Source organism: Kribbella capetownensis (genome assembly GCF_004331485.1).
Lineage (GTDB): Bacteria > Actinomycetota > Actinomycetes > Propionibacteriales > Kribbellaceae > Kribbella > Kribbella capetownensis.
Genome location: NZ_SJKD01000002.1, coordinates 447277 through 504193 on the forward strand (window position 1 = coordinate 447277; position 56917 = coordinate 504193).

56 protein-coding genes (2 of these 56 running past the window's edge) are annotated in these 56917 nt (G+C 68.0%); 34 read left to right on the plus strand and 22 right to left on the minus strand.

From position 1 onward, the window contains the following. The 4 genes from E0H75_RS12420 to E0H75_RS12435 form a co-directional block, all read right to left on the minus strand. Positions 1-204: the beginning of an MFS transporter gene (locus E0H75_RS12420; protein WP_131513647.1), read on the minus strand. 1026 nt of this gene lie to the left of the window's left edge; 204 of the gene's 1230 nt are visible here — the first part of the coding sequence; it begins with the start codon at positions 202-204; its stop codon lies beyond the left edge, outside the window. Then, complete coding sequence (locus tag E0H75_RS12425) at positions 201-1463, minus strand: ATP-grasp domain-containing protein (protein ID WP_131513648.1); 1263 nt, start codon at positions 1461-1463, stop codon at positions 201-203. The genes E0H75_RS12420 and E0H75_RS12425 overlap by 4 nt, the downstream gene beginning before the upstream one ends. A 187-nt stretch (positions 1464-1650) precedes the next feature. Next, the gene (locus tag E0H75_RS12430) at positions 1651-2190 is read right to left on the minus strand and encodes a DinB family protein (RefSeq protein WP_131513649.1); all 540 of its coding nucleotides are present in this window, start codon (positions 2188-2190) and stop codon (positions 1651-1653) included. Between the two features lie 21 nt (positions 2191-2211). Then, positions 2212-2487, minus strand: a complete 276-nt coding sequence (locus E0H75_RS12435; protein ID WP_337589506.1) for an aromatic-ring hydroxylase C-terminal domain-containing protein — start codon at positions 2485-2487, stop codon at positions 2212-2214. 112 nt (positions 2488-2599) lie between these two features. Between E0H75_RS12435 and E0H75_RS12440 the strand changes: the two genes are divergently transcribed. From E0H75_RS12440 to E0H75_RS12455, 4 genes are all read left to right on the plus strand, one after another. Then, positions 2600-2806 (plus strand): TetR/AcrR family transcriptional regulator C-terminal domain-containing protein, encoded by a 207-nt coding sequence (locus tag E0H75_RS12440; protein WP_131513651.1) that lies wholly within the window; start codon positions 2600-2602, stop codon positions 2804-2806. 67 nt (positions 2807-2873) lie between these two features. Continuing rightward, positions 2874-3149 carry a hypothetical protein gene (locus E0H75_RS12445; protein WP_131350022.1) on the plus strand — a complete coding sequence of 92 codons (276 nt, stop codon included), beginning with the start codon at positions 2874-2876 and terminating at the stop codon, positions 3147-3149. 37 nt (positions 3150-3186) lie between these two features. After that, entirely contained in the window at positions 3187-4560 is a 1374-nt protein-coding gene (locus E0H75_RS12450; protein ID WP_131513652.1) for a DUF4331 domain-containing protein, read from the plus strand. 5 nt (positions 4561-4565) lie between these two features. Beyond that, positions 4566-4961 (plus strand): hypothetical protein, encoded by a 396-nt coding sequence (locus E0H75_RS12455; RefSeq protein ID WP_131513653.1) that lies wholly within the window; start codon positions 4566-4568, stop codon positions 4959-4961. Positions 4962-5383: 422 nt separating this feature from the next. On the opposite strand, the gene E0H75_RS12465 is transcribed toward E0H75_RS12455, so the two are convergent. Further along, entirely contained in the window at positions 5384-5716 is a 333-nt protein-coding gene (locus E0H75_RS12465) for a YqfO family protein (RefSeq protein ID WP_131513654.1), read from the minus strand. A gap of 190 nt (positions 5717-5906) precedes the next feature. Between E0H75_RS12465 and E0H75_RS12470 the strand changes: the two genes are divergently transcribed. Beyond that, positions 5907-7433 carry a SulP family inorganic anion transporter gene (locus E0H75_RS12470; RefSeq protein ID WP_131513655.1) on the plus strand — a complete coding sequence of 509 codons (1527 nt, stop codon included), beginning with the start codon at positions 5907-5909 and terminating at the stop codon, positions 7431-7433. Here E0H75_RS12470 and E0H75_RS12475 read toward each other — a convergent pair. Next, complete coding sequence (locus tag E0H75_RS12475; RefSeq protein ID WP_131513656.1) at positions 7404-8228, minus strand: phosphotransferase family protein; 825 nt, start codon at positions 8226-8228, stop codon at positions 7404-7406. The two genes, E0H75_RS12470 and E0H75_RS12475, sit on opposite strands and share 30 nt — an antisense overlap. A gap of 231 nt (positions 8229-8459) precedes the next feature. On the opposite strand from E0H75_RS12475, the gene E0H75_RS12480 reads away from it, so the two are divergent. Then, positions 8460-9215, plus strand: coding sequence for an inositol monophosphatase family protein (locus tag E0H75_RS12480; RefSeq protein WP_165553666.1), 756 nt, complete (start codon positions 8460-8462; stop codon positions 9213-9215). Beyond that, positions 9212-9511 carry a hypothetical protein gene (locus tag E0H75_RS12485; RefSeq protein ID WP_131513658.1) on the plus strand — a complete coding sequence of 100 codons (300 nt, stop codon included), beginning with the start codon at positions 9212-9214 and terminating at the stop codon, positions 9509-9511. Before E0H75_RS12480 ends, E0H75_RS12485 begins: the two co-directional genes overlap by 4 nt. Positions 9512-9520: 9 nt before the next feature. On the opposite strand, the gene E0H75_RS12490 is transcribed toward E0H75_RS12485, so the two are convergent. The 3 genes from E0H75_RS12490 to E0H75_RS12500 all read right to left on the minus strand — a co-directional run bounded on the left by E0H75_RS12490 (position 9521) and on the right by E0H75_RS12500 (position 12995). Continuing rightward, entirely contained in the window at positions 9521-10534 is a 1014-nt protein-coding gene (locus E0H75_RS12490) for a questin oxidase family protein (RefSeq protein ID WP_131513659.1), read from the minus strand. A gap of 82 nt (positions 10535-10616) precedes the next feature. Next, the gene (locus tag E0H75_RS12495; protein ID WP_131513660.1) at positions 10617-10949 is read right to left on the minus strand and encodes a glyoxalase superfamily protein; all 333 of its coding nucleotides are present in this window, start codon (positions 10947-10949) and stop codon (positions 10617-10619) included. Between the two features lie 27 nt (positions 10950-10976). After that, positions 10977-12995 (minus strand): MDR family MFS transporter, encoded by a 2019-nt coding sequence (locus E0H75_RS12500; RefSeq protein WP_131513661.1) that lies wholly within the window; start codon positions 12993-12995, stop codon positions 10977-10979. Positions 12996-13078: 83 nt separating this feature from the next. On the opposite strand from E0H75_RS12500, the gene hemW reads away from it, so the two are divergent. The 4 genes from hemW (at position 13079) to E0H75_RS12520 (ending at position 19593) form a co-directional block, all read left to right on the plus strand. After that, positions 13079-14284: a radical SAM family heme chaperone HemW gene (hemW, locus tag E0H75_RS12505; RefSeq protein ID WP_131513662.1), complete on the plus strand. Its 1206-nt coding sequence runs from the start codon at positions 13079-13081 to the stop codon at positions 14282-14284. 207 nt (positions 14285-14491) lie between these two features. Further along, positions 14492-15820, plus strand: a complete 1329-nt coding sequence (locus E0H75_RS12510; RefSeq protein WP_131513663.1) for an extracellular solute-binding protein — start codon at positions 14492-14494, stop codon at positions 15818-15820. A gap of 80 nt (positions 15821-15900) precedes the next feature. Further along, positions 15901-16908 carry a LacI family DNA-binding transcriptional regulator gene (locus E0H75_RS12515; protein ID WP_131513664.1) on the plus strand — a complete coding sequence of 336 codons (1008 nt, stop codon included), beginning with the start codon at positions 15901-15903 and terminating at the stop codon, positions 16906-16908. A gap of 102 nt (positions 16909-17010) precedes the next feature. Continuing rightward, positions 17011-19593: a DUF3376 domain-containing protein gene (locus E0H75_RS12520; RefSeq protein WP_131513665.1), complete on the plus strand. Its 2583-nt coding sequence runs from the start codon at positions 17011-17013 to the stop codon at positions 19591-19593. Here the strand turns inward: E0H75_RS12520 and E0H75_RS12525 are convergent. The 3 genes from E0H75_RS12525 to E0H75_RS12535 form a co-directional block, all read right to left on the minus strand. After that, positions 19568-20392: a DUF3097 domain-containing protein gene (locus E0H75_RS12525; protein WP_131513666.1), complete on the minus strand. Its 825-nt coding sequence runs from the start codon at positions 20390-20392 to the stop codon at positions 19568-19570. The genes E0H75_RS12520 and E0H75_RS12525 overlap by 26 nt on opposite strands. A 198-nt stretch (positions 20393-20590) precedes the next feature. After that, positions 20591-22132, minus strand: coding sequence for an NCS1 family nucleobase:cation symporter-1 (locus tag E0H75_RS12530; protein WP_131513667.1), 1542 nt, complete (start codon positions 22130-22132; stop codon positions 20591-20593). A gap of 116 nt (positions 22133-22248) precedes the next feature. After that, a complete protein-coding gene (locus tag E0H75_RS12535) occupies positions 22249-23019 on the minus strand; it encodes an MBL fold metallo-hydrolase (protein WP_131513668.1) in 771 nt (256 codons plus the stop codon). A gap of 154 nt (positions 23020-23173) precedes the next feature. On the opposite strand from E0H75_RS12535, the gene E0H75_RS12540 reads away from it, so the two are divergent. From E0H75_RS12540 to E0H75_RS12560, 5 genes are all read left to right on the plus strand, one after another. After that, positions 23174-23815: a ThuA domain-containing protein gene (locus E0H75_RS12540; protein WP_238162981.1), complete on the plus strand. Its 642-nt coding sequence runs from the start codon at positions 23174-23176 to the stop codon at positions 23813-23815. Next, positions 23800-24915 carry a Gfo/Idh/MocA family protein gene (locus E0H75_RS12545; RefSeq protein ID WP_131513669.1) on the plus strand — a complete coding sequence of 372 codons (1116 nt, stop codon included), beginning with the start codon at positions 23800-23802 and terminating at the stop codon, positions 24913-24915. Before E0H75_RS12540 ends, E0H75_RS12545 begins: the two co-directional genes overlap by 16 nt. Before the next feature lie 121 nt (positions 24916-25036). Beyond that, positions 25037-26059 carry a heat-inducible transcriptional repressor HrcA gene (gene hrcA, locus E0H75_RS12550; protein ID WP_131350056.1) on the plus strand — a complete coding sequence of 341 codons (1023 nt, stop codon included), beginning with the start codon at positions 25037-25039 and terminating at the stop codon, positions 26057-26059. A gap of 29 nt (positions 26060-26088) precedes the next feature. Then, the gene (gene dnaJ / locus E0H75_RS12555) at positions 26089-27231 is read left to right on the plus strand and encodes a molecular chaperone DnaJ (RefSeq protein ID WP_131513670.1); all 1143 of its coding nucleotides are present in this window, start codon (positions 26089-26091) and stop codon (positions 27229-27231) included. Positions 27232-27305: 74 nt separating this feature from the next. Continuing rightward, positions 27306-28022, plus strand: a complete 717-nt coding sequence (locus tag E0H75_RS12560; protein ID WP_131513671.1) for a 16S rRNA (uracil(1498)-N(3))-methyltransferase — start codon at positions 27306-27308, stop codon at positions 28020-28022. On the opposite strand, the gene E0H75_RS12565 is transcribed toward E0H75_RS12560, so the two are convergent. After that, the gene (locus tag E0H75_RS12565; RefSeq protein WP_131513672.1) at positions 28019-29161 is read right to left on the minus strand and encodes a Gmad2 immunoglobulin-like domain-containing protein; all 1143 of its coding nucleotides are present in this window, start codon (positions 29159-29161) and stop codon (positions 28019-28021) included. The two genes, E0H75_RS12560 and E0H75_RS12565, sit on opposite strands and share 4 nt — an antisense overlap. After that, positions 29158-29667, minus strand: coding sequence for a SigE family RNA polymerase sigma factor (locus E0H75_RS12570; protein ID WP_238162982.1), 510 nt, complete (start codon positions 29665-29667; stop codon positions 29158-29160). The genes E0H75_RS12565 and E0H75_RS12570 overlap by 4 nt, the downstream gene beginning before the upstream one ends. Before the next feature lie 324 nt (positions 29668-29991). On the opposite strand from E0H75_RS12570, the gene E0H75_RS12575 reads away from it, so the two are divergent. The 7 genes from E0H75_RS12575 to E0H75_RS12605 all read left to right on the plus strand — a co-directional run bounded on the left by E0H75_RS12575 (position 29992) and on the right by E0H75_RS12605 (position 35174). Beyond that, complete coding sequence (locus E0H75_RS12575) at positions 29992-30918, plus strand: PhoH family protein (protein WP_238163019.1); 927 nt, start codon at positions 29992-29994, stop codon at positions 30916-30918. Then, complete coding sequence (gene ybeY / locus E0H75_RS12580; RefSeq protein ID WP_131513673.1) at positions 30915-31400, plus strand: rRNA maturation RNase YbeY; 486 nt, start codon at positions 30915-30917, stop codon at positions 31398-31400. Before E0H75_RS12575 ends, ybeY begins: the two co-directional genes overlap by 4 nt. Positions 31401-31407: 7 nt before the next feature. Beyond that, complete coding sequence (locus E0H75_RS12585; protein WP_131513674.1) at positions 31408-32712, plus strand: hemolysin family protein; 1305 nt, start codon at positions 31408-31410, stop codon at positions 32710-32712. Positions 32713-32742: 30 nt separating this feature from the next. After that, positions 32743-33078, plus strand: a complete 336-nt coding sequence (locus E0H75_RS12590) for a cytidine/deoxycytidylate deaminase family protein (RefSeq protein WP_131350068.1) — start codon at positions 32743-32745, stop codon at positions 33076-33078. Then, entirely contained in the window at positions 33062-33991 is a 930-nt protein-coding gene (era, locus tag E0H75_RS12595) for a GTPase Era (protein WP_131513675.1), read from the plus strand. The genes E0H75_RS12590 and era overlap by 17 nt, the downstream gene beginning before the upstream one ends. A gap of 25 nt (positions 33992-34016) precedes the next feature. After that, complete coding sequence (locus tag E0H75_RS12600; RefSeq protein WP_131513676.1) at positions 34017-34682, plus strand: GNAT family N-acetyltransferase; 666 nt, start codon at positions 34017-34019, stop codon at positions 34680-34682. Between the two features lie 168 nt (positions 34683-34850). Next, positions 34851-35174, plus strand: a complete 324-nt coding sequence (locus E0H75_RS12605; protein ID WP_202872971.1) for a hypothetical protein — start codon at positions 34851-34853, stop codon at positions 35172-35174. Between the two features lies 1 nt (position 35175). Here the strand turns inward: E0H75_RS12605 and E0H75_RS12610 are convergent, their stop codons facing one another. From E0H75_RS12610 to E0H75_RS12620, 3 genes are all read right to left on the minus strand, one after another. Next, entirely contained in the window at positions 35176-36165 is a 990-nt protein-coding gene (locus tag E0H75_RS12610; protein ID WP_238162983.1) for a GNAT family N-acetyltransferase, read from the minus strand. Between the two features lie 66 nt (positions 36166-36231). Next, positions 36232-36648: a PPOX class F420-dependent oxidoreductase gene (locus E0H75_RS12615; protein WP_131513678.1), complete on the minus strand. Its 417-nt coding sequence runs from the start codon at positions 36646-36648 to the stop codon at positions 36232-36234. A gap of 54 nt (positions 36649-36702) precedes the next feature. Further along, positions 36703-37533, minus strand: coding sequence for an EamA family transporter (locus E0H75_RS12620; protein WP_131513679.1), 831 nt, complete (start codon positions 37531-37533; stop codon positions 36703-36705). A 112-nt stretch (positions 37534-37645) separates the two neighbouring features. Between E0H75_RS12620 and E0H75_RS12625 the strand changes: the two genes are divergently transcribed. Both E0H75_RS12625 and E0H75_RS12630 read left to right on the plus strand, forming a co-directional pair. Beyond that, positions 37646-38956 (plus strand): DUF1800 domain-containing protein, encoded by a 1311-nt coding sequence (locus tag E0H75_RS12625; RefSeq protein WP_131513680.1) that lies wholly within the window; start codon positions 37646-37648, stop codon positions 38954-38956. Positions 38957-38973: 17 nt separating this feature from the next. Next, the gene (locus E0H75_RS12630) at positions 38974-40224 is read left to right on the plus strand and encodes a DUF1501 domain-containing protein (protein WP_131513681.1); all 1251 of its coding nucleotides are present in this window, start codon (positions 38974-38976) and stop codon (positions 40222-40224) included. On the opposite strand, the gene E0H75_RS12635 is transcribed toward E0H75_RS12630, so the two are convergent. Continuing rightward, the gene (locus tag E0H75_RS12635; RefSeq protein WP_165553668.1) at positions 40210-41502 is read right to left on the minus strand and encodes a sensor histidine kinase; all 1293 of its coding nucleotides are present in this window, start codon (positions 41500-41502) and stop codon (positions 40210-40212) included. The two genes, E0H75_RS12630 and E0H75_RS12635, sit on opposite strands and share 15 nt — an antisense overlap. After that, entirely contained in the window at positions 41499-42167 is a 669-nt protein-coding gene (locus E0H75_RS12640; RefSeq protein ID WP_131513682.1) for a response regulator transcription factor, read from the minus strand. Before E0H75_RS12640 ends, E0H75_RS12635 begins: the two co-directional genes overlap by 4 nt. A 342-nt stretch (positions 42168-42509) precedes the next feature. Here E0H75_RS12640 and leuA point away from each other — a divergent pair, with 342 nt between their 5' ends. The 9 genes from leuA to E0H75_RS12685 all read left to right on the plus strand — a co-directional run bounded on the left by leuA (position 42510) and on the right by E0H75_RS12685 (position 52662). Continuing rightward, a complete protein-coding gene (leuA, locus tag E0H75_RS12645) occupies positions 42510-44183 on the plus strand; it encodes a 2-isopropylmalate synthase (protein ID WP_202872972.1) in 1674 nt (557 codons plus the stop codon). A 441-nt stretch (positions 44184-44624) separates the two neighbouring features. Next, a complete protein-coding gene (locus E0H75_RS12650) occupies positions 44625-45587 on the plus strand; it encodes an ABC transporter permease (protein ID WP_238162984.1) in 963 nt (320 codons plus the stop codon). A 4-nt stretch (positions 45588-45591) separates the two neighbouring features. Continuing rightward, complete coding sequence (locus tag E0H75_RS12655; RefSeq protein WP_131513685.1) at positions 45592-46497, plus strand: ABC transporter permease; 906 nt, start codon at positions 45592-45594, stop codon at positions 46495-46497. A gap of 14 nt (positions 46498-46511) precedes the next feature. Next, positions 46512-47591 (plus strand): ABC transporter ATP-binding protein, encoded by a 1080-nt coding sequence (locus tag E0H75_RS12660; protein ID WP_131513686.1) that lies wholly within the window; start codon positions 46512-46514, stop codon positions 47589-47591. Beyond that, positions 47588-48646 carry an ABC transporter ATP-binding protein gene (locus E0H75_RS12665; protein ID WP_131513687.1) on the plus strand — a complete coding sequence of 353 codons (1059 nt, stop codon included), beginning with the start codon at positions 47588-47590 and terminating at the stop codon, positions 48644-48646. Before E0H75_RS12660 ends, E0H75_RS12665 begins: the two co-directional genes overlap by 4 nt. Then, entirely contained in the window at positions 48646-48849 is a 204-nt protein-coding gene (locus tag E0H75_RS12670; RefSeq protein WP_131513688.1) for a hypothetical protein, read from the plus strand. The genes E0H75_RS12665 and E0H75_RS12670 overlap by 1 nt, the downstream gene beginning before the upstream one ends. 64 nt (positions 48850-48913) lie before the next feature. Then, positions 48914-50770, plus strand: coding sequence for an ABC transporter substrate-binding protein (locus E0H75_RS12675; protein ID WP_131513689.1), 1857 nt, complete (start codon positions 48914-48916; stop codon positions 50768-50770). Between the two features lie 59 nt (positions 50771-50829). Further along, positions 50830-52287 carry a GNAT family N-acetyltransferase gene (locus E0H75_RS12680; RefSeq protein WP_131513690.1) on the plus strand — a complete coding sequence of 486 codons (1458 nt, stop codon included), beginning with the start codon at positions 50830-50832 and terminating at the stop codon, positions 52285-52287. 120 nt (positions 52288-52407) lie between these two features. Beyond that, a complete protein-coding gene (locus E0H75_RS12685) occupies positions 52408-52662 on the plus strand; it encodes an SAV_915 family protein (protein ID WP_131513691.1) in 255 nt (84 codons plus the stop codon). On the opposite strand, the gene E0H75_RS12690 is transcribed toward E0H75_RS12685, so the two are convergent. From E0H75_RS12690 to E0H75_RS12700, 3 genes are all read right to left on the minus strand, one after another. Then, positions 52621-53283 carry an ABC transporter ATP-binding protein gene (locus tag E0H75_RS12690; protein WP_131513692.1) on the minus strand — a complete coding sequence of 221 codons (663 nt, stop codon included), beginning with the start codon at positions 53281-53283 and terminating at the stop codon, positions 52621-52623. The two genes, E0H75_RS12685 and E0H75_RS12690, sit on opposite strands and share 42 nt — an antisense overlap. Next, on the minus strand, positions 53280-54116 hold the full coding sequence (locus tag E0H75_RS12695) for an ABC transporter ATP-binding protein (protein ID WP_131513693.1): 837 nt from the start codon (positions 54114-54116) through the stop codon (positions 53280-53282). Before E0H75_RS12695 ends, E0H75_RS12690 begins: the two co-directional genes overlap by 4 nt. A gap of 76 nt (positions 54117-54192) precedes the next feature. Beyond that, positions 54193-56917, minus strand: partial view of an FtsX-like permease family protein gene (locus E0H75_RS12700; RefSeq protein WP_131513694.1) — the 3' portion only. The gene runs 374 nt beyond the window's last position; the window shows 2725 of its 3099 coding nt (coding positions 375-3099); its start codon lies beyond the right edge, outside the window — the gene reads right to left on this strand; it ends in the stop codon at positions 54193-54195.

The following is a 56917-nucleotide window of genomic DNA, read 5'->3' on the forward strand; positions in this document are numbered from 1 at the left end:
GGTCACACCGAGCACGAGCCCCGCGGCACCGGCGGAATAGCCGCGCTGGGTCAGGTAGAGCACGATGAACACCGGCAGGAAGTTGCCGACCTGGTTGACCAGGATGCCGAGACTGATGATCCACACCCGGCTGGGCAGGCCGCGCACCGCGTCGCGGAATCGCGCCTCGTCGACGCCCGGCGGGTCCGACGGCGCGGTGTTCACGGCATGGGCTCCGTGCGTACGTGGATCGCCGCGGCCAGTCGCTTGCCGTTGGCAATCGCTTCGGCGGCGGTGGCACCGCGGGCGATGACGTGACCGACCTTGTCCTCGTTCCAGGTCAGCGGTGGTACCTCGTCGCCCGGCTTGACGTCCAACTGCAGGTCGACGTACGCCGGGTCCGCGCGGACGGCGTCGACGCCGGTCACTTCGACCACCCGTCCGGGCTCCGGCGTGATGAACCGTACGGCGGCTCCGCCCTGAGGCTCGGGCGACGCGGTCAGCGGTTCCACCAGGCCGAAGCCGGCGCCCAGCGCGTAGTGCTCCATGTCGACGCCGTACGCGATCTCGGCCAGTTCGTTGATCCGGTCACCGCCGATGCGGTTGTGCGATTCGATGATCCGCGGGCCGCGCGAGGTCAACTTGACCTCGGTGTGCCCGGGACCGTTGCGTAGGCCGACCGCGTCGAGGAAGTCCGTCACCAACCGCCTGACCTCGCCGAGCGTCTCGGCTGAGAGGCCGCTGGGCTGCGAATGCCCGATCTCGACGAAGCCGGCACCGCCGACCTCCTTGTCGGTCACCGCGACGATCACATGCCGGCCGTCGAACGACAGCGTCTCCACGCTGATCTCCGGGCCGTCCAGAAACTCCTCCATCAGGAACTCGTGGAAGGAATCGGCAAAGGCGAGGTCGCCAAGGGTCCACTGCACGTCGTCGAGGGATCGGTACCGCTCGGCAACGACGTCCACATCGGCCTGGTCGCGGATCCGGAACACCCCGAGGCTGCCGGATTCGCGGACCGGCTTGACGATGATCGGGAGCCCGTGCGCCTTCACGAACTCCCGGATGTCCTGCCCGGACCGGCCGACCGCGGAGGCCACCGGGCTGATGTCCCTCGCGGCCAGGTGCCGGCGCATCCGCCATTTGTCCAGCAGCAACTCCACGGTTTCGACGGACTCGCCGCGGAGGCCGAGCGCCTCGTTGATCCGCGCCGTCGGCAGCAGTCCCAGCTCGCTCAGCGACACAGCCGCCTGGAACGGGTACGCCGCGTGCAGTGCTCGGACGAGCGGCAGGAGTCGGTCGATGTCGCCGTAGTCGAGCAGCAACGCCTGATCGACGTACGGCCAATGACCGCGGTCGTACTCGTCCGGGTACTGGACGTGAACCACATCCAGGCCGAGCTCCCGGGCCTTGCGCACATGCTTCAGCTTGCCGCCGACAACCAGAACGCGAGGCCGCCCGCTGGACACAACTTCGTCGATCACCGTGGCTCCCTGTCAGAGAGGATCCGTGCGACCAAACCCTGCCCGTCTGAGGTAGCCCCCGCATATCAGCACTCCTCCCTATCCCCAATCCCCAAGCAGCCCCTAAGGATCGGCCCCACAGCGCGGGATCGTCTAAGGCACCAGCTCCGCCAAACCCACCGGCTCGGCTGTGGGCGAGGGCTAGGAATTACTCGCCGACGAGGCCGTCTATGGACTCTCGGAGGAGGTCGGCGTGGCCGTTGTGGCGGGCGTACTCCTCGATCATGTGCATTGCGATCCAGCGCGCGTTGGGCCTGGTGCCGTTTCTGCGGGGACGATCTGCCGGGCGGTCCAGGCCGCCGTCTGCCAAGGCTTCGGCGAGTAGATCGCGCGAGCGGGCCACCGCGTTCTGCCAGAGCGCATACAGCTCGTCGGGGGAGTCGTCGGCGGCCGAGTTCCACTCCCAGTCGGGGTCGGCGTCGAAGTGGTCGTCGTTCCAGATGGGCTGGCGCTCGTTGCCCCGCAGGCAGTAGGAGAACCAGTGGTCCTCGTAGAAAGCCACGTGCTTGAGCATCCCGCCCAGCGTCATCGTCGACACGCCCACGGTCACCCGTAGCCCGGCCGCGTCCAGACCGGAGCACTTCCAGGCGAACGTCGCCCGCTGGTACTCCAGGAAGCCCACGATCGTCTCGGGCTCACCACCCGCAAAGGGAGGCAGCGGGCGTCCATGCTCGTCCAGGCCGGTCATGCCCGGCAGCCTATGCCCGCGTCAGGTCGTCAGGCAGGCCGGACCGAACCAGGTGCTGAGAGCATCGGTCAGCCCGTCGTCGGGGCCATTGGTGGCCCAAGCGGCATGGCCGTCCGGTCGGATGAGCACTGCAGCCGGCACGCTGATCTCGCCGATGCCCGGGACCGTCCACAACTCGTCGGCACAAGCGGCAGTGACACAGTCGACCCGGCTTTCCCAGCCAGTCAAGGAAGGTACGTCGGAACCGTTCACTGTCAGCAGTATCGGACGTCCCGCAGCCAACAGCTTGACAAGCAGGAGTTGCTGGACGCGATGGCTCGCGTGCTGTTCGTCTCCGCCGTCGACGGCATCGAGGCGCCGCGGCGGGCGCTCGGGTGCTGGCCGGCACCAACGTCAGCGACGACTCGATGTGGCGGGTGACCGAGCTGACGTCGCGTACCCCGACGGCAATCCATACCACCCCGAGCAGATCACCCAGGCGGTCGACGCCGACCGCTACCCGCTGACGGCACGGATGGTCGGCGACCTGTTCACCGCCGACCCCGATGCGGACTTCGGCCACGGCCTCCGGATCGTCCTGGCCGGAGTCGACGCCACCGCGCGGCCCAAGGTCTGACCCATCCGCTGGTGAGAACGCCCCGAATGTCGGCTGCACGGGGTTTCTACCAGTGGGAGGTCAGCACATGAGTAACGCAACGCGCCGGGGGTTCCTGGTGTTCGCGGGCGCGGGGACGGTTGCGGCAGTGGGAGCGGTCGCAGCGGTTGGTGCGGTCGGCGACAAGGCCGCGGACGCGGCGAAGACATCGCTGGAACCGGGCGACCTGGCTGACGCCGAGTCGTTCGTCGTCCACGTCAAGGACGTGAAGTCCGGTCAACTGGCGATCATGGTCGGCCACCGCGAGGTGCTCGTGACCGATCGTGAACTCGCGGCCCGCCTTGCCGGCGTGACGACCGCCTGATCCCAGCCTTTCAGCATCTGTTCTTGGAGGAATTGTCATGTCTTCGCACCGCGAGGCACCGGAGATCTCGAAGGATCCGGTGGCCGACAACACCGATGTCTACGCGTTCGTCAGCCCGGACGCGCCCGACACGGTCACGATCATCGCCAACTTCATCCCGTTCCAGAACCCGTTCGGCGGGCCGAACTTCTACGAGTTCGGCGATGACGTGCTCTACCAGATCCACATCTCCAACCGCGGGACCGGTCAGGCCGACATCAGCTACCAGTTCCGCTTCCACGCCGAGATCCGGAACAAGAAGACGTTCCTGTACAACACCGGTCCGATCACGTCGATCAAGGACCGTACCTGGAACCGGCCGCAGTACTACTCCGTGACCCGCGTCGAGCAAGGCCGGTCCCGGATCCTGGCCCGGAACCTGACGGCGCCGCCGGTCAACGTCGGAGTCCGCAGTACGCCGAACTACGCCAGGCTCGCCCGCCAGGCGATCCACACCATCGGCACCGGTCGCAAGGTGTTCGCGGGGCAGCGTGCCGACGCGTTCTGGGCCGACCTGGGCAGCATCTTCGACCTCGGTACGCTGCGGCCGTTCCAGATGGCGCACCTGATCCCGTCCGCCGCCGCCATGGGAGTGAACGGTCTGCAGGGCTCCAACGTGCACACCATCGCGATCCAGGTCCCGATCACCGACCTGACCCGCGACGGCCGCCGGCCCACGAAGGTGCTGGACCCCAAGTCCGTCATCGGGGTCTACGCGTCGGCCAGCCGTCAGCAGTCCCGCATCGTCAACGGCGACGGCACCTCGGTGTGGCACGGCCCGTACAAGCAGGTCTCCCGGCTGGGCAACCCGCTGTTCAACGAGGTCATCGTGCCGATGGCCGAGAAGGATCGCTGGAACAGCCTGCCACCGTCCGCCGACAAGCGGTTCGCCGGATTCGTCACCAAGCCGGAGCTCGCCGGCCTGCTGCCGGTGCTGTACCCAGGTGTGTTCCCGAGGCTGGCGGCGTACAAGAAACCGCGTGCGGACCTGGCGGCGATCCTCCTGACCGGTATCCCGAAGGATGTCGTCGACGGCTTCCAGAACTACACCGGTCCGGTCCAGGCCGACATGTTGCGCCTCAACGTCGCCGTACCGCCGGCCAAGTCGCCCAACCCACTCGGCCTGGTCGCGGGTGACGCGGCCGGATTCCCGAACGGGCGGCGCCTGATCGACGACGTCGTGACGGTCGAACTGCGGGCCGTCGCCGGCATCACGATCCCGCTGGTCGACAAGTCGTTCAAGCCCGACGACGCGGCCGGTGCGATCAAGGACGGTACGTCGAACACCAACGGTCCGCTGCTCGACCGGTTCCCCTACCTCGGTACGCCGGGTGGCGGCTACCAGTCGCTGCCGGGCACCCCGGCCGCGTGAGCACGATGAGCGGCCCTGGGAACAACGCGGTCGAGAATCCCCATGCGGGGAAGGGATCCTCGGTCCTGCTCGACATCGGCGGCGACATCGGCGCCCTCGTGATCGACATGCCGGCCCGCCTCGAAGACGAGGAGGTCGAGCTCCGCAAGGCCGGCTCGTCGTCTCCCTCCGATCACCATCACGACCACGACCACGACCACGGCCATGGGCACGGCCACGGGGTGGCGCCGCATGTCGCCGTCGTACCTCGCCCGAAGCCCGATGGAACGACAGCGCACTCCGCCGTCTTCTCAGAAGTTGCCCAGGGCACCTATGAGCTCTACCTCCGCCCGCACGGCCCGGTGCAGCTGACGGTCGAGATCCACGGCGGCCAGGTCACCGAGGCGACCTGGCCCAGCTGACGGCGCTTGGCTTCTAGGCCCGAACTTCTGAGCCTCGATGAGCAACCGCTGGCTGGTCGCCACCAACAGACCGTCTCTCTCGATCTGTTCGTGCAACGCCAGCAGCCGGTCGCGGTACTGCTCCACGGTGAAGTCCGGAACGATCCAGATCACCTTGCGCAGGGCTTCTGCTGATGCCACAGCCTGTTCGGTACCGCGTCCTTACCGGCAGGCTGTGGCCCCATCAAGTATTCCGTCAACTCGATAACGGTGCCGCCGGGATTCCGGCCAGCACCTCGCCGCCTCCGGTCTGGACATCGAGGGCCACGCCCGAGAAGCAACCGCACCGTCGTCCGACGACGGCATCCAGGAGTACACCTACGTCCTCGACGCTCTACAGCCGTGAGAGGGTACTGCGGCACTCCAGCCAAGCATGGTCAGCGTCAGGGTTCGAGCACGGTGGGCTGGTGCAGCGGGATGAATCGGATGATCGGCTCTTCGTAAGGATGCGCGGCCTTCAGCGCCTTCAGGACGAGTGGTGCGGCTGAGGTCTCGCATTCGGACTCGACGCGGGTCTCGGTCCCGTGCATCAGCTTCCCGATCTCGCCGTCGAAGGGTTCGGCTCCGGGCATCGGCTTCCAGGTCCCGCCGATCTGCCACAAGCTCGTCACCTGGTCGTAACGGCCGACACGGCCGGCTCCGGCGGATTCCAGCGCCGCCAGGATCGCGGGAACGTGGTCGTCGGGAACGCAGACCTCGATCTTGACTCTCGACATCACAACTGTCTCCTCTCTCACCTCAGGGTAGGGTTTAGAACGGTGAGGCGATCTGGTGCTCCTCACCGCGCCTGTCTGTTCCTCACCCCGCCTGCCCCGATCAAGCGACCCTCGAGCTGTGACGCCCGCGCAAAGATGCGCAGGAACCGGCCCGCCCTGAGGCCCCCGCCTGTGCCTGACTGGAGACCGCATGACCTCGCTGACGCCTGAGTCAGCCGCGCCCGAATCCGTTCCGTCCCCCACCGACATCACGTCTGTCCTGGCAGCGCTGCGTTCGCCACGCCGGCTGCGGACCGAGGTGCTGGCCGGCCTCGTCGTCGGGCTCGCCCTGATTCCCGAGGCGATCAGCTTCTCGATCATCGCAGGCGTCGACCCGAGGGTCGGGTTGTTCGCGTCCTTCACGATGGCGGTGTCGATCGCGTTCCTGGGCGGACGCCCGGCGATGATCTCCGCAGCCACCGGCGCGGTCGCGCTGGTGATCGCGCCGGTGATGCGCAACCACGGCTTCGAGTACTTCGTCGCCACGGTGATCCTGGCCGGGATCCTGCAGGTCGTCCTGGGTGTGCTCGGCGTCGCCCGGCTGATGCGGTTCATCCCGCGCTCGGTCATGGTCGGCTTCGTCAACTCGCTGGCGATCCTGATCTTCCTGGCGCAGCTTCCACACCTGACCCACGTCCCGTGGCTGGTCTATCCGCTGGTCGCGGCAGGTATCGCGGTGATGGTGTTCCTCCCGAAGCTGACCAAGGCGGTCCCGGCCCCGCTGATCGCCATCCTCGCCGTCACGCTGTTCGTGGCGCTGACCTCGGTGACTGTTCCGACCGTCGGGGACGAGGGCAAACTGCCCGACAGCCTGCCGTCACTCTTCTTCCCGGACGTGCCGCTGAACCTGGACACGTTGCGCATCATCGCGCCGTACGCCGTGGCGATGGCGCTCGTCGGACTGCTCGAATCCTTGATGACCGCCAAGCTCGTCGACGACATCACCGACACGCACTCGGTCAAGACCCGCGAGGCCTGGGGGCAGGGCGTCTCGAACGTCATCACCGGCTTCTTCGGCGGGATGGGCGGTTGCGCGATGATCGGCCAGACGATGATCAACGTGAAGGCCTCCGGCGCCCGGACCCGGATCTCCACGTTCCTGGCCGGCGTGTTCCTGCTGATCCTGGTCGTCGGCCTCGGAGACCTCGTCGGCGACATCCCGATGGCCGCCCTGGTCGCGGTGATGATCATGGTCTCGGTCGGTACGTTCGACTGGCACAGCATTCAGCTCAAGACGCTGCGCCGGATGCCGCGCAGTGAGACCCTCGTGATGCTGTCGACCGTCGTGATCGTCGTCATCACCCACAATCTCGCCATCGGGGTCGTCGTCGGTGTCCTCGTCGCAATGGTGCTGTTCGCGCGCCGCGTCGCCCACTTCACCACGGTCAGCGAGGTGGCTCAGCCCGACGAGGACACCAAGACGTACGCCGTCACCGGTGAACTCTTCTTTGCCTCCAGCAACGATCTGGTCTACCAGTTCGACTACCGCGGCGATCCCGCGAACGTGGTGATCGACCTGACCGACTCTCACATCTGGGACGCGTCGACTGTGGCGACTCTGGATGCGATCACCACGAAGTACGAGCGGTACGGCAAGACCGTCCGCATCGTCGGCCTGAACCCTTCCAGCGCGGAGCGGCACCAGCGCCTAGCCGGGCAACTGAGCGCCGGACACTAGTCGGGACAGGCTCCGCGTGACGAGGGTCGTGACGTACCTGGTGTGCGGATGCGGGAGGCCGATGATGCGGGCGTACTCCCGCGCTTCGACCGCCAGCTTGAGCGGCGCGACCTGCAACGCGATGTCCGCCAGGTGGCGCTTCTCCGCCGCGGTTCCCCACGGAAGGGCATCCAGGTAGGCGGCCAGCACTTCAGGGACGTTGCCCACTTCGTCGGCCTCCTGGCGTAGTCGATCCAGAGAGATCATCGGGCAACCGACCCTGGCCTCCTCCCAGTCGAGCAGAACCACAGACTCGTTGTCTCGCACCAGTCCGTTTGTGCCCTGAATGTCCGGGTGATCAATCGAGATCGGCACGGCCGCGGTCAATTCCTCGATGCCGCGCTGCAGTGCGGGAAGGTGGCGACGAAGCCCGGCGACCAGTTCGTCGTCCAGATCGGCCACACGGCTCAGATCCGCCAGCAGAGTCTCCGGAATCGCGGTCAGGTCGTACTGAGGCAAGCCACGAAGATCCACGTCAGCCATCGCGCTTTGCACCTCACCGAGCGTCCTGGCCTGGGTCACCAGGGCGGCGGGTCCCACCGTCTCCACAGTCGGCCCACTCACGTACGCGAAAACACTGCGCTGCCAGACAGCATCGTCGTCGTGGGCAAGCAGTTCCGCCGTCGCCTGCGGGTATGCGCGCTCAACCGCTCGATGTACGGCGGCAGCATGTGGGTACACGACTGGACAGGCGTGCTTGACGACGACGTACTCGCCATCCACCTCGAACAGGCCGGTAGCTCCCCACCTCTTCACCCTGAGCACCTCAACCGGGCCCCGAACCACCGATGCCCCCGGCAAGACGGACCCCACCCACTCCGACAACCCACCAATATCCGCCCGATCCCCAGGCCACTCAGAAAGCTCAGGCACTAGCCACCGCATCCTCTCTCTCACAACCATCAGGACACATCCCGAAGTCCATGATGATGTACGACGGGTCGAGCCGGCCGCCAGGGATGACCTGGACTGATAGCGTCGTTCGTTGTGGACGGCGCTGATGACTTGCGACTGGCCTTCGACACAGCGGATCTGGCGTCGGAACTCGCGCTCGCTTACTTCGAAGCCGGCGTCTCGGCAACACTGAAGGCCGACGGCACGCCGGTCACGGAAGCCGATCGGGCCGTCGAGCGATTGATTCGCGAGACGTTGGCTGCGGCGAGGCCGGACGATGCGCTCCTCGGCGAGGAACTTGGCCGGCTCGGTGAGTCCGGTCGCGTCTGGATCGTCGACCCGATCGACGGTACGTCGTACTTCAGCCGGAACGACCCGAACTGGCGGGTCCAGATCGCGCTGGAGGTTGCCGGGAGCATCGAGATCGCGGTCGTCGCCGCGCCCGGGCTGCAACGCTGCTGGTGGGCGACCCGCGGCGGGGGCTCCTTCGAGTCATCGTGGCCACGCGAGGAGGCCGAAGCGAAGCGCCTCGAGGTCAGCAGCACGTCAAGCTTGGCCGACGCCCGGCTCGAGGCTCTCGACGACACCTCGAGAGCCCGCCTCGCACCGAACGTGGCCCACCCACCGACCACCCCACTTCCACTGATCGACCTTGTGCGCGGCGAGCTCGACGCGTTCTTGGTAGAGCGCTACCACCTCTGGGATCACGCCCCCTGGATCCTCCTCGTCGAAGAAGCCGGCGGCCGCTTCACCAACCCAACCGGAGGCCACGCCGGCGACCAAGGCGGCGGCCTCTACTCCAACACCAACCTCCACACCCAACTCCTCAGGGCCCTCGACTACCCGTGAAACACGGCGGGACAAAGAGGACTGCCATCACCGACGATCCGGGCCTGCCCGGCATCGCGGTCGACGGGCGGCGTCGTTCACTGCCGGCGCTCGCGGAGAGCGGCATGTACCCCCAAGCGACCTTCGACGCGGACTTCCACCGGGTGGTCAACTGGTGGCGGGTGAGCACGGACCCGGCCGCGCGGGTCCAGCCGCCGAAGCAAACGCGCGACCGGCTGACGCCCCGGGTCTACGGACTCATCCTGGGAGTGCTCATCGTCGTCGTCACCTTCATCATCGCGTACCTACGCTCCTGACCCGCACAGTCAGTCGCCTTCTATGAGTCGGACGGCATGCAGCCCGGCGTCGAGCGTGCCGGGCGAACTGGCGAAGTCGATGACGGTGTCGACGAACTTGATGGCGTGCTCGTCACCGCCGGACACCGCGCGGGACATGACCTCAGCTGGACTGACGTCCTCGGAGCTGGGAGCCGGTCGCGGCTCTCGCGGTGAGTAGGCCGCAGTGACTGCAGCCGTCGCCGCCCACGCTGCCTCGAGGCTTGGCTGCCACAGCCGCTCGGGCAGTTCGGGCATGGTTCTCAGTACGGCGTTGGGCGCGGTGGCAGCGTGGACGAGCATGATCGGACTTCCGTGGCCGTGGGTCGCGTAGCGCAGGACCGATGCTTCGGTGATCGACGCGAGTCGTTCCTGAGCGGTTCCCGTGCCAGGGATGGCGCCGGCCGCCTCGGTCCAGCGATCGGTAGCGGCAAGCTGTGCGAGGCGGTGCCGGATGCCGAACCGCTGGTCCGCGACCCGTGGCACAGCGTCGAGGGCAGACCGCGGATCACGCGATCGATAGGGACCTTGTCCGGCCGGGGCCAGCGGCTGCCATCGAGCCGCCCAGTACGCGAGGCCGTGAGCCAGTTCAAGAGCACGGGCGGGAGTCTCCTCGTCGGCCAGCGACCGCACCGCATGACCGACCCGAATGACTCCGTGCGTCGCGCCCGCAGCAATTCCCGGGAGCAGCCGCGGCCACCAGGTCGCCAGCACCTGACGCCACGGCGCCTCCCGAACCTCTGTCTCGAAGAAGTTCAGCCAGTCACCTGCTCTGACCGGATCGCCCAGCGGATCCCGCCACGCCTCCTGCTGGATCCGGTCGATCCCGCGCGGACGCGACTCGAGCTGATCGCCGTACTCGTCCAGCCAGCGGTGAACTGTTGCTCCATGCCCCCTTCGGGTCAGCACCTCGGCGGCCATCGGCGCATGGTTCGACAACCAACCGTTGCGCTCGGGCCCGGTGTCACGCAGACGCTCATACGCTTCGTCCAGATAGCTCTCCATCCCCCAACCGTCTTACTTGAAGTACACTTGAAGTCAACACGGATTGCTCTGGCTGGCGGACGTCCTGCGAGCGGCGGGGCGGTCATTGTCTGGGGGTGCCCACCCGTAGGCGGTTGCCGTCGGGGTCGTGTAGTTCGATCTCCCGGGCCCAAGGAGCGTCCTGTGGGCGATCACCGAACTCGGCGGCGATGGCGTCGACGTCGTGGACGCGGAGGTATACCAGCGTGTTCGGGCGGGCGTCGCCTTTGTGCTCTGACAAGAACAGCCTGACCCGGCCGCGGGCTACCTCGACGAACGCGGGCAGGCCTGGCTCGAAGCGGTGTTCCCACTGCTGGGTGAAACCCAGACGGCCGTACCACGCGACCGCCACAGCGGCATCCTTGACGTGAAGAATCGGAATGGCTTCCTCGTCCATGTGGCCCATCATCCCAGCACATCTTCTTTAGGTGGTTGCAGTTGTCAGGGCGGCGGCGTGTTTGCCGGTGGTCAGGGATTGGCCTTGGTCGATCATCAGGGCGGCGAGGCGGTCTACGGCGTCGGAGAAGGCTTCGGTGTTGTCGGGGTCCCAGTCGGCGAGGCGGTCGAGGATCCAGACCCGGAAAGCGCCGACGAAGCGCTGGAACATCTCCAGGCCGAGGGTGGTGAAGCGGTAGTGGCCGAGGGTCTCGGAGAGGTAGCCGTCGGCAACTAGTTGGGTGGCGAGGGGTTCGAAGACGCCAGGTGGGACACGGAGGTCGCCGGTGATCTCCGCGAGAGTGGCGGAGCCGGATTCGGCCCCGCCGCGGAAGACGCGCATGATCATCCAGGCCTGGGCGACGCTCAGCGGGATGCCCGACTGGGCGAGCACCTCGGGCGCAGGGCTACGACGGTGGTGCTGGATGACGAGCGCCGTCAGCTTCTGAAGTTCGTGCTCGGAGTCGAAGGAAGCAGGAGCAGCGAAGTTCTCGCCGACGTCCCGGACGGCCATCCGAGCACTGTCGCGCAGCGGAACCTCCTTCAGCAACAGCGCAACCACGAACCCGAGCGCCGCGACCGGCACAGCCCACAGAAACACGACGTGCAAGGAGTCCGCGTACGCCGCAGTGACCACGGAACGCACGTCGTCCGGCAGCGACCGCACACCGTCGACCGTAGTGACGACCTGCGGATCAGCACCGGTGGCGCGAACCGCCTGCTCCAAATGCACAGGCAACTGATGCGCATAGATCGACCCGAAGACAGCGACCCCGAACGAGCTTCCCATCGTCCGCAGGAAGCTCACCCCCGACGTCGCGACTCCGAGATCCGCATAGTCGACGGTGCTCTGCACGACGACAGTCGGCACCGGCATGCACAGTCCGATCCCCACCCCGAGCACGACCATGAACGCGGCCGTCTCGACGTACGGCGTCTCGTTGTCGAGCAGCGACAGCAGGTAGAGCCCAGCGCCGATCAGCACAGTGCCGATGATCGGGAACAGCCGATACCGTCCGGTCTTGCTGATGATCTGGCCGACCCCCACCGACGCGACCAGCAGACCGCCGACGAGCGGCAGCATCTGCAGCCCGGACTCGGTCGCGGAGGCGCCGTGCACGAACTGCAGGTACGTCGGCAGATACGTGACCCCACCGAGCATCGCGAACCCGATGATGAAGCTCATCACCGCGCACACCGTGAACACCCGGGACCGGAACAACCGCAACGGCAGCATCGGTTCGGCCGCTCGTCGTTCGACCACGACGAACAGCCCCAGCGCGACCACCGAGCCGACGGCCATCGCGATGATGACGGTCGAGGTCCAGGCGTACTCGTTGCCGCCCCAGGTGGTCACCAGCGTGAGCCCGGTCGCGGCCAGGCCGATGAACAGGATCCCGAGGTAGTCGATCTTCGGACTGACCGCGGCCTTGACCGACGGCAGCGAGATGGACGCGACGATGAGTACGACGATGCCGAGCGGGATGTTCACGTAGAACGCCCACCGCCAGCTGAGGTGGTCGACGAACAGCCCGCCGAGGAGCGGGCCGGCGACGGTGGAGACGCCGAAGACCGAGCCCATCACGCCCTGGTACTTGCCGCGCTCGCTGAGCGGTACGACGTCCGCGATCACCGCCATCGCGGTCACCATCAGGCCGCCGGCGCCGAGGCCCTGGATCGCGCGGGAGCCGACCAGCCACAGCATCGAGTCGGCCATTCCGCACAGCGCCGACCCGGCCAGGAACAGCACGACGCTGATCAGGAACATCGGCTTGCGGCCGTACAGGTCGCCGAACTTGCCGACCAGCGCGGTCATGATCGTCTCGGCGAGCAGGTACGACGTCACCACCCAGGACAGGTGGTTCGCGCCGCCCAGGTCGCTGACGATGGTCGGCAGCGCGGTCGCCACGATCGTCTGGTCGAGGGCGGCGAGCAACATTCCGAGCATGATCGCGACCACGACCGCGTTCCGCGTGCCACGCCCCACCGGCTGAGCCTCGGTGTCCATGATTCGAATGTAACCAAGCGAGCACTTTCTGCCAGCACAACTCCGCGGCGATCCCGTCAAAATCGAGTCCGTACGATGGATGGGTGCCGTCGACATCGCCCGAGGGGGAGGTTGCGCCCCGGGACGGGGCGCTGCCGGAAGCCGCAGTTCGCGAGGCCGCCACGCGGCCGTTCGGCTTCTACCTGCATGTCCCGTACTGCGCGTCCCGCTGCGGGTACTGCGACTTCAACACGTACACCGCGAAGGAGCTCGGCGGCGGCGCGTCCCAGGCGTCGTACGCCGACACCGCGATCGGCGAGGTGCGGATGGCGCGGCGAGTTCTCCACAACCTGGAGCAACCCGTCGACACGGTGTTCTTCGGTGGAGGTACGCCGACCCTCCTGCCGGCCAAGGACCTCGGCAAGATGCTCGCCGCCGTCCGCGACGAATTCGGGCTGGCGCCGAACGCCGAGGTGACGACGGAGGCCAATCCGGAGTCGGTGGATCCGGCGTACCTCGAGGGTCTGCTCGAGGCCGGGTTCACGCGGGTGAGCTTCGGCATGCAGAGTGCCTCGTCGCACGTGCTGAAGGTTCTGGACCGGCAGCACACGCCCGGCCGTGCGCTCGACGCGGTCAAGGAAGCGACCGCGGCCGGATTCGAGCACGTGAACCTGGACCTGATCTACGGCACGCCCGGCGAGTCGCTCGACGACTGGCGGGCGTCGCTCGAGTCGGCGCTCTCGGCCCAGCCCGACCATGTGAGCGCCTACGCGCTGATCGTCGAGGACGGGACCCAACTGGCCCGCCGGGTCCGGCGCGGCGAACTGCCGATGCCGGACGACGACGACCTCGCCGACAAATACGTGCTCGCCGACGAGATGCTGTCCGCCCAAGGCCTGACCTGGTACGAGGTCTCGAACTGGGCTCGCACCGAGGATGCCCGCTGCCGGCACAACGAGCTCTACTGGCGCGGCGACACCTGGTGGGGGATCGGCCCCGGCGCCCACAGCCACGCCGGCGGCGTCCGCTGGTGGAACGTCAAGCACCCCAGCGCGTACGCCGACCGCCTCGAGGCCGGCGACAGTCCGGCGTACGCCCGCGAAACGCTCGACGCCGAAACCCGCCGGATCGAACGCGTCCTGCTCGAGATCCGCCTGTCCGCCGGTCTCCCGCTCGACGTACTGGACGACGAAGGCCGAGCCGCGGCGGAGCGGATGGCCGACCTGGTGACGCGGGAAGGGGACCGTCTGGTCCTCACGCTCAAGGGTCGCCTGCTCGCCGACGCGGTCGTCCGGGACCTGCTGCCGTAGCCACCTGATATCACTCCCTGTGGTCAGCGCTCGGTGATCGACGGGGTTCGCTGCGTGACGACACGCGGCAGTATGTACTGACCTGGTCGGTCTCGTTTCGCAGCGTGACGACGAAGTGCTTGACATATCCGGTCGCGACGCTCGAAACTCAGCACACTTTCGCGATCCGAGAGCGCTCTCAACTCCGTCCAGTCCAGGGAGCTTTTGATGCGGCCCAGAAACGGTGCCGGCCTCCGCCCCATCGCACTGCTGTGTGCTTGTTCGTTCGTCCTGCTCGCCACCGCTTGCGGTGGATCCGGGGGATCGGATGCCTCGGGCAACAATGCCGACGACGGCCCGAAGATCGAACTGACCATCGCCACGTTCAACGAGTTCGGTTACGAGGACCTGTACCGCGAGTACGAGGCCCAGCACCCGAACATCAAGATCGTCGAGCGCCGCGCGCCCACCGTCGACGCGCACATCAAGAACCTGGACACCAACCTGGCCAACGGGTCCGGCCTGGCCGACATCGAGGCGATGGAGGTCAGCTGGATCTACAACTACCTGGCCAAGGCGGACGAGTTCGTCGACCTGCGCGACTACGGCGCCAGCGACCTGAAGGACCGCTGGCTGGACTGGAAGGTCGCCGGCGCGACCACAGCGGACGGCAAGATCATCGGCTACGGCACCGACATCGGGCCGGAGGCGATCTGCTACCGCCGCGACCTGTTCGCGAAGGCCGGGCTGCCGACCGACCGGGCCCAGGTCGCCAAGTTGTTCACCGACTGGTCGTCGTACTTCGCCACCGGCCGCAAGTTCAAGCAGAGGGTGCCCGGCTCGGCCTGGTACGACTCCGCCGTACTGACCTGGGAGGCGATGCGCAACCAGCTGATCCAGGCCTACTACTCCAACCAGGACCGCTTCCTCGGCGCGGAGAACCCGCTGCTGAAGAAGACCTGGGACCAGGTCGTGAAGGGCACCGCCGACGGTTTGTCCGCCGGGCTGCCGGCCTGGAGCGACGAGTGGAACAAGGCGTTCCGCAAGGACGAGTTCGCGACGATGGCCTGCCCGGGCTGGCTGCTCGGCGTCATCCAGAGCAACGCGGGCAGCTACGGCAAGGGCAAGTGGGACGTCGCCGATGTGTTCCCCGGCGGTGGCGGCAACTGGGGCGGTTCGTACCTGACCGTGCCGAAGCAGTCGCCGCAGCCGGTCGAAGCGGCCCGGCTGGCCGCGTGGCTGACCGCGCCCGAGCAGCAGATCAAGGTGTTCAAGAAGGTCGGCTCGTTCCCGTCGACCGTCGACGCGTACAACGATCCGCAGGTCAAGTCGCAGGTGAACCCGTACTTCAACAACGCGCCGGTCGGGCAGATCTTCGTCAACCGCGCGCAGAACGTGATCCTCAAGCAGCACAAGGGACCACGCGACGGTGAGATCAACCAGGTGTTCAGTGCGGAACTGGCCAAGGTCGACGAAGGCAAGCTGTCTGCGGACGCGGCCTGGAAGCAGGCGCTCGACCTCGCCGACAAGGCTGCGAACACCCGCAAGAGTGGCTGACACCCCGGCCGTCGGCGCCGCGCGAACGCCCGGCCGAAGTACTACGGTGTGAGGGCACATCAACCGACGCGGGAGGACCGATGGACCACCCTGGTTCTCCCACGCTCGAGCAGGTGGCGGCACTCGCCGGCGTCTCTCGGGCGACCGTCTCGCGAGTGGTGAACGGCTCGCCGAAGGTCCTGCCGGAGACGGTGGCCGCGGTCGAGCGGGCGATCGGCGAACTCGGCTACGTGCCGAACCGCGCCGCCCGCGCCCTGGTGACACGCAAGACCGACTCGGTAGCGATCGTCGTACCGGAGCCGGATAGCCGCGTCTTCTCCGACCCGTTCTTCGCCGGCATCCTGCGCGGTGTCAGCCGGACGCTCGCTCCGACGTCGTCGCAACTGGTGCTGCTGATCGAGCCGGCCGAGGCCGATGACCAGCGCCTGCTGCGCTACCTGCGTGGCGGCCACGTCGACGGCGCGATCATCGTCAGCCACCACGGTCGCGACAACGTGCTGCAAGAGCTGGCGCAGTTGCCGCTGCCGATCGTGTTCAGTGCCCGGCCGATCGGTGTCGACGTACCGGTGGCGAGTGTGGACGTGGACAACGTCGCGGGTGCGCGGACCGCAGTCGAGCATCTGTTGTCGATCGGTCGCCGCAAGCTCGGGACGATCACCGGTCCGCTCGACATGACGGCCGGCCTGGATCGGCTGACCGGGTACCAGGACGTGATGAAGAAAGCGAAGCTGCCCGAGGCCATCGCGTTCGGGGACTTCACCGCCGACGGTGGTGAGCAGGCGGCCATACGGCTGCTCGACGACCACGCTGACCTGGACGGTCTGTTCGTCGCATCCGACCTGATGGCGACCGCTGCGTTGCGGGTGTTGTCGCAGCGCGGCCGGCGGGTGCCCGACGACGTCGCGGTGGTCGGGTTCGACGACTCGGTGCTGGCGACCACGACCACACCGAGGCTGACCACAGTGCGACAGCCGGTGGAGAAGCTGGGTGCCCGGCTGGCCGAGATCCTGCTCGCCAAGATCGGCGGTACGAAGCTCACCAGCCCGGAGATCTACGACACCGAACTGATCGTTCGCGACTCCGCCTGAGCTGAGCCGCGCCAAGAGTAGTGTCACCCCTTTGTTCACTCTCCGCTGCGACGATTGTCGTATCGCGTCACGCCCGTGAGGTCCCGAAGGGAAAGGGAACCGATGACCGACCACGAGATCCGGATCGCGCTGGTCCTGAACGGCGGGGTCAGCCTGGCCGTCTGGATGGGTGGGGTGACCCACGAGCTGGATCTGATCCGGCGTGCGTCCGGTTCCAGCAGTGCGCCCGGTCCGCAGTCGTACGACGAGGTCCTGGCCGAGCGCTGGCGTGAGCTGTGCCGGCGGGGTGACGAGAACCGGCGCGTGGTCGTCGACGTGATCGCGGGGACGAGCGCCGGCGGGCTGAACGGTTCGTTGCTCGCGACAGCGATCTCGAACGGCTCGACCCTCGATCCCGACGGCGAGCACGGACCCTGGCTGCGGCAGAAGTGGGTCGCGCTCGGGTCGCTCGAGGTCGGCAAGCTGGTGCCGTCGGCCGGCCAGAAGTCCACCTCGGTGCTGGACGGCAAGTACTTCCTGCAGGAGCTCGACAGTCTGCTCAAGGGTGTCGTCGACGCGGGCGAGACGGCGGCCGAGGAGCCGGTCACGTTGTTCGTCACCGCGTCCGGGCTCGGCGTCCAGCAGTTCGAGGCGAAGGACGCCGCCGGCCAGCGCTTCGTCGTACCCGACCATCGGTACCTGTTCGCCTTCACGAGTGAGAACGCGGCGACGTACGACGGATCGAAGCGGGCCTTCTCGGTCGCGGACAAGAACGGGCTGAACGACACCAAACTGCTCGCACGTGCGGCCCGTGCGTCCGCCTCGTTCCCGGCCGCGTTCGGCCCGGTGCTCGAGACCCCGAATCTGGCCGACTCGCCGCCGCGCGTGCAGCCTGCGAACGCGGAGTCGGGTGCCTGGCTGGTCGATGGCGGCGTGCTGGACAACGCACCCTTCGGTCCGGTGCTCGACGTGGTGGCCCGGCGACCGGTCGCTGGTCGAGCGAGCCGCTACGTGTTGTACGTCGTACCGTCGGCCGGGATCGGGAGTGCGTCGACGGCGTTGCCGGAGGCGAAGGAACCGAGCTGGCGGGTGGCGGCGCTGTCGGCCGTACAGTTCCCGCGCGAGGTCGACTTCCGGTCCGATGTGGAGCAGCTCGAGCGGCTGCTGCTGGAGGCGGACGCGTCCTGGTCCGACACCCAACGGCTCTTCGATCGTTGTATGAAGCAACCAGTCGAGCGGGACCGGCTGCAGGCGGCGGCGCAGGCGTTGCAACCGACGTACTCGCGAGGTCGCGCCGCCGGTGGTGTCTGGGAGGCGGTGACGATCGCGAGCCACGACCAGTCGACCGTCCTCGACGCGGCGACCGCGCTGTCCGAGCAGGAGGTCGACGAGATCCTCGGGACCGACCACCCGTGGGTGCCCGATCCGGACGGCTCGACGGCTCCGCTGCGGAACGATGCCGAGGGCAACCCCAGCTGGCTGTGGGGGACCGGTGCGGCGGAACGGGTCGTACGGCTGATCCTGCGTTCGCTGCGCAACCAGATCAGCGAGGCGCCGAAGGAGCAACGGGCCGAGCTCGAGCGCCGGTTGATGGCGGCCAGCGATGCTCTGCTGAAAACACAGGCTGTGCGCGACGCACTCACCGAGCAGTTGACCGCCGCCGACCTCGACCTGAGCCCCGCGGGTGGCGCCGAGGCCGTCGCGGTCGGGCTGAACGACATCTTCACCGACCTGCAGGTCCAGCGGGCGCTCGGCGACACGTTCGCCGAGTTGATCGCGGCCGTCGGGCGGGACCTCGTCGAGACCGCGCTCGAGGTGGAGATCGTGTCGCGGTGTACGTCGGCGCGGACGCCGCAGCAGCGTAGTGCGCCGTTCCAGTTCCTCCGGCTCGGGCCGGACATCCCCTTGCCGCTGCTGGACGACCAGCCGGAAGGCTCGATCGCCAACAATCTCAAGGACCGCATCCTCTACGGGTCGCAGGTCGGGCACTTCGGCGCGTTCGGTGCGGCGGACTGGCGGCGGTGGGACTGGCTGATGGGCCGGCTGCACTGCGTCGCGCACCTGGGCGCGATGCTCGGCGCCGACGAGGACTGGATCCGGGAGACGCAACGGCAGGTCCTGAAGGCGGAGGACTGGAAGGTCGAAGCGGTCGCGGAACGCGTCCAGCGGCTGGCCCAGGACTTCCCGATGGGCGCCGGTCTCGGTGCGCTCACCACGATGCGCAACGAACTGAACCAGTCCGACGAGGGCCGGGCGACGACGAAGGGTCTCGCGGACCGGATGGTCGACGTGTCCAGTGGACTCGGGCCGCAGGTCGGGAACTGGGTCAAGGCGATGGCTGGTCGCAAGGACAAGCCCGGTTCGTGGTTGTTGCAGTGCGCGCGCTGGTTCACCGAACCGGCCCGGCAATCGGTGTGGACCCGTTTGGTCCGTGGCGCCAAGGTGACGCCGGCCAAGCGCCCGTTGGTCTTCGAGCAGTGGTTGCCGGTGGCGGGCATCGTGCTCGGTGTGGCGTTGCTGGTCGTCGCCGTGCTCGTCGAGCGGAGCGCCGTACGGATCATCGCGGCCGTGCTCGCCGGAGTGGTGCTGGCCGCGACCGCCGTACTCGGTGCCGTCACGTGGTACGTGCGGCGTACGCGGCGGCGGATCCAGGCCTGGGTCGAACGGCGGATTCCGGAGATCAGTCCAGCGTCACGAAATCGATGAGTTCCTCGACTCGGCCGAGCAGCGCCGGGTCGAGATCGGCGAAGTTGGTCACCTTCGACAGGATGTGTTTCCAGGCCGCGGCGACGTCGGCCTGGTCGGTGGCCGGCCAGCCGAACGACTGCAGCACGCCCTTCTTCCAGTCCTGACCGTGCGGGATCCGTGGCCAGGCCTTGATCCCGACCGACGACGGCTTGACCGCCTCCCAGATGTCGATGAACGGATGCCCGACCACCAGCACGTTCCGGTTGGTCACCTGGGCAGCGATCTTCGACTCCTTCGACCCCTCGACCAGGTGGTCCACCAGGACGCCGAGCCGACGGCCCGGACCGGGCTGGAACCGGTTGACGATGCCGGGCAGGTCGTCGACACCTTCGAGGTACTCGACCACGACGCCCTCGATCCGCAGGTCGTCGCCCCACACCTTCTCGACCAGTTCGGCGTCGTGCCGGCCCTCGACGTAGATCCGGCTCGCCCGGGCCACCTTCGCCCGGACGTTGTCGACCGCAACGGAACCGGACGCGGTCCGCGTCTTCTTCGCCGGCCCGGCCTTCTTCGGCGGCTTCAGGCTGACGGGCTTGCCGTCCAGCCAGAATCCGGGCCCGAGCGGGTACGTCCGGACCTTCCCGAACCGGTCCTCGAGATCGACCACGCCGTGCTCCCAGCGCACGATCGCACCGACGAACCCGGAGGTCGGCTCCTCGACGACCATGCCCTTCTCGATCTCGACCTCGACGGTCCGCCCGTTCTTGGGCTTGCGCCAGTCCCCACTCAGTACGTCGTTCCCATACCTGTCAGCCACCGCCCAACCGTATGCGCCCCCACCTCTCTTCCCCCTCAACCACACGCCCTCCCCCGGCACACAGCACCTCGATCGAACCCCCACCCTCCGATGGGTTGACCCATCAGACGGTGGGTTGGCCAGCGGTATTCGCGGTAGCCAACCCACCACCGGGTGGGTCAACCCATCAGAGGGGGAGATGGGGTGGGGTTGGTGGGGTCAGAACGTGGGGGCGGCTTGGGTTGTGGTGGGTTGGCGGGACGGGGAAGCGACTGTGAAGAGGAGATAGGTGAGGAAGCCGGCGACCAGGCCGACTGCCCACGAGTAGTCGTAGAGCGGCTTGAGGAACGGGATCAGGCCGTCCTCCGGGAACGGGCCGGCGCCAGGGTTCGAGTACGCGCCGCCGACGGCCAGGACCGAACCGATGACGGTGGCGACGACGGCGCGCCAGTTCCAGCCGGCGGAGTACCAGTAGCGACGGCCCGGCAGATAGAGGTCGGCGAGGTGCAGGCTGGTGCGGTCGATCAGCCAGTACCCGGCGATCAGTACGCCGGCGACCGAGGCGAGCAGGCCGCCGTAGAAGGACAGCCAGACGAAGATGTAGATCGACGGGTCGGAGATCAGCCGCCACGGCTGGATCACGATGCCGATCACACCGGTGACCAGGCCGGCGGTTCGGAAGTTCAGCCAGCGTGGGACCGCGTTGGCGAAGTCGTACGACGGGCTGACCACGTTGGCCGCCACGTTGCACGACATCGTCGCCAGGATCGCCATCACCAGACCGATCGTGACGACCACCGGGTTCTCGAACCGGCGGGTCAACTCGACCGGGTCCCAGATCGCCTCGCCGTACACCAGGACGGTGCCCGACGTGGTGATGATCGAGACCAGCGCGATGAACGACATCGTCGTCGGCAGGCCGATGATCTGCCCGACCACCTGCTGACGCTGACCTTTCCCGAACCGGGTGAAGTCCGGCATGTTCAGGCTGAGCGTCGCCCAGAACGCGATCATCCCCATCAACGACGGCGCGAAGATCTTCCAGAAGTCGGCATCCCAGCCCAGCTTCGACGGCTGCGACAGGATCGGGCCGAACCCGCCGGCCTTGACCAGGATCGCCACCATCAGCGCCAGGAACGCGACCGTGACGAGCGGTGCGGCCCAGTTCTCGAACCGGCGCAGTCCTTCGATGCCGCGCCAGATCAGCACCATCTGGAGCACCCAGAAGAACGCGAAGCTGAGCCACATCGTCCACGGGTGCCCGCTGACCGCCGACGCCTCGGTCCAGCTGTTGCCGAACAACTCACCGACGATCACGAAGATCGCCTGGCCGCCGATCCAGGTCTGGATGCCGAACCAGCCGCAGGCGATGAACGCGCGCAGCAAGGCCGGGAAGTTCGCGCCCCGGACGCCGTAGAAGGCGCGCGCGAAGACCGGGAACGGGATGCCGTACTTCGTCCCGGCGTGACTGTTCAGCAGCAGCGGAACCAGCACGATCAGGTTCCCGAGCGTGATTGTGATGAACGCCTGCAGCCAGTTCATCCCGAGCGCGACCAGACCCGCGGCCAGTAGGTAGCTGGGGATGTTGTGCGCCATCCCCATCCACAGCGCCGCGTAGTTGTACGTCGTCCAGTGCCGCTCGGGCAATCGCGTTGGCGCAAGCTCCGCGTTGGCGTACGGACTGTCCGCGAGTACGGCGGGATCGGCCAGTTCGACTCGGCCGTCGGGATGAGTGGTCTGCTCGATCGCAAGACTTGCCATGGTTGCCACCCCATCCGGTCGTGGTTCGCACCGCACTTCGCAACAAAGTGCGGCAAACCTGACCCGGTGTCAACGGACAACTACAACTTGACCGCCGACCCGTGCGCTTTCGGGGATCAGCCGGGGCCGAGCAGCGGCAGCGTCGGGCGGCGCGGGGTGCCCAGAGCCTCGTAGCCGCGCTTGATCGCGTCCTGGAGTTTCTCCAGCGGCCACGGCCAGTCGTCGGTGTGCGCGAGCGCCTGCTCCAGCGAGGTGCCGCCATGGTGGAGACCGGAGATGGTGTTGGCGACGGTGCCCAGGTCGCCGGCCTGGTCGCGGACGAACTCGGCGTCGACGACCGCGCCGTGACCCGGGACGACCTTCGACGTACCGGACAGCAGCCCGATCACCCGGTCGATCGTGTCCGGCCACTCCAGCGGGAACGAGTCCTCGCCGTACGACGGTGGCGCCGATTCCTCGATCAGATCGCCGACGAAGTACACGTCCACATCCGGTACGACGACCACCACGTCGCCGTCGGTGTGCGCATTTCCGAGATGCAGCAACTCGACTCTGCGGTCGCCGAGATCGATCACCTTCGCCACCGCGAAAGTCTGAGCCGTCAGGTTGGCGGCCGTCGCGGCGTTCTCGTGGGCGATGACCTCGGCCTGATCGAAGACGCTGTTCCCGACGACATGGTCGAAGTGCGCGTGGGTGTTGACGACCCAGCGCACCGTCTGGTCAGTCAGTTCGCGGATGTGCTCGCGTAGTTCCTCGGCCTGCTCGGTGGTGGCCCTGGTGTCGATCAGCACCACACCTTGTTCTCCGGCGACTACACCGACGTTGAGGTCCCATTCGTCGTACCGGCGGACCCAGCAGCGATCCCCGACCTCGGCCCACGTACTCATGCCAACGACCCTACTTGCTCGGCACCTCACGCCGAGCAAGCCCTATCCAGGGGGCGGATCAAGACTTGAAGGCCGGTCGGGCGGGGCCTAGGGTCACGGTGGCGGTTCGCAACGGTTCCGAACTCGGCAGCGAAACTTTCGAAGGGCGGTCGGCGTGACGACACGACGTGCACTGGTGGTCCGGGGTGGCTGGGAAGGGCACTCGCCGGTCGAGGCGACCGAGCTGTTCATCCCGTTCCTGGAAGAGAACGGTTACGAGGTGACCGTCTCGGACAGCACCGAGAGCTACCTCGACCTGGACGGCACCGACCTGGTGCTGCAGTGCGTCACGATGAGCGAGATCGACGCCGACCACTTCAAAGGCCTGGAGGCCGCGATCCGCCGCGGCACCGGGTTCGCCGGCTGGCACGGCGGCATCGTCGACTCGTTCCGCGCCAACGCCGACTACAGCTTCATCACCGGCGGGCAGTTCATCTCGCACCCGCACGGCTTCACCGACTACCGCGTCGACGTGGTCGCCGATCACCCGATCGTCGAGGGCATCACCCACTTCGACGTCCACACCGAGCAGTACTACGTGCACTACGACCCGACCAACACCGTGCTCGCCACCACGACGTTCAGCTCGCACCCGGACTACCCGTGGATCGAGGGCGCCGTGATGCCGGCCGTCTGGACCCGGACGTGGGGCGCGGGCAAGGTCTTCGTCTGCACCGTCGGCCACAAGCTGGACGATCTCGAAGTACCCGAGGTGCGGACCATCGTCGAGCGGGGGCTGCTGTGGGCGAGCAAGTGACGGGCACCGTGACAGGCATCGGCATCGTCGGTACGGGCGTCATCTCGGGCACGTACCTCGACCACCTGGCCAAGCTGCCCGGCGTCGACGTGGTCGCGGTCGCCGACCTGGACGTCAGCCGCGCGCAGGCGATCGCCGACAGCAACCCGGGCATCCGGGCGCTGACTCCGGCCGAGCTGTACGCCGCGGACGACGTCGAGATCGTGCTGAACCTGACCATCCCTGCCGCCCACGCGCCGGTGCACCAGGCTGCGCTCGAAGCCGGCAAGCACGTGTACGGCGAGAAGCCGCTGGCCGTGGACCGGGCCGAGGCGGAGCCGCTGCTCAAGTACGCCGCCGCCAACAACCTCCGCGTCGGCTGCGCACCGGACACTGTGCTCGGCACTGGCACCCAGACTGCCCGGGCTGTCATCGACCGCGGCGACATCGGCGTACCGACGGCTGCCACGGCGTCCTTCGTCACGCCCGGACACGAGCTGTGGCACCCGGCGCCGGAGTTCTACTACCAGCCCGGCGGCGGTCCCGTCCTCGACATGGGTCCGTACTACGTCACCAGCCTGGTCACCCTGCTCGGTCCGGTACGGCGCGTCACCGCGCGGGCCGGTCAGTCGAAGCAGGAGCGGAAGATCCACACCGGTCCACGCGCCGGCGAGACGTTCCCGGTCCAGGTCCCGACGCACGTGACCGGCGTACTGGAGCACGAGTCGGGTGCGTTGACCACGGTGCTGATGTCGTTCGACGTCTGGGCCGCGCGGTTGCCGCGGATCGAGGTGCACGGGACCGAGGGCAGCCTGTCCGTTCCGGACCCGAACGGGTTCGACGGCAAGGTCGAGATCGCGACCGCGGCCAACCGCGACTGGACCGAGGTCCCGGTCGCCGGCGGGTATGCCGGGGCTGGCCGCGGCGTCGGGGTCGCGGACATGGCTCGCGCGGTCCGCACCGGCCGGCCGCACCGGGCCGACGGTGCACTGGCCTACCACGTCCTCGACGTACTCGAGTCCCTGCTCGAAGCGGCAGCCCAGGACCAGCCAGTGGATGTCGCGAGCACGGTCACCCGGCCCTCCGCCGTACCGTTGGGAGCGTCCCCCGAGCTCGCCTGAGACCCGTCCCACGCCGTCACGCGTCGGTGCGAGCTACTACGGCTCGGTAGACTGGCACTCGGTTCAGCTGAGTGCCAAGGGGTCACTGAGTCGTACGGTCGAGGCGAGGGAGGTGGTGCGCGTGCTGGACGATCGCAAGCTGGATGTTCTCCGCGCCATCGTCGAGGACTACGTGGCGACCCATGAGCCGGTCGGCTCGAAGACGCTGGTGGACCGGCACAACCTGGGAGTGTCGCCGGCCACCGTGCGTAACGACATGGCTGCGCTGGAGGAGGAGGGGTACATCACCCAGCCGCACACCAGCGCCGGCCGGATCCCGACCGACGCGGGCTACCGGCTGTTCGTGGACAAGCTGAGCACGGTCAAGACGCTGTCGCCGGCGGAGAAGAAGGCGATCACCTCGTTCCTGGCCGGCGCGGTCGACCTGGACGACGTCGTACGCCGTACTGTCCGGCTGCTGGCCCAGATCACCCGCCAGGTCGCGATCGTGCAGTACCCGTCGCTGAACCGCTCGAGCGTCCGGCACATCGAGGTCGTCACGATGACCCCGCGCCGGCTGCTGCTGGTGCTGATCACCAGCACCGGTCGGGTCGAGCAGCGGATCGTCGAGCAGACGAACGACGTCGACGAGCAACTGATCGCCGACCTGCGCTCGCGGCTGAACACCGCGCTCGCCGGGCAGCGACTCACCGAGGCGACCACGTCCCTGGCCGCGGTCACCGACCTGTTCGCGCCGGCTGACCGGCCACTGGTCGCGGCGATCGTGACGACGCTGCTGGAGACGTTCACCGACGAGGTCGGCGAGCAGCGGATCGCGGTCGGCGGCGCCGCCAACCTGACCCGGTACGGCGACGACTTCGAGCGGAACGTGAAGCCGGTGCTGGAGGCGCTGGAGGAGCACGTCATCCTGCTCAAACTGCTCGGCGAGGCCACCAACCCGCAGACCCTGACGGTCCGCATCGGGCACGAGAACCCGTTCGAGGAACTGGCCACCACCTCGGTGGTCGCGACCGGCTACGGGTCCAAGTCGGAGGCGCTGGCCACGCTCGGCATCGTCGGCCCGACCCACATGGACTATCCGAGCACGATGGGCGCCGTGAGGGCCGTCGCGCGCTACGTCAGCCAGATCCTGGCGGACTCATAAATGACTAACACCAACCCCTGGCTTGGAGTATGAGCACCGATTACTACGCCGTCCTGGGCGTCAGCCGTGACGCCTCGCCGGACGAGATCAAGAAGGCGTACCGCAAGCTGGCACGCCAGTACCACCCGGACGTGAACGACTCCGAGGACGCGCACCACAAGTTCCAGGAGATCGGCCGCGCCTTCCAGGTGCTGAGCGACCCGCAGAAGCGGCAGATGCACGATCTCGGCGGCGACCCGTTCGCGACCGCGGGCGCCGGCCCGGGTGGCGCGGGCTTCGGCCAGGCCTTCACGTTCACCGACATCATGGACGCCTTCTTCGGCCAGACCGGCGGGGCCACCCGCGGGCCGCGGCCGCGGACCCGGCGCGGCCAGGACGCGCTGATCCCGCTGCGGATCGACCTGGCCGAGGCAGCGTTCGGCACCACCCGGGAGCTGAAGGTCGACACCGCCGTACTGTGCCCGACCTGTTCGGGGTCCGGGGCGGCGGCCGGCTCCGAGCCGGTCACCTGCGAGATCTGCCACGGTCGCGGCGAGGTGACCCACACGCAGCGGTCGTTCCTCGGCGAGGTCCGCACCATGCGGCCGTGCCCGAACTGCCGCGGCTTCGGTACGACGATCCCGAACCCGTGCGTCGAGTGCTCCGGCGACGGCCGGGTCCGGTCCCGCCGGACCGTCACGGTCAAGATCCCCGGCGGCGTCGACAGCGGCACCCGGGTGCAGCTGTCCGGCCAGGGCGAGGTCGGCCCCGGCGGCGGCCCGGCCGGCGACCTGTACGTCGAGATCGAGGTCGAGCCGCACGACATCTTCAGCCGCAACGGTGACGACCTGCACTGCACGGTCACGCTGCCGATGACGGCGGCCGCGCTCGGCACCACGATCGACCTGCCCACGCTGGAGGGCGAGACCACGCCGCTGGAGATCCGGCCCGGCACACAGTCCGGGACGGCGATGACGCTGACGGCTCGTGGTGTGCCGCGGCTGCGGCACGCGGGTCGCGGCGACCTGATCGTCCAGGTCATCGTCGAGACACCGACCAGGCTGGACGACTCCCAGGTCGACCTGCTCCGGCAGTTGGCCGAGGCTCGTGGCGAGGAGCGGCCGCAGGGTCAGGTCCAAGCCGCCCACAAGGGTGTCTTCGGCCGTCTCCGCGACGCCTTCGGCGCCCACTAGATGCGCAGCAGCCACCCGCCGGCGGCGCTGAGCAACCTCACGTGCCGGGCACCTGCTGAGGGAGGGGAGTCGCGGTGAGCGTGGCGGTGTTCTTCTCCGAGGATCTGGGCGGGGACGAGCTGACCTTGGGTGGTGCTGAGGGACGGCATGCCGCAGTTGTTCGGCGGATCGGGCCGGGCGAGCGGATTCGGCTGACCGACGGGCGGGGGGTCTGGGCTGAGGGGGCGGTGACGACTGCATCCAAGGCCGGCGTGACAGTTGCCGTGGACAACCGTGGTGTGGTCGCGGCTGCCTCGCCCCGGCTGGTGGTGGTGCAGGCGTTGCCGAAGGGCGAGCGGGCCGAGCTCGCCGTCGAGATGCTGACCGAGGTCGGGGCGGATGTGATCGTCCCGTGGAACGCTGAGCGGAGTCAGTTCCGCAGCAACCCCGAGCGGGCCGCGAAGACGTACGCGAAGTGGCAAGCCTGGGCGTTCGAGGCGAGCAAACAGTCCCGCCGTTCCTGGTTCGCCACCGTCGAGCCGATCGCCAGTACGCCGGATGTCGCGCGACTACTGTCGGCCGCGGCACTGCCCGTCGTACTGCACGAGGAAGCCAAGACGCCGATCGCCTCACTCGAGCTCCCGACCGAGGGCGACATCGTCATCGTCATCGGCCCCGAAGGTGGCATCGCCCCGGCCGAGCTCGCGACCTTCACCGCCGAGCCCATCCGCCTCGGCGACACCGTCCTCCGTACCTCGACGGCCGGCGTAGCCGCAGCCGCCGCACTCCTGTCCCGCTCCCGCTGGAGCTAGCGCACCTCGATGGTCTTCGAGTCGACGTCGGTGGTGGAGCCGTCGGCGGGCGAGATCAGGAACGCCTCGATCTGCCAGGGGCCGGGCGTGAGCTTGAGGTTGAAGGCGAAGGGCGTGAACTTCTGGCCCTCCTTGGTGTTCGTGTAGCCCTTCCGCACCTCGCGGGTCTTCAGGTTCATGGCCTGGTAGTTCACCGTCGCCTCGTACGCCGCGGCCGTGCCCTCGACGGTGACCATCGACTTGGTCAACTGACCCTGCGCCGGTGAGGTGATCCAGACCAGCGCCTGGACGTTGGCTGCCTGGGCGCGGCTGAGCGGCGTACTGGTGTCGACCTGGCCGAACAACCGCGCACCGGCCTCGCCGTTCTGGGTGATCTGGACCTGCTGGCTGCTGTCGTCGAGGGCGCCTTGCACCGTGTAGATCAGCTGCTGGGCGGCCACGTCGGCGGTCTCCGGGTTGAGCTTCGTGGTCGGGAGCCGCTTGAAGTCGACGGTGACCGTGCCGCTGGACCTGGTGACGGTGTTGATCTCGGCGCCGCGCCACAGCGAGTAGTAGTCGGGGTCGCCGGACTGCTTTGACGTCATGATCCGGACCGCCTCGACGGCGGGCCGACCGCTCACCTTCGCCCAGGTGCGGTAGAGCCGGACCTTCGGCGTGGCCTTGGTCGTTGCACCTGGAGCGGGAGTGACCGCGGCCTTGTCGCCGAGCCAGTAGACGGGGACGAGGGTCCCCCTCCCCATCGGCTCCGGCGTACCGCGGCGATCCTTCGGCACCGTGGTCGCCTGCGCTGTCGGCGGTTCTGTCAGCGGCGCCTGGCTCGGTGAAGTGCCGGCCTGTGGGGCGGTCGACGACGGCAGTGCGGAAGCGCTGGACGTCGTACTGGGGCCCGCTGCGACGCCGCTGTCTCCGGCGGTGTTCGTGTTGTTGTCGAGGACAGTGAAGGCGCCGATCACGGCGGCGGTGCCGACCACGGCGGCGCCGGCGGTCAGCACCCACGGACGCCGGGATGTCGTACGGCGCTGGGCCCGGGCGCGGGCCTGGATCTCGGGCAGCGAGTCGGTCGGCTCGACCCGGTCGGCCTCCTCGTGCATGGCCCGCCGCATCAGCTCGTCGAACGAGTCGTTCGGATTTTCGTTCATACGTTCTGCTCCAGGAGCTGGCGCAGCGACTTGGTCGCCCGCGCGGCGTGGCTCTTCACCGATCCCCGGCTGATGCCCATCGTGTCGGCGATCTCCGCTTCCGAGAGGTCACCGTAGTACCGCAGCACCATCACGGTGCGTTGCTTCTCCGGCAGGGTGCGCATCGCTTCGATCACCCGGTCGGTCTCGGCCGTCCGCAGCGCGGCCTGTTCGGCGCTCGGCGCGTCCGGCAGCGAGCGGGGCGTGTGTTTGTCGACGACCACCAGGTGGCGCTGGCGGGAGCGGCAGCGGTTCACCACCGCGGTGCGCAGGTACGCGAGGGCCTTGTGGGGGTCGCGCAGCCGGTGCCAGCGGCCGTGCATGGCGACGAACGCGTCCTGGACGATCTCCTCCGCCGTACCGGTGTCGCGCAGCAGCAGGGCGCCGAGCCGGACCAGCGACGTGTAGTGCGCCGTGTAGACAGCCGTCAACGCCTCGTCGGCATCCCACGAGGACTCATGTGTCACGCACTCTTCGTACACCACGGCTGGTTGCGCCACGACACGATGACGCGGAGACCCCCTTCCAGGTTGACAACACCCCCGGGTTGACAACAGCCAGGCCTCGTTTCGGGGTGTTGAGGCGAATTACAAGTGAGGCTGTCGGGGGAGACGGCTAGCATGGGTAAGTCAGTCATCATCGGCATCAGGAGGAACAGGCTGTCCAGGCCACGCAGTATCGAACCGGAGGCGCGCGCGAACGGCCGCGGACGCGATGAGCTGTCCCAGTCCAACGGAGCCGCCACCAGCGCGCAGGCGTCGCACAAGATCGTCGTGCCGAACAGCATCGACATGGTGGCCCTGCTCGGAGCCCGGGACGAGTTCCTCCGCATCGTCGAGAAGGAGTTCGCCGCCGACATCATGGTCCGCGGCAACGAGATCACGCTGAACGGCGAGCCGGCCGAGCTGGCCCTGGCCGAGCGGCTGATCGACGAGCTGATCGCGGTCGTGCGCACCGGGCACGGGCTGACCGCCGACTCGGTCGAGCGCAGCATCGCGATGATCAAGTCCGCCACGGCCGAGAGCCCGGCCGATGTGCTGACCCAGAACATCCTGTCCAGCCGCGGCCGCACCATCCGGCCGAAGACGCTGAACCAGAAGCGGTACGTCGACGCCATCGACAAGAACACCATCGTGTTCGGCATCGGCCCGGCCGGTACCGGCAAGACGTACCTGGCGGTGGCCAAGGCGGTCCAGGCGCTGCAGGCCAAGGAGGTCAACCGGATCATCCTGACCCGGCCGGCCGTCGAGGCCGGTGAGCGGCTCGGCTTCCTGCCCGGCACGCTGTCGGAGAAGATCGACCCGTATCTGCGGCCGCTGTACGACGCCCTGCACGACATGCTCGACCCGGAGTCGATCCCGCGGCTGATGACGGCCGGCACGATCGAGATCGCGCCGCTGGCCTACATGCGCGGCCGGACCCTGAACGACGCTTTCATCATCCTGGACGAGGCGCAGAACACCTCGCCCGAGCAGATGAAGATGTTCCTCACCCGGCTCGGTTTCGGCTCGAAGATGGTCGTCACCGGCGACGTCACCCAGGTCGACCTGCCGACCGGCACGAACTCCGGTCTGCGCGTCGTCCAGGAGATCCTCGAAGGCGTCCAGGACCTGACCTTCTGCCGGCTCACCTCCCACGACGTGGTCCGGCACAAGCTGGTCGGCCGGATCGTCTCCGCCTACGAGAACTACGAAGGCAATGGCGAGCCGCGCAGATGAACGTCGAGGTCAACAACGAGTCCGGGGTCGAGATCGACGCGAACGGACTGATGCGGCTCAGCCGGTTCGTGATGTCGTCGCTGCGGCTGCACCCGGAGTGTGAGCTGTCGATCAAGCTGGTCGACGAGGACACGATGGCGCGGTATCACGTCGAGTTCCTGGACCTGCCCGGTCCGACCGACGTGATGTCGTGGCCGATGGACGAGCTGCGGCCGGGTTCCGCCGACAACGGCGACGACTCGGATCTTCCGCTCGGTCATCTCGGTGACATCGCGCTGTGCCCGACCGTGGCGGCCGCCCAGGGCGCGAAGGCCGGGCACGGCACGTGGGCCGAGCTGGAGCTGCTGACCGTGCACGGCATCCTGCATCTGCTCGGCTACGACCACGCCGAGCCGGCCGAGAAGGCGGAGATGTGGGACGTGCAGGGCCGCCTGCTGGAAGCCTGGCGAGCGCCGGCGAACCAGCTGGCCGGACAGGAGTGACGTTCCGGTGAGCTCACAGGACCTCGTCCTGCTGGTCGTGGCCGCGGTGCTCGTGCTGCTCGCCGGATTGTTCGCTGGTGCGGAAGCGGCGCTGTCGTCGTACTCGAAGGTCCGGGCCAACGAGCAGGTCGAGCGGGGCAACCTGCGCGCGGTCCGGCTGCGGGACCTGCTGTCCGACGCCCCGCGGTACCTGAACTCGCTGCTGCTGCTCCGGCTGAGCTGCGAGATCACCGCGATCGTGCTGGTCACCCAGGCGCTGTCGAACGTCTTCGACGTCACCTGGGAGCACGTCCTGATCACCGCGGTGGTGATGGTGCTGGTCTCGTACGTCATCATCGGCGTCGCCCCGCGGACACTGGGCCGGCAGCACTCGGACCGGTTCGCGATCATCTCCGCCGGTCCGGTGATGGCGCTGACCCGGGTGCTCGGCCCGCTGCCGAAGGTGCTGATCCTGCTCGGCAACGCGCTCACCCCGGGCAAGGGGTTCGCCGAGGGCCCGTTCGCGACCGAGGCGGAGCTGCGCGCTCTGGTCGACTACGCCGAGAAGTCCGCGGTGATCGAGTCCGGCGAGCGGCAGATGATCCACTCGGTGTTCGAGCTCGGCGACACCATCGTCCGCGAGGTGATGGTGCCGCGCACCGACATGGTCTACATCGAGCGGCACAAGAAGCTGCGCCAGCTCACCTCGCTGGCGCTGCGCTCCGGCTACTCGCGGATCCCGGTGATCGGTGAGTCGCTGGACGACATCCTCGGCGTCGTCTACCTCAAGGACGTGATGCGCCGCGTCTACGACAACGCGCAGGCCGAGTCGACCGAGCGGGTCGAGTCGGTGATGCGGCCGTGCATGTACGTGCCGGACTCCAAGCCGGTCGACGAGTTGCTGCGCGAGATGCAGGCGGCCCGGATGCACGTCGCGATCGTCGTCGACGAGTACGGCGGTACGGCGGGCCTGGTCACGATCGAGGACATCCTCGAGGAGATCGTCGGCGAGATCACCGACGAGTACGACGAGGACCCGGACTCGGTGCAGGAGCTGTCCGACGGCGCGTACCGGGTCTCCAGCCGGCTCCCGATCGACGAGCTCGGCGAGCTGTTCGGCGTACCGCTGGACGACGACGACGTCGACACGGTCGGCGGCCTGATGGCCAAGCTGCTCGGCAAGGTGCCGATCCCCGGCGCCGAGGTGGAGATCGAGGGATTGTCGCTGACGGCGGAGCGGCCGTCGGGGCGCCGCAACCAGGTCGGTACTGTGCTGGTGCGACGGGTCGAGACCGCGACCCGGCCGCAGGACCAGAACCACCAGCCCGCCTGATCCCGGATCGCCCCCTTTTCTTTGGAGTACGTGTTGTCAGACCTTTCGGCCGAGGACGCCAAACTCGTCACGCTCGCCCGCGCCACCCGCGCCCGGACCCGGGCGGCCGAGGGTGCGGCCGTGCGCGACTCCGACGGGCGGACGTACGCCGCCTGCACGGTGGCGCTCGACACGGTCGAGCTGACCGCGCTGCAACTCGCGGTCGCGATGGCCCTGTCGTCCGGCGTGAAGGGTCTCGAGGCCGCCGCGGTGGTCACCGACGCGGAGTCCGTCGACGTCAACGTGGTCCGTCACTTCGCCGGCGCCGCCATCCCCGTAGTAGTTGCCCAAGGCACCGGAGAGGTCCGCGATGTCGTCCACACCTGAGCCGTTCAAGTCCGGTTTCGCCTGTTTCGTCGGCCGCCCCAACGCCGGGAAGTCCACGCTCACCAACGCCCTGGTGGGCCAGAAGATCGTCATCACCTCGTCCAAGCCGCAGACGACCAGGCACGCGGTCCGCGGCATCGTGCACCGGCCGGACGCCCAGCTCGTGCTGGTGGACACGCCAGGGCTGCACAAGCCGCGCACGCTGCTCGGCGAGCGGCTCAACGACCTGGTGAAGGCCACCTGGGCCGAGGTCGACGTGATCGCAGTCTGCCTGCCGGCCAGTGAGAAGATCGGGCCCGGCGACCGGTTCCTGGTCAACGAGGCGGCGAAGGTCGCGAAGACCCCGAAGGTCGCCCTGGCCACCAAGGCCGACCTGGTCGAGCCGGACCGGATGGTCGAGCACCTGGCCGAGATCGCCGCGCTGGGGGAGTCGGCCGGCATCGAGTGGGCCTCGGTCGTCCCGGTGTCGGCGACATCGGGCTTCCAGGTCGACGTGGTCGCGGACGAACTGGTGAAGCTGCTGCCGGAGGGCTTCGCGCTCTACCCGGACGGCGACATCACCGACGAGCCCGAGGAGATGCTGGTCGCGGAGCTCATCCGCGAAGCCGCGCTGGAGGGCGTCCGGGACGAGTTGCCGCACTCGATCGCGGTCACCATCGACGAGATGGGCCTGCGCGAGGACCGGCCGGAGGACAAGCCGCTGCTGGACATCTACGCGAACATTTTCCTCGAGCGGGACAGCCAGAAGGGCATCGTGATCGGCCACAAGGGCGCCCGCCTGCGCGAGGTCGGCGCCGCCGCCCGGCACCAGATCGAGGCGCTGCTCGGTACGCCGGTGTACCTCGACCTGCACGTCAAGATCGCCAAAAACTGGCAGACAGACGCGAAGCACTTGCGCAAACTGGGGTTCTGACCAATCTGTCGTGGGGGATGACCGAGTGCTGACCAATCCTGTGTACGCCGCTCTGACCGGTCCGCACGCCGGCTTCGCCGAAGTCCGCGGCAACGCCCGTCGGTATCCGCCCGCGGTCGCGCCATTCCTCGCTCTGCCGGACGACCCGACGCCGCAGGACTGGGCCGACGCGGCCGTCCTGCTCGGCCCGGGGACCACGGCCGCGCTGATGCGGCCGGAGTTCCCCATCCCTGACGGCTTCAAGCTGGACCTGCACATCGACCTGGTCCAGTTCGTCGCGCCGGCAGACCTCCCGGCCGAGGACCCGGAGGCGGTCCGGCTCGGTCCGGACGACGTACCCGAGATGCTCGCGCTCGTCGCTCTCACCGATCCTGGGCCGTTCCGCACCCGCACGATCGAGCTCGGCACCTACCTCGGCATCCGTCGCGAGGGCGAGCTGATCGCGATGGCCGGCACCCGCTTCGCGTTGCCGGACCACACCGAGATCAGTGCCGTCTGCACCCACCCGTCCTACCAGGGTCAGGGCCTCGGCACCCGCCTCATCCGCGCGGTTGCCGCCCACATCACGGCAGCCGGCCGCACCCCGATGCTCCACACCAGCGGTGGCAACACCAACGCCATCCGCCTCTACAACTCCCTCGGCTTCACCGTCACCAACCGCATGAAGGTCACCCTGCTCCAGGCCCTGTGAACGGCCTGTCCCACGTCTTCTGGCTCGGCGGCGGTACGGGTGGCGGCAAGTCCACCATCGCCGCCACCTGGCCGAACGCTTCGGCGTCCGGCTCTACGACACTGGTTCCGGGGCGAGGCGTTCGACCTGATTGTCGACGATCTGCTGCAGTTGCCGCCGGAGCCGATCGTGGTGGAAGGATTCCGCCTGCTGCCCGCGCTGGTCGAACCTCTGCTGGCCGATCGGCGGCAGGGCGTCTGGTTGCTGCCGACCCCGGAGTTCCGGCGGATGGCGGTTGAGCAGCGGGGGTCCTTGTGGGCGATCGCCGGACGGACGAGTGCACCGGAGCGGGCCCTGGGCAACTTGTTGTCGCGGGACGGGATGTTCACCGAGCGGGTCGCGGCAAAGGTGGAGCGGCTCGGGCTGACCAGCGTTGTGGTCGACGGCGGCCGGACTGAGGACGAGCTCACGCTCCGGGTGGCCGAGTTGTTCGGGCTCGGCCACCCGAGGTGAACTACAGCGTCTTCTGGTAGGCCAGGATTCTGGCGATGATGCGGTAGTTCAGTTGCTCGTTGATGCTGATCATGTGGTCGTTGGACTCGGCGTTCCAGGTGTCGATCAGGCCCAGCGCCGGTTCCTCGTCGCGCATCCACAGCAGCATGGCTGACTTGAGCAGCGCGCCGAGGCGATGGCCACGGTGGTCGCGCGAGACGGCCGTGTCGTTCTGGATGCCGATGTGCGGGCGCTCGCGCTCGACCGTGATGGTCGAGTGGCCGGCCAACTCACCGGTCGCCTTCTCCCGGGCGATCACCCGGTGGATGGTCCGGTCGCTCTTGACCTGCGCCTCTTCGTAGGCGCGCAACCGCTCCGGGCTGTAGACGTCGTCCTCCATGTCGAGGTCGTCCTTCGGCGCGTCGTTGATCGACTCGGTCACCGCGACCATGCCCTCGAGCAACTCGTCCGGCAGCGCTCCGGTGATCTTCACCAACTCGTACCCCGACGAGCGGGCGACGGCGCCGTCGTACAGGCTTTGCACTCTCGACCAGTCGAGGCCGTCGAGGTCTTGGCGACGGTTCACCTCGATCGCCTTCTGCTCGTAGCCGTGCCGCCGCGCGAACGCTTCCGCCTTCGGTAGGTCGTACCCGCCGAACCCGACCACGTTCCGGCCGGCGTCCCGGGTCACTTGTTCGGCGTACTCGATCAGCGCGGAGCCGACTCCGCGACCGCGATGGTCCGGATGGACCTGTACGTCGATCCACACCTGGTTCAGGTTGTCGTACGTCGGCAGCGACACCCCGAGCAGCCCGATCGCGGTGCCGTCGGTGTCCCGGGCCAGGTAGGCCTGCTCCGGATCCATGTGCCAGCCGTACCGGAGCATGTTGGCGAACCCTCGTGGGGTCGTGTCCAGCATCTCCGGACAGTCCAGTTTCGTGCCGGCGTTCTGCACGGCTACGGCATCGATGCACCCGGCCTCGTCGTCGGGTGACAGTCTCGTGATCTCCACGCCCACAGAGTCCACCACGCCGTCGGTTACCGCGAGTGGTTTATCCGCCGTGGAGAAGTTCCCCACTCAGGGCTGCGGCATGCCGTAGGCGTGGTCGACGACCATCGAGAACATCAAGCGTTTCTCACCGATCATGGCGCGGCGGTAGTCGTCCCAATCCGGGTGCTCGCCGGACGCGGTCCGGTAGTAGTCGATGAGGTCCTCGACGACCGCATCGTGTGGGTCCGCCGCCACCGGACTGAGCTCGGCCTTGCCTTCCAGTACGACGTACGAGCGGCCGCCGGGACCGTCGACGTACAGACTGGCGCGCGGATCGCGGCGCAGGTTCGTCGTCTTCGCCCGGCCGTCGGTGAGCGAGACCCGGATCCGTTCGCCGTCGAACACATAGGTGACGTTCGACAACTGCGGCCGCCCGTCGCGTTTGAGCGTGACCAGCACGCCCAGCCCGTGAGTGCCGATCCGGTCCGCGAGAGTTCGTGTCATACCAAGAAGCTTAAGATTTCAAGCACGCTTGAAGGCAACTCAGACTGTTCCGTCTCAGGTGGTGACGATCAGGACGCCGGCGACGACGGTGGCCAGGCCCGCGAGGCGAGTGCGGCTGAGTCGCTCGCGGAGTACGACGAAGCCGGCCACCGCGCCGAGGACGACGTTGAGGGTGCGGCCGATCGCGACGGTGCCGACGGACGTGACGGACAGCGCCAGCAGCACGAGCCCGTAGCTGGCCGGCGTCAGGATCGCGATCGGTATCGCCTGTCGCCAGTGGGCGAGCACGCCACGGAGCTCGCTGCGACGCGATGCGAGGATTGTCGACAACATGACGATCTGGGCCACGCTGGCTATCGCGAGGTACGGCACGAGGTTGGCGCCGAGCGACGTCATGGCGAACCCGTCCCACAACGTGTAGGCGGCAGTGCAGGCCGCGACCGCCAACCCCAACCCGAGACCGAGTGCCATCCGTCGGTGCCGGCGCAGTCCGTCCATCACCAGCACGCCGCACACCACCAGTACGACGCCACCCCACGCCCGCGCTGCCGGCCAGCCCTGCCATGGGATCGCCGCGACTGTCACGAGGACGGGAGCCACGCCCCGGCTGACCGGGTAGACCGTCAAGAACTCGCCTGCGCCGTACGCCTTCTGCAGCGTGACGGCGTACGTCGTGTGCAGAAGCATGCTCACCAGTCCGGACCACCAAGCCGTCCCGAGGCTGCCTCGCAGGCCTGACCAGATGAGCAGAGCGACCGAGAGCGGGAGGGTGACGAGACCGCACAGCCAGACGAACGCCGGGTCGGTCCGGGCGGTCTTCTTCACCAGTAGGTTCCACGCCGCGTGGCAGCAGGCGGATGCGGTCAGGAGGCCGAGAGCGATCACGTAGACAGTGTCTACAGGATCTCGATAGACACTGTCTACCCAGACCTGTGGGTTGGCTGAAGAAAGCCGCCGGAGACTGGTCCGGGCGGACCCGGCTGGAAACGATCGGGGTATGACCGAGATCAGCGAGCGGGCCGCGGTACGGCGGCTGAACGACCGGCTCGGATTCGGGCCGGCGCCCGGGGACCTGACGGCTGGGTTCGACGCGACGCTGCGGCGATTGCTGGGTCCGGCGACGGACGCGGCGGCCGCCGCCCTGCCGCCACCAACCGGGCTGGTGCCACCGCCACCGATGGGGAAGAAGGATCCGGACGCCAAGAAGGACAAGGACGCGAAGAAGGCGGCTGCGAAGGCCCGGGCGGCGCAGGAGCGGACGCTGACCGTGTGGTGGCTGGACCGGATGGTCGCGAGCCGGACAGCGAGTGAGCGGCTGACCTGGTTCTGGCACGGGCACTTCGCGACCAGCAATCAGAAGGTCCGCAACGCCGCGTGGATGCTGGCCCAGAACCAGACGCAGCGCACGCATGCCCTCGGACCGTTCGGCGACCTGGCCCAGGCGATGGTTGTCGACACGGCGACGATCCGCTGGCTCGACGGCCAGAAGAATCGCAAAGGTTCGCCCAACGAGAACCTGGCCCGCGAGTACATGGAACTCTTCACGCTCGGCATCGGCCACTACCAGGAGACCGATGTCGCGCAGGGCGCGCGCTGCCTGACCGGGTGGGTGCTCGACCGCGACGGGAAGGGCGCGACACTCCAGCGGAAGCGGTTCGACTCCGGCTCGAAGACGCTGCTCGGCAAGACCGGGAACTTCGACGCCAAAGGGTTTGCCGGGCTGGCGCTCGCGCAACCCGCCTCGGCCGGCTTCGTGATCGGGCGGCTGTGGTTCCGGCTGGTGTCGGCGACGCCACCGGACGCGGCCACGGTGGCCCGGCTGACCACGGCGTACGGTGCCGAGCGCAACGTCCGATCGTTGCTGACGGCAATGGTTGCCGAGGCGGCGTTCCGGGATGCGGAGTCCGCGCTGGTGAAGCAGCCGGTGGAGTGGGCGGCCGGATTGCTGCGGGCGTTGCGGATCCAGCCGGGGAAGCTGGCCGAGAAGGAGCAGACCAAGCTGCTGGCCGGACTGCGTGGCATGGGACAGCTGCCGTTCCGCCCGCCGAGTGTCGGAGGCTGGCCGGCTGGTGCGAGCTGGCTGACGACGTCGGCCGGCGTGACCCGGCTGCAGCTGGCCCAGCACCTGGTGAAACAGGCCGAGATCCCCACAGTGGAAGGCGCCAAGGACAAGGTGGCCGCGGTCGCGACCCTGCTCGGAGTCGATGCCTGGACCGAGCGGACCAAGACGGCACTGGCCGGAGTGAAGGACCCCAAGCAGCTGACGGCGCTCGCCGCCTGCACCCCCGAGTACGTGGTCAGCGGATGAGCGGCCGAGGAGGACCGATGGACAACTTGACGAGAAGGCGGTTCCTGGCGCTCAGCGGTGTGACAGCAGCCGGAGCGCTGGCTGTCGGGGCGACGCAGGTGAACTGGTCCGACCTGATGGCCGCGGCGGTCGACAATCCACTGCCGAGCGACCAGTCCGTGCTGGTCGTCATCACCTTGTACGGCGGCAACGACGGACTCAACACAGTCGTGCCCGCAGGCGATCCGGCGTACCAGAAGGCGCGTCCGGATCTGGCGTACGAGCAGAACGAGGTGCTGGATCTGGGAGACGGGCTCGGCCTGAACCCAGGCATGAAGGGCTTGAAGGGTCTGTGGGACGACAAGCGGCTGGCGATCGTGCGTGGCGTCGGGTACCCCGAGCCGGATCGCAGTCACTTCCGTTCGATGGCGATCTGGCAGACGGCGTCACCGAAGTCGCCGGTCCCGACCGGATGGCTCGGCCGCTGGCTGGACGCGACCGGCGCCGATCCGCTCCGGGCCGTATCGGTCGAGCCCACCCTTCCGCCGCTGTTGGCCGGCGAGACCACCGCGGCCGCGTCGCTGCCGTTGCGCGGGCTGGCGCTCCCCAAGGGTGCGCTCGGTACGGCGTACGCGGCGCTGGGCAAGCCGAGTCCGGGGGAGGGGCACTGGCAGGCGCGGGCGGCCAAGGCGGTGCAGGACTTGCAGGACGCGACGAAGGTGCTCGGCAACGCGGTGCGCACCGGCCACGAGAAGGAGGAAGACGAGGACGAGCAGCGCACGCAGGGAGCATCGGCGGGCGGTACGTCGCAGCTCGGGGCGCAGCTCGAACTGATCGCGGGACTCATCGAGGCGGGTGTGCCGACGCGGGCCTACTCGGCTTCGCTCGGGGGCTTCGACACGCATGCGGACGAGCGCGGGACGCAGCAGCGGCTGCTGACCGAGCTGGACGCTGCGGTGACGCCGTTCGTCCAGCGGCTGCGGAAGACGGACCGTGGGAAGAACGCGGTGGTGCTCGTGTACTCCGAGTTCGGGCGGCGGGTGCACGCGAACGGGAGTGACGGGACGGATCACGGCACTGCCGGTCCGGTGTTCGTGGTCGGGGACAAGGTGTCCGGTGGTTTCTTCGGCGAGCAGCCGAGTCTCACCGATCTGTCCAACGGTGATCTGAAGGTGACCACGGACTTCCGCGACGTCTACGCCACCGTCCTCCGCGACGTCCTCGGCACCGAACCCGCCAAGATCCTCCCCGACCACAAAACCACCATCGACGGCCTACTGAGGGTTTGAGAGCCACAGCTTGAAGGAGGCACCGCGCCGACCGTCGGCGCGGTCGCCAACTGTCAGATCACCACCATGTGCTCGAGCAACACCTCGCGCGATGGCCAGTCCGAGGCCTGCGCCCTTGCTCTGGGGGCCGTGCACGAGTCTTTGGAAGATCCGCTCGCGGACCTCGACCGGTACTCCCGGGCCGTCATCTTCGACCAGCAGGCCTGTCGGGCCGACCAAAATCCGGAGGGCGCGGGCGCCGACCTGCCGAGCGTTGTCAAGGAGGCTGGCGAGAATCTGTGCCAGTCGTTCGGGATCGCCGGCAACCGTGCCGGTGCCGATGACCTCGACTGTCATTTCGGGTGCGACGAGACGAACTCGGGCGGCCTGGGCTTCGGCGAGGTGGCGGAGGTCGACCTGGGAGAGGTTGAGTTGGAGGCCGGCGTCGATGCGGCTGAGCTCCAGGAGGTCGGCGACGAGGGTGCCCGCGCGCCGGGACTCGCGGACCAGCAGGAGCTCGAGCTCTTCGCGACGTTCGGCCGGGGCCTGAGGGCCGAGTTGGATCAACGTCTCCGCAGCGGTCTGCAACCCGGCAACCGGCGTACGCAACTCATGCGCGGCGTCGGCGACGAACTCGCGCATCCGGTCCTCCGACCGGTGCGCCGAGCCCTCGGCACCCTCCAGCGCATCCAGCATCTCGTCGAAGGCAGCCGCCGTACGCCCGAGCTCGGTGTCGGCGCGCTCCGGCTGCAGCCGCTCGCCTCGCCGCCCGGCCACGATCGATCGCGCTAGTCCCGTCATCGCATCCAGCGGTGCCAGCGCGAACCTCATCCCGATGATCAACGCCAGCGCGGTGATGAGGATCGCCGCCGCACCCGACACCAGCAGCACCGTCCGGAGCCGCGCACTCGCATCCGACAGCAACGCCGTGTCCGCGGACAACAGCAACGTCGCACCGCGAGTCCGCTGCCCCGTCTGCAGCGTCGCGCGCACCTGCCGGACAGTCCCACCGGGGTCGACCGGAGGCGCGCCGAGCTGCTGACCCGATCGCAGGATCAGCGTGACCCGGACCCCATCCGCGTCGATCCGCCGTACGAGGTTGCTCGGGGCAACGTTCTGCCGGGCGAGCTGCTGAGCCAGCTGCGCGCGGCCGGTGAGCAGCGAGTCGAGGCTGCGTTCGGCCTGCGCGTCGAAGACCGCCTTCACCACCAGCCCGGTCACCGGCAGCACAACGAGCAGTACGGCGATCGCCGTCAGCGTCACGCGAACCCGCAGGGACGCCGTACGCAGCGCCCTCATGACGGCGGCCGCAAGACGTAGCCCGAACCGCGGACGGTGTGCAGCAATCGCGGCCCGTGCGCCTCCAGCTTCCGGCGGAGCGCGCTCACATGTACCTCGACAAGGTTGGCCGCGTAATCGTCGTACCCCCAGACCGCGGTCAGCAGCTGGGTCTTGCCGACCACCTTCCCGCTGCGCCCGGCAAGGAATGCGAGCAGCTTGTACTCCGTCGCCGTCAGCTCGATCTCCTGCCCGGCCCGCCGTACCAGCCCGGCTTCGACATCGACTGCCAGGTCGTCGATCTCCAGCACGGTCCGGACCCGGCCCATCCGCCGCAGCAGAGCCTCGACCCGCGCGATCAGCTCGGCAAGAACGAACGGCTTCACCACATAGTCGTCCGCCCCGGTCCGCAGCCCGTGCAGCCGGTCCTCGACCCCATCGCGCGCGGTCAGCAGGATCACACCTGCGTTCGAGGTCTCCCGCGCCACCGTCAGCAACTCGAATCCGTCCCGCCCGGGCAGCATCACATCGAGCAGCACCAGATCCGGCTGCCACTCCGCCAGTTCGCGCTCGAACCCGTCGCCGTCCGCCCGCGTCCGCACCGTGTGGCCCGCCTCGGTCAGCGCGATTCCGACGCCGGTGCGGATCGGTTCCGCGTCCTCGACCACCAGCACCCGCGCCGCCATCCGGCCATCCTTGCATCGCCACGGCTCCTGCCAAGGACCGCAGTACGCACATCTTCAGCACTTCTTCAGCACCCTGGGGTCGCGGAACCGTCACCCTCTGTGTCTCGCCGATCGAGACCCCCGGTTCGACGGCCGAGCGTGGTTGTGCATAGACTCACTGGCATCATGCGGCACCAGCTTCTCCTCCTTCGCTGCCGCGGCGAGGCCTGACAAGGCCGGTTCCCTCGCCGCGGAGTTCGGTCGTACGCCGGTCGTCCCTCACGACCCCCGCAGTACACCTTCCCGAGGAGAACCCCCGTGGCACCGCAGAATCAGCCCAAGCCCGTCCAGCAATCTTCCGGTATGCCGATCCAGCGGTACCGGGCGTTCCCACCGATCGACCTGCCGGACCGGACTTGGCCTGCCAAGTCCGTCGACCGCACCCCGCGCTGGCTGTCCACCGACCTCCGTGACGGCAACCAGGCTCTGGTCGAGCCGATGTCGCCGGCCCGCAAGCGGCGGATGTTCGACCTGCTGGTGAAGATGGGCTACAAGGAGATCGAGGTCGGCTTCCCGAGCGCCAGCCAGTACGACTTCGACTTCGTGCGTAGCCTGATCGAGGACGACGTCATCCCCGACGACGTCACGATCTCGGTGCTGACCCAGGCGCGGGACGAGCTGATCGAGCGGACCGTCCAGTCGCTGCAGGGCTCGCCGAAGGCGACCATCCACCTGTACAACGCGACCGCGCCGCTGTTCCGCCGGGTCGTCTTCAACGTGGACAAGGCCGAATGCCTCAACATCGCCGTACGCGGCACCGAGACGGTGATGAAGTACGCCGACGACCTGCTGGGCGACTGCCAGTTCGGCTACCAGTACAGCCCGGAGATCTTCACCGGGACCGAACTGGAGTTCGCGCTCGAGGTGTGCGAGGCGGTCAGCGACCAGTGGCAGCCGGCGGAAGGCCGGGAGATCATCCTGAACCTGCCGGCCACCGTCGAGATGTCGACGCCGAACGTGTACGCCGACCAGATCGAGTGGTTCAGCCGCGGCCTGACCCGGCGCGAGCACAGCACGATCAGCCTGCACCCGCACAACGACCGCGGTACTGCGGTGGCCGCGACCGAGCTGGCCCTGATGGCCGGCGCGGACCGGGTCGAGGGCTGTCTGTTCGGCCACGGTGAGCGGACCGGCAACGTCGACCTGGTGACGCTGGGGATGAACCTGTTCAGCCAGGGCATCGACCCGCAGATCGACTTCGCCGACATCGACGAGATCCGCCGGACGGTCGAGTACTGCACCCAGATGCGCGTTCCCGAGCGGCAGCCGTACTCCGGTGACCTGGTCTACACCGCTTTCTCCGGCTCGCACCAGGACGCGATCAAGAAGGGCCTGGAGGCGCTCGACAAGCAGGCCGCGGCCGAGGGCCGACCGGTGTCGGAGATCACCTGGGAGGCGCCGTACCTGCCGATCGACCCGAAGGACGTCGGCCGGTCGTACGAGGCCGTGATCCGGGTGAACTCGCAGTCCGGCAAGGGCGGCGTCGCGTACATCATGAAGTCGGAGCACCGGCTCGACCTGCCGCGCCGGCTGCAGATCGAGTTCAGCCGGGTGATCCAGCAGCACACCGACTCCGAGGGCGGCGAGGTCGGCCCGCAGCAGATGTGGGACATCTTCGCGGCCGAGTACCTCTCGCCCGGCAAGCTGTCGCTGCTGAGCGTCAACTCGTCGTCGGGTGAGGGCCAGGGCGACCAGCTTCGCGTTCAGGTCTATTCCAATGGTGTGCCGCACGAACTGTCCGGCGAGGGCAACGGCCCGGTGTCGGCGTTCGTCGACGCGATCCAGCCGCTGAAGTACGACGTCCGCGTGCTGGACTACCACGAGCACGCGCTCTCCGCGGGCGGCGACGCGCTCGCCGCGGCGTACGTCGAGTGCGAGGTCGGCGACGAGGTCTACTGGGGCGTCGGTCGTGACGCCAACATCCTCACCGCCTCGCTGAAGGCCGTCGTCTCCGCGATCAACCGCGCAACGCGCTGATCAGAGCCTCGATCCGAGGCGTTATCAAACGTTCGCCCGTCACCGCTAGGGGTGACGGGCGACGTTTGCGTTGCGGCGTACCGAATTTCGGCACTGAGGGTGTCAGAATCGGTGCATAGAGCAACCGAATACTCACGATTCGGTGACCGTGGCCTCGGGTACGAAGAAACCGTTGACTCGGTGTATGTGGTTGCGCAAACTAGCGACACTGCGCGCAGATGAATGCAAGACAGCATGCGTTAGTACGGCTGTTTTCGGGCTTCTGCGTTGACACGCCGTCGGTACCCCGCGTGGAGGTGAGCTGTGAGCGGTGCGGTCGAGACTCCGGCCTCGAAGCTGATAGAGAGGCCGGTGGAGGAACCGAAACCCACGGCCGCCAAGAGATTCTTCAACGCCTGGTTGGTCCGAAGACTAGCCAAGGCGGTGCTGACTGTCTTCATCGTGACGTCGGGAACGTTCTTCCTGGTCAGGCTGCTGCCCGGTAACCCGGTTGACACCTACATCCAGACCCAGATCGCGCAGACAGGTATCTCGTACGAGGCCGCGGCCGCGCAGGCCAAGAACCTGTTCTCGCTGGACCCGGACCAGCCGCTGATCCAGCAGTACGTCACGTACATGCTCAACCTGCTGCACGGCGACTTCGGCAACTCGCTGCTGTCGCCGGGAACCACCGTGGCGCAGGTGATCAAGACCTACCTGCCCTGGACGCTGTTCTCCGTCGGCGTCGCCACCATCCTCAGCTTCATCATCGGCATCGTGGCCGGCATGGTGATGGCCTACCGCCGCGAAAGCTGGATCGACCACCTGCTGAGCTCGATCGGGTCGTTCCTGCACGCGATCCCGAACTACATCCTGGCGATCCTGATCGTGGTCTTCCTCGGCGTGAAACTGCAGGTCTTCAACCTGACCGAGGCCCGCGGGTCCTACACACCGGGGGTCGAACCATCGTTCAGCCTGGCGTTCCTGAACGACATCTTCTACCACGCGATGCTGCCGATCCTGGCCTACCTGCTGACCACGGTCGGGTCCTGGGCGCTGGTGATGAAGTCCTCCACGGTGGAGACCCTCGGCGAGGACTACGTCACGGTCGCGCGGGCGCGTGGTCTGACCGACGCGCGGATCCGGTCCGGGTACGTCGGGCGCAACGCCGTACTGCCGCTGTTCAGCGTGCTGGCCATCTCGCTCGGGTTCGTGGTCGGCGGGTCGATCTTCGTGGAGCGGATCTTCGGCTACCAGGGCATCGGGTTCAGCCTCTACAACGCGATCTCGGGCCGCGACTACCCGGTCCTGCAGGGGATCTTCCTGGTCATCACGATCTCCGTGGTGGTGGCCAACCTGCTCGCCGACATTCTCTACAGCCGGCTGGATCCGCGGATCCGTGTCCCCGGCAAGGGTCAGGGGTGACGAGATGACCGAGGCTGCAGCCACCGGCGGCGCCGTCGCCGCCATCGGGACGACGGGCGTCTCCCGCTTCGCCGGCATCATGCACGGGTTGCGACGCAGCCCGGCCGGCTTCATCGGCTTCATCATCGTGGCCCTGCTGGTCCTGATCACCGCGATCGGGCCGTTCTTCACCCCCGCGGTGGAGCCCAACGTCAAGGAGATCCTGCTGCCGTTCGGGTCGCCCGGGCACTTCCTCGGGACCGACAACGAGGGCAAGGACGTGCTGATCCAGATGATCGACGGCGGCCGGTCCGTCATCTTCATCGGGTTCTTCGCGGCCGCGATCTCGACCTTCATCGCGATCGTCTTCGGCTCGCTGGCCGCCTACCTGGGCGGCGGCACCGACTCCGTGGTCACGACGGCGGCCGACGTCGTACTCACGGTCCCGACGATCGTCCTGCTCGCGGTGCTCGGTGCGATGTTCAAGCTGGACTCGCCGATCCTGCTCGCCATCCTGGTCGGTGTGCTGAGTTGGCCGGTGCTGACCCGGGCGGTGCGGTCCCAGGTGCTCTCGCTGCGGGAACGCGAGTTCGTCGAGGCGGCCAAGTTGCTCGACCTCGGCACGATCCGGATCGTCTTCGTCGAGATCCTGCCGAACATGGCCAGCTTCATCCTGATGAACTTCATGATCGGTGTGACGAACGCGATCTACGCGCTGGTCGGCCTCTACCTGCTCGGGCTGGCGCCGCTGACCGGCTCCAACTGGGGCATCATGCTGAACCGCGCGTGGATCGCGGGCGCCATCTTCAACGACGACAGCCTGCCGTTCATCCTGAGCCCGATCGTCGCGATCATTCTGCTGCTGCTCGGATTGGTGATGATGACGAGATCACTCGAAGAGATCCTCAACCCGCGTCTCCGGGACCGGTGAGCATGGTGACTTCGATGCCTCAGGGAACAACCAGCGGCCGCGCGGTGCGCGGCGGCCAGGGCAAGCCCCTGCTGTCGGTCCGCGACTTCAACGTCGAGTACCGGACCGGTTCCGGCGCCACCGTGCACGCCGTTCGCGGGATCGATCTCGACCTCTACCCCGGCGAAAGCCTCGCGCTGGTGGGGGAGAGCGGCTGCGGGAAGACCACCTTCGGGCTCGGCCTGCTGCGGTTGCTGCCGCGGTTGGGACATGCCTCCGGCAAGGTCACCTTCAACCGCGGTGACGGCACCGAGATCGACATCCTCGGTCTGGACGGGCGCGATCTGCGGCAGTTCCGCTGGCGGGACGCGGCGATGGTCTTCCAGGGCGCGATGAACGCGTTCAACCCGGTGCTGAAGATCCGCGGCCACATGCACGACACGATGCGGGCGCACACCAAGGCCACCAAGCAGGAGATCGAAGAGCGGTCCGCCGAACTGCTGCGGCTGGTGCGGCTGGAGCCGGAGCGGGTGATGGACTGCTACCCGCACGAGCTGTCCGGCGGAATGCGGCAGCGCGTGCTGATCGCGATGAGCCTGCTGCTCGAGCCGGAGGTCCTGATCCTGGACGAGCCGACCACGGCACTCGACATCCTCACGCAGCGGTCGATCGTCGACGTACTGCACGAGGTCCGCGAACGGCTCGGCTTCTCGATGATCTTCATCTCGCACGACCTGGCGCTGGCCGCCGAGCTCGCCGACCGGGTCGCGACCATGTACGCCGGTCGCATCGTCGAGACCGGTGGCGTCCGGGACATGTTCTACCAGCCGCGGCATCCGTACACGCTCGGCCTGATCAAGGCGGTGCCGCCGATCGTCGGGGACCTGCCGGACATGGAGTCGATCCCGGGCGGGCCGCCGAGCCTGGCCGCACTGCCGCCGGGCTGCAAGTTCAACCCGCGCTGCGGGTTCGCCACCGCGGAGTGCCAGGAGGCCGACCCGCCCCTGATCCCGGTGACCGATCAGCAGGGTTCCGCGCATGAGGTCGCCTGCATCCATTCCAAAGACGTGCATCTCGACCGACGGGTGCAGGACGACTTGGGGACCGCATCATGACCGCGACCGACACTGCCCCGGCGGCCAAGGCCGAGGGACGTACGCCGCTGATGACGCTGAACGGGGTCAGCCAGGTGTTCGACACCAAGGCCGGGCCGATCCGTGCGTGCGATCAGGTCAACCTGTCGATCAACCCCGGTGAGGTGCTCTGCCTGGTCGGGGAGAGCGGGTCCGGCAAGACCACCGCGGCGCGGATGGCGGCCGGCCTGGCCAAGCCGAGCGACGGCACAGTGGCCTACAACGGCATCGACATCTGGTCGATGAACCGGCGCGACTTCAGTACCTTCCGGCGTGGCGTCCAGTATGTTCACCAGGACCCGTACGCCTCGCTGAACCCGACCCGGACGATCCTGCAGACGATCACGGCGCCGCTGCTCAAGCACGGCGTGGTCAAGGGCTCGAAGGCCGCCGCCCAGCGTGCGGCCGAGCTGCTGGCCAAGGTCGACATGACCCCACCGGAGAGCTTCCTGTCGAAGTACCCGCACCAGTTGTCGGGTGGCCAGCGGCAGCGGATCTCGGTGGCCCGGGCACTGACCCTGGATCCGAAGATCATCATCGCGGACGAGTCGACGTCGATGCTGGACGTGTCGATCCGGATCAGCGTGCTGGCGATGCTCGGCCGGCTGCGCGACGAGCTCGGGGTCGGGTTCTTGTTCATCACCCACGACCTGGCGATCGCGAAGTACTTCGGCTGGAACGGCAACACCGCGGTGATGTACCTGGGCCGGATCGTCGAGTTCGGCCCGACCCAGCAGATCATCAACGCACCGACACATCCGTACACCCGCGCGCTGATCGACGCGATCCCCGAGCCCGATCCGGACCTGACCAAGACCAAGGGCGCGGGATCCCTGCGCAGCCTGGAGATTCCGAGTCTCGCCCACCTGCCGGTCGGGTGCTCGTTCCATCCGCGCTGCCCCCGGTTCGAGGGCGGCCTGTGCGACGGTGCGGTGCCCGAACTGATCACCGTACGTCCCGGTCAGTCGACCGCGTGCCACGTCGTGGCGCGCGACGGAGCCGGAGATGCCGAGGTCCGCGATGAGCCGGTGGCCTGATGGCACCGCAGATCGGCCGGTTGGCACTCGGCTGGGCGGCGTTCCTGGTACTGGCCAGCGGAGTTCTGTTACTCACGCTGACGCCCGGTACCCCGGAGTTCGTCGTCACCCTGTTCACCTTGTGTTTGGGCCTGCTACTGGGCCTCATCGTCGTCGCCGCGGTCCTGGTACTGCGGCGCCGGGAAAAACGCGAGGGCAGTTAGCAGTACCCCAAACCAGTAGTGCCTGACCCACATGGGCGTGTGGTCAGATCAGAAAGGACGAAGGATGAGTCCCACCGGCACCAACGATCCCGGCACCAACGAGTCCGGCGCACGCGCCGTGACCAACGCAGTCTCCCGCCGGCATGTGCTCCAGCTGTTCGGCATCGCCGGGGTCGGCATCGCCGGCATCGGGTCGCTGGAGGCGTGTTCGCCGAGCAATCCGGACAGCGAGGGAAGCGACGCCAAGAAGTCCGGGGAGTTCCACGGCGCGTACCCGTACCAGTTGCCCCCCAAGGGCCACTTCAACCTGGGCGCCGGCGTCCTCGACGGCATCCAGCAGCAGAGCCCGTACCTCGACCTGATCTACCCGAGTGCCGGCATGTACTACTGGGCCGACAAGAAGTGGGAATACCTGCTGGCCGAGTCCAACACGCTGGACGAAACGGCCAAGACCTACACGATGAAGCTGCGGTCCGGGCTGACGTGGAGCGACGGCTCGCCGCTCACCGCCAAGGACGTCGTCTCGACGTTCAACCTGCGCTGGCTGATGCGCCAGCAGGACTGGACGTTCCTGTCCGACGTCAAGGCGCAGGACGACACCACCGTCGTGTTCACCATCGGCACGCCGTCCACGGTCCTCGAGCGCTTCATCCTCCGCGCGCCGATCCTGCCGGACTCGGTGTACAAGGACTGGGCGACCAAGGCCGAGACGATCCGCAAGGCCAAGGGCAGCCTGGACAGCGGTGAGGGCAAGCAGGTCAACGCCGACTTCCAGAAGTTCCGTCCGGAGAACCCGGTCGTGTCGGGTCCGTTCAACTACGACCCGAAGACCATGACGAACGCCCAGATGACGCTGGTGAAGAACGACAAGGGCCTGTTCGCCGACAAGATCGGGTTCACCAAGGTCGTCCTGTACAACGGTGAGACCTCCGACATCACGCCGGTCGTGATGAACAAGGACGTCGACTACGCCACCCACGGCTTCGCGGTGGCCAGCGAGAAGACGTTCCAGCAGAACGGCTTCCGGATCCTCCGCCCGCCGGTGTACTCGGGTCCGTCGCTGGTGTTCAACTACACCACCCGCCCGGAGTTCTCCGACGCCCGGGTCCGGCAGGCGATCGCCTACGTCCTGGACCGCCAGGAGAACGGCACCGTCGCGCTCGGCGACTCGGGCAAGCCCTGCAAGTTCATGGCCGGCTTCTCCGACATCCTCGTCCCGGACTGGATCACCGACGCCGACCAGCAGAAGCTCCAGGCCTACGAGAAGGACCTCGACAAGGCCACCCAGCTGATGCAGGAGGCCGGCTGGAAGAAGTCCGGCGACAAGTGGATGACGCCGGCCGGAAAGCCGGCCGCGTACGACATCAAGTTCCCGACCGAGTTCGCCGACTGGAACCCGGCCGCCACCAACGCGGCCGACCAGCTGAACAAGTTCGGGTTCAACATCACCAAGCGGGGCATCACCTTCACCCAGCTGAACCCCGACGTCCTGGCCGGCAAGTTCGACATCGCCATCCAGGGCTGGGGCGCCTCGAACCACCCGCACCCGTACTTCGCGTTCGTCCAGGACCTGTACACGTTCAACTACGTGATCGCGGCGAACCAGGGCGGCAAGGGAATGAACTTCCCGCTCAAGCAGACCACCTCCGCCGGTCCGATCGACCTGCAGGCCGTGGTGGACAAGTCGGCCCAGGGCCTGAACGTCGACGAGCAGAAGAAGAACATCACCGCCGCGGCGCAGGCGTTCAACGAGCTCCTGCCGATCATCCCGCTGTGGGAGCGCTACGGTAACAACCCGGCGCTGGAGGGCAAGCGGGTGGCGAAGTTCCCGGCCGACGACGACCCGATCCTGAAGAACGCGCCGTACGCGGACAACTTCGTGATCATGTACATGTACCAGGGCAAGGTCGCCCCGGTCTGAGTCGAAGGGGTGGCTTAACCACTAGCGCTCTGACCCGTTCGTTTGGTTGGGTCGGCCGGGTGATCATCGTTCGCGAGATCGACCCGGCCGACCTGGCGCTGTTCGACGAGTGGTACGACGCCCTGCGGACCGGTGTGGTGGCGGGGCGCGAGGCCGCGCTCGTGGTCGGGCGGGAGGCGCTCGGCTTCTCGCTGCGCACTCCGGGCCCGTTGAAGCGCCGGATCGCGGTCGGCGCCTTCGAGGACGACCGGGTGCTCGGCACGATGCTGTTCGAGTACCGGTTGACCGACAACCTCGACACCGTCGAGGTCGAGATCGACGTACCCCCGCAGCACCGTCGGCGGGGGATCGGGACGGCGCTGTGGCACTGGGCCGTGACCCGTGCGGCGCAACTCGGGCGGACCATCTTCCAGTCCGAGATCGGAGTGCCGGGCGAGTCGTCGCCGGGCAGTGCGTTCGCCGAGCGGCTCGGGTTCACCGTCGAGCATGTCGAGGACCATCTCGTCGTACCGCTGCCGTACGACGAGGGCCGGCTGGACGAGCTGCGGTGGTCCGCAGGGACGCTGGACGGCTATCGGCTCACCTCGTGGGCGGGAGTGTGCCCGCCGGAACATCAGCAGGCGTACGCCGATCTGCACACCGCGATGGACGAGGACGTGCCGACCGGCGGGATGACGCGCGAGGTCGTGCCGTGGACGGTCGAGAAGCTGCAGGCGAGCGAGCAGCGCGTCGGCCGGAACTACCTGGCGCTGGTGACGATGGCGCATACGTTGTCCGGTGCACCGGCCGGCTACACGCTCATCTACCTGCCGCGGGCTGATGCCGAGCACGCCCAGCAGGACGACACGCTCGTACTGCGGGAGCACCGCGGCCACAACCTGGGTACGCACCTGAAGCTGGCGAACCTCGACCAGTTGGCGAAACATCGCACCACACAGCGCTTCCTGCACACGTGGACGGCACTGTCGAACGCCCCGATGCAGAAGGTCAACGCGCGCTTCGGTTTCCGCTCGGTCGAGCAGAACCGCGAGGTCGAGCTCACCTGTCCGCGGCTGCGGCCGGCCGCCCGCGCTCTCGTCGTCGACCCGGACGACCGCATCCTCCTGGTTCGCTTCGAGTTCGACGACGGTCCGCTGTGGACGACGCCCGGCGGTGGCCTCGAGGCGGATGAGACGCTCATCGAAGGGCTGCGCCGCGAGCTGCGGGAGGAGATCGGTCTCGAGACTCCGGACGACCCGCCGCACCTCTGGCATCAGGAGGTCGTTGCCGAGGGCCACGCAACCGGGTACGACGGCGTTCTCAATGACATCTTCCTGATCCGCACCGGCCCGTTCACCGTCGGCGGCACGCTCACCGAAATCGAACTCCAGGCTGAGAACCTGCACGGCCACCGGTGGTGGACCCTCGGTGAACTCCAGTCCGCCGAGGACCGCTTCGCCCCTCGCTCCCTCCCCAGCCTGGTGGAGTCGGTGTTGCGCAACGGGCCGCCCACCACCCCGCTGGCGCTCGGGCTGTGAGAGCGACGTTCGGAAGTTGTGGGAAGTGTGTGAGGACGCGGGATTCGGGGGCTGTGGTCGGCCTAGCTTTCAGGTGTGAAGTCTCGACATATTGATGACTGGTTTGTTCCTGTTCGGTCGGTGGGCGCGGCGGCGACGCTGCAGACCGGCCGGCTGCCGGAGGGCCCGCGGGTGGGCATCGCGTTCACGACGCTGGCGCAGCTGCGGGCCGCGACCGGTCCGCGGCAGGAGTGGCTGCGGATGGACGAGGAGACGCTGCACGAGGTGCTGGCGCCGCTCGGTGTCACCAGGATCCAGCTCGACCCGGTGCTCGTCGGTCCCGACGTACGGAGCTCACAGCCGTCGTACCCAGCTCAGCCGGCCTTCGTCCATTAGCGCGTGACCGTCGGCGCTCTCCGCGACACTCGGGTCGTGGGTGGCGATGATGACGGCGGCGCCGCGATCGGCCTGAGTCCGTAGCAGGTCGAGGACGCGTTCGCGGTTGGTGCTGTCGAGCTCGCTGGTGGACTCGTCGGCCAGGATCGCCTTGCCCTGCTGGGCGATCCCGCGCGCGACCGCGACCCGCTGCTGCTCACCGCCGGACAGTTCCTCGACCAGGTGGTCGCCGCTGTCCGCGAGCCCGACAGCTGTGAGCGCCTGTTCGATCGCGCGGTCGACCTCCTCCAGTTCCGCGTCGCTGCTCGGCTTGCGGTCGGCCAGCAGCGGGATGGTCAGGTTCTCGCGCGCGGTCAGTACCCGCGCGAGCCCGTTGCCCTGCGGGATGAGTACGACGCCGTGCGCGGCGGCCTTCGGCCGGTCGGTGATGACGAGTCCGTCCACCTCGACCTGACCGGACTTCACCGGCACCGCGCCGGCGATTGCCCACAGCAACGAGCTCTTGCCGGCGCCGGACGGGCCACTGACCGCGAGCACGAACCCGGGCGGCACCGTGAACGACACGTCCGCCACCGCGACCAAGTCGCCGTACGCGACCGTCACATTGTCGACAATGATCACCGCGGGCCCTCCTGCTCGATCGGGGTGAGGCGGATCTCGCCGTCGTCGGTGGTCACCTGCACCAGCGTCCCGGCCGGAAGCAGCTCGGCCACGTGCGGGGGGAGTGGCAGCGAGCCGTCGGTTGCCACCACGGCGTACTCCTCACCGGACCGGCCTTCGGACGCGATCCGCCCGTCCCGGATCGTGATGGTCCGCGGCAGCGTCGCGGCCACCTCCGGGTCGTGCGTGATCAGCAGCACGGTCATCCCGGTCTCGGCGTTGATCGTCCGGATCGCGGCGAGCACCTCGTCGCGGGCCTGGTGATCCAGTTGACTGGTCGGCTCATCGGCCAGCAGCAGACCCGGCATCGTCGCGATCCCGACCGCCACCGCACACAGCTGGATCTGCCCAGGAGTCAGCGACGTCAACGGCGTACTGGCGTGGTCGCGCAGTCCGACCATGTGCAGTACGTCGTCCGGTTGCGGCAGCTCGTGGCCGCGCGGTGCGGCGCGTTGCGCGTAGCGGATGTTGTCGGTCGGCGTCAGATACGGGATGAGGTTCCGGCCGGCACCCTGCAGCACGATGCCCACGTCGGCGGCGCGCATCCGGTCCAGCTCGACCTCTGTCATCGTGGCGACGTTGTGCTCGCCGATCTGCAGTCGCCCGGCGCTCGGAGTCAGCAGGCCGCCGCACAGTTGCAGCAGCGTCGACTTGCCGGCACCAGACGGGCCGAGGAGTCCCACCAGTTCGCCGGGGCGGACCGTGATCCCGATCCCGGACAGCGCCGCGACGTCATGCCCGTGCGCACGGTAGATGTGCACCAGACCCGTCGTACTGATCGCCAACCCGCTCATCCGCGTCCTCGCTTCGCTCCGGGCGCGGCTGAGCGGGAGCCACTGCTCTGCTTGATGGTGAACTCGCTTCGCTCGTTCACGTCAGCTCCTCCCGGATCCGGCTGTAGCCAGCGCGTCGGTTGACCCCGGTGCCGAGCAGCAGGGTGGCTGCGGCGAGTACCGCAGTACCGGCGACCCACAGCACCAGTGCGACGGGCCAGTTGGTCGCGAGCTCCAGCGGTATCGGCCCACCGGTATCAGCAAACAGAGGTATGAGCGGCAGTGCGATCTGCGCGCCGACCACACCACACAACGACCCGAGCAGCACGGCCAGCGCGACCGGACCGGTCTGCTCCCACCGGGCAGCTCGACCTGTCGTGTTGGACGGTACGCCGGTGATCCGCAGGCTCGCGTAGTCCTGCGCCCGCGACCGCCACGACGTCACCACGGTCAGCAGCAGTACGACGAGGGCCAGCGCCCACCCCGCGATGCCGACAACCGGCGTCAGCTGCAGCGCGAGCGCACTCGCCGACCGCCCGTACGACGCGATCCGGTCGGTGCGGCGGTCGACGAGTTCGGCCGCGAACCCTGCCTGGCTGAGCTTCTGAGTGATCGTGTCGACATTCGCCAGGCCGTCCGCATTCAGCCACAGCTCGTAGTCCGTCGCGCCCTCATCCACCGTGCCGGCCAGCCGTCGTACCGTCTCGAGATCGACGACCGCGGTGCGGTCGGGGTAGCGATCCACCGGGCCTTTCAGCCGGTCGACCTTGGCCAGCGTCAGCGGGGTGCCGTCGATCGCAGGGCTCGTGCTCGCGCCGTCGTCGAACGGGAACTCCGACGTCACCAGCGCCGGGATCACCGGCGGCACGGTCGCGTACTGCAGGAACTGGTCGTTGCCCAGGCTCTTCAGGGCGATTGTCAACAATCCGCCGGTCTTCGCGGTGACGGATCCGGTGTCGGAGTCGAGCTGCCGGACCGCCTGCCAGTTGTCCGGCGAGCCGATCGTGATGGATGGCCGGTCGTCACTGGAGATCTTGTTGATGGTCACGTCACCCTGGATGCCGGCCTGGTCGAGTGGTTCGCGACCAATGCCGAGCCGGAGCAACTGGCAACCACCCAGGCAGTCGACCGGGGCCTTGAGTTCGACCGGCTCGCCCGGGACCAGCGGCATCGGCGGGAAGGTGACCAGGTAGCGGCCGCCGTTGCGCAGACTCACCACGTTCGCCCGCAGGACGACCGACTTCGGCGGCTCGGTTGCCGTCTGCGCGCCGTTCGGCGTCTGCGATGCGAGCGGCTTCATCGGACCGGTCGCCGCGGTGACGGTGAGCTGGGAGCTGCGGAACTCGATCGGCTTCAGCCCGGCCGGTGCTTTCAGCGTCTGCCAGCCTTCGGCGTCGGTCATCAGGTCGCCGCGGTAGGCGATCCGCCGGAAGCTGTCCGGCTCGATCATCATCGACTTCAGCGAGTCGGGTGCCGGCGGTCGCGACGTGACCACCGGGGTCATCCAGTGCCGGTCCGGATCGATCTGGTCGACCGCTTGGGTGAACTCGTTCAAATACAAGGCGTTCATCCGCAGTACCGCTTGGGCTCCGGTCTCGTAGCCCGCCCGGGTGTCCCGGTTGTGGTCGCCGACCGACGCGGCCTGCCCGGCGAACGCGACCAGTCCGCCGGCCACCGCGACCGCTGCGACGATGCGAGTAACCGCAGGCCGACGGGAGACCTGCAGCGCGCCGAGCGCTAGGCCCAGCCGTCCCCGCCGCGCGGCCTGTCGGCTGACCAGGCCAGCGATGGGCAGCAGCAGGTGAGCGAACGTTAGCCCGACCGCCAGCGCCAGCAGGGCTGGCGTAAGGACGGGCAGTGGGCCGCGGCCATCACCCGTCAGTGCGGCCGCGAGACCTGCCACCGCGAAGACGATAACGCAGAGGTCCAGCACCCCGATCGCCCTGCCACGCCGTCGTGGGACCACTCGACGCAGCAGGCTCGAGATCGGCTGCCGCACGCCGCCGCGAACCTGCAGCGCCACGACGATCAGCGAGAGGACCACGGCAACGGCCAGCGCCACTGGCACGGTCCACGGCATCTCAAGGGGGGAGCCGTTGCGCAACCAGGTCGCTCGGACAATCAGCAGCAGTCCGAAGCCGCCGAGAGCACCTGCCAGCCCACCGATCAGAACAGGCAAGCCCAGCTCGACGGACAACGAGCGTGCAGTACGGCGAGCAGACGATCCGCGCAGACGTGCGAGACCAATCTCCGGCCGACGCTGGTCGACCACAGCCCCCAACGCCAGGGCCAGAACGACCACCCCGAACAGAGCGACCTGCACCATGATCAGCGGGATGATCGTGGTGGCCTGCTTGCGTTCACTCTGGATCCGGTCGACCAGTGAGGTGAGTCCCGACGTGGTTTCCGCGTAGACGCCTCGCTCCACCGCGTTGCCATTCACCGTCGCCGTGGCGTTCTGCAACCGGGGCAGGTCGTTGATACGCGCCACACCGGGGATCGGCGCGGTGTCCGCGGTCATCCGCGGCGACCATTGAGTCCCGTCGAACGTCGTACGCGGAGTGAAGAGGAAGTCCGCCGAGCCCGGATCCTTGCCGCCGGGCTTGCGCGAGTGGCCGGTCGGGTAGGCGCCGAACCAGTAGTCGCCGCGCGGCTGCTTCGGCTTGTACAGGCCGACGACCGTGAGCTTCTGCTCCCCGTCGGCGAGGTCCGACGACTTACCGGTGAGGACGGTGCCGACCTTGAACTGCCAGGTGCCGGTGTCCGCGGTCGAGGCCATCACCTCGTTCGGGGCGGTCGGGCAGCGGCCCTCGGCCAGCACA

What these genes read in the sequence shown, in the direction of transcription:
- E0H75_RS12430 (WP_131513649.1), bottom strand. Translation starts at nt 2,190, where the DNA reads ATGACCGGCCTGGACGAGCATGGACGCCCGCTGCCTCCCTTTGCGGGT.
- E0H75_RS12445 (WP_131350022.1), top strand. Translation starts at nt 2,874, where the DNA reads ATGAGTAACGCAACGCGCCGGGGGTTCCTGGTGTTCGCGGGCGCGGGG.
- E0H75_RS12450 (WP_131513652.1), top strand. Translation starts at nt 3,187, where the DNA reads ATGTCTTCGCACCGCGAGGCACCGGAGATCTCGAAGGATCCGGTGGCC.
- E0H75_RS12455 (WP_131513653.1), top strand. Translation starts at nt 4,566, where the DNA reads ATGAGCGGCCCTGGGAACAACGCGGTCGAGAATCCCCATGCGGGGAAG.
- E0H75_RS12465 (WP_131513654.1), bottom strand. Translation starts at nt 5,716, where the DNA reads ATGTCGAGAGTCAAGATCGAGGTCTGCGTTCCCGACGACCACGTTCCC.
- E0H75_RS12470 (WP_131513655.1), top strand. Translation starts at nt 5,907, where the DNA reads ATGACCTCGCTGACGCCTGAGTCAGCCGCGCCCGAATCCGTTCCGTCC.
- E0H75_RS12490 (WP_131513659.1), bottom strand. Translation starts at nt 10,534, where the DNA reads ATGGAGAGCTATCTGGACGAAGCGTATGAGCGTCTGCGTGACACCGGG.
- E0H75_RS12495 (WP_131513660.1), bottom strand. Translation starts at nt 10,949, where the DNA reads ATGGACGAGGAAGCCATTCCGATTCTTCACGTCAAGGATGCCGCTGTG.
- E0H75_RS12500 (WP_131513661.1), bottom strand. Translation starts at nt 12,995, where the DNA reads ATGGACACCGAGGCTCAGCCGGTGGGGCGTGGCACGCGGAACGCGGTC.
- E0H75_RS12510 (WP_131513663.1), top strand. Translation starts at nt 14,492, where the DNA reads ATGCGGCCCAGAAACGGTGCCGGCCTCCGCCCCATCGCACTGCTGTGT.
- E0H75_RS12515 (WP_131513664.1), top strand. Translation starts at nt 15,901, where the DNA reads ATGGACCACCCTGGTTCTCCCACGCTCGAGCAGGTGGCGGCACTCGCC.
- E0H75_RS12520 (WP_131513665.1), top strand. Translation starts at nt 17,011, where the DNA reads ATGACCGACCACGAGATCCGGATCGCGCTGGTCCTGAACGGCGGGGTC.
- E0H75_RS12530 (WP_131513667.1), bottom strand. Translation starts at nt 22,132, where the DNA reads ATGGCAAGTCTTGCGATCGAGCAGACCACTCATCCCGACGGCCGAGTC.
- E0H75_RS12535 (WP_131513668.1), bottom strand. Translation starts at nt 23,019, where the DNA reads ATGAGTACGTGGGCCGAGGTCGGGGATCGCTGCTGGGTCCGCCGGTAC.
- dnaJ (WP_131513670.1), top strand. Translation starts at nt 26,089, where the DNA reads ATGAGCACCGATTACTACGCCGTCCTGGGCGTCAGCCGTGACGCCTCG.
- E0H75_RS12565 (WP_131513672.1), bottom strand. Translation starts at nt 29,161, where the DNA reads ATGAACGAAAATCCGAACGACTCGTTCGACGAGCTGATGCGGCGGGCC.
- E0H75_RS12575 (WP_238163019.1), top strand. Translation starts at nt 29,992, where the DNA reads ATGGTGGCCCTGCTCGGAGCCCGGGACGAGTTCCTCCGCATCGTCGAG.
- ybeY (WP_131513673.1), top strand. Translation starts at nt 30,915, where the DNA reads ATGAACGTCGAGGTCAACAACGAGTCCGGGGTCGAGATCGACGCGAAC.
- era (WP_131513675.1), top strand. Translation starts at nt 33,062, where the DNA reads ATGTCGTCCACACCTGAGCCGTTCAAGTCCGGTTTCGCCTGTTTCGTC.
- E0H75_RS12615 (WP_131513678.1), bottom strand. Translation starts at nt 36,648, where the DNA reads ATGACACGAACTCTCGCGGACCGGATCGGCACTCACGGGCTGGGCGTG.
- E0H75_RS12625 (WP_131513680.1), top strand. Translation starts at nt 37,646, where the DNA reads ATGACCGAGATCAGCGAGCGGGCCGCGGTACGGCGGCTGAACGACCGG.
- E0H75_RS12630 (WP_131513681.1), top strand. Translation starts at nt 38,974, where the DNA reads ATGGACAACTTGACGAGAAGGCGGTTCCTGGCGCTCAGCGGTGTGACA.
- E0H75_RS12635 (WP_165553668.1), bottom strand. Translation starts at nt 41,502, where the DNA reads ATGAGGGCGCTGCGTACGGCGTCCCTGCGGGTTCGCGTGACGCTGACG.
- E0H75_RS12640 (WP_131513682.1), bottom strand. Translation starts at nt 42,167, where the DNA reads ATGGCGGCGCGGGTGCTGGTGGTCGAGGACGCGGAACCGATCCGCACC.
- leuA (WP_202872972.1), top strand. Translation starts at nt 42,510, where the DNA reads ATGCCGATCCAGCGGTACCGGGCGTTCCCACCGATCGACCTGCCGGAC.
- E0H75_RS12655 (WP_131513685.1), top strand. Translation starts at nt 45,592, where the DNA reads ATGACCGAGGCTGCAGCCACCGGCGGCGCCGTCGCCGCCATCGGGACG.
- E0H75_RS12660 (WP_131513686.1), top strand. Translation starts at nt 46,512, where the DNA reads ATGCCTCAGGGAACAACCAGCGGCCGCGCGGTGCGCGGCGGCCAGGGC.
- E0H75_RS12665 (WP_131513687.1), top strand. Translation starts at nt 47,588, where the DNA reads ATGACCGCGACCGACACTGCCCCGGCGGCCAAGGCCGAGGGACGTACG.
- E0H75_RS12670 (WP_131513688.1), top strand. Translation starts at nt 48,646, where the DNA reads ATGGCACCGCAGATCGGCCGGTTGGCACTCGGCTGGGCGGCGTTCCTG.
- E0H75_RS12675 (WP_131513689.1), top strand. Translation starts at nt 48,914, where the DNA reads ATGAGTCCCACCGGCACCAACGATCCCGGCACCAACGAGTCCGGCGCA.
- E0H75_RS12695 (WP_131513693.1), bottom strand. Translation starts at nt 54,116, where the DNA reads ATGAGCGGGTTGGCGATCAGTACGACGGGTCTGGTGCACATCTACCGT.